General features: G+C 71.0%; 53 protein-coding genes (2 of these 53 running past the window's edge). 37 read left to right on the top strand and 16 right to left on the bottom strand.

Features of this window, described 5'->3' with window-relative positions; translation table 11 throughout:
• On the bottom strand, nt 1-169 hold the start of the coding sequence (gene mshD, locus NDW01_RS10510; RefSeq protein ID WP_252819846.1) for a mycothiol synthase. 686 nt of this gene lie to the left of the window's left edge; 169 of the gene's 855 nt are visible here — the first part of the coding sequence; the start codon lies at nt 167-169; the stop codon falls past the left edge of the window.
• Nucleotides 170-286: 117 nt separating this feature from the next.
• Here mshD and NDW01_RS10505 point away from each other — a divergent pair, with 117 nt between their 5' ends.
• On the top strand, nt 287-1,000 hold the full coding sequence (locus NDW01_RS10505; protein WP_252819285.1) for a hypothetical protein: 714 nt from the start codon (nt 287-289) through the stop codon (nt 998-1,000).
• A 42-nt stretch (nt 1,001-1,042) separates the two neighbouring features.
• Nucleotides 1,043-1,357 (top strand): hypothetical protein, encoded by a 315-nt coding sequence (locus tag NDW01_RS10500; RefSeq protein WP_252819283.1) that lies wholly within the window; start codon nt 1,043-1,045, stop codon nt 1,355-1,357.
• A gap of 48 nt (nt 1,358-1,405) precedes the next feature.
• Here the strand turns inward: NDW01_RS10500 and NDW01_RS10495 are convergent, their stop codons facing one another.
• Nucleotides 1,406-2,257, bottom strand: coding sequence for an SDR family oxidoreductase (locus NDW01_RS10495; RefSeq protein ID WP_252819281.1), 852 nt, complete (start codon nt 2,255-2,257; stop codon nt 1,406-1,408).
• A 103-nt stretch (nt 2,258-2,360) separates the two neighbouring features.
• Here NDW01_RS10495 and NDW01_RS10490 point away from each other — a divergent pair, with 103 nt between their 5' ends.
• Entirely contained in the window at nt 2,361-2,936 is a 576-nt protein-coding gene (locus NDW01_RS10490; RefSeq protein ID WP_252819279.1) for a TetR/AcrR family transcriptional regulator, read from the top strand.
• A gap of 177 nt (nt 2,937-3,113) precedes the next feature.
• Here NDW01_RS10490 and NDW01_RS10485 read toward each other — a convergent pair whose 3' ends face one another.
• Nucleotides 3,114-3,602: an ATP-binding protein gene (locus NDW01_RS10485; RefSeq protein ID WP_252819277.1), complete on the bottom strand. Its 489-nt coding sequence runs from the start codon at nt 3,600-3,602 to the stop codon at nt 3,114-3,116.
• Nucleotides 3,603-3,814: 212 nt separating this feature from the next.
• On the opposite strand from NDW01_RS10485, the gene NDW01_RS10480 reads away from it, so the two are divergent.
• The gene (locus NDW01_RS10480; RefSeq protein WP_252819275.1) at nt 3,815-4,660 is read left to right on the top strand and encodes a helix-turn-helix domain-containing protein; all 846 of its coding nucleotides are present in this window, start codon (nt 3,815-3,817) and stop codon (nt 4,658-4,660) included.
• Between the two features lie 27 nt (nt 4,661-4,687).
• A complete protein-coding gene (locus NDW01_RS44305; protein WP_406567710.1) occupies nt 4,688-4,801 on the top strand; it encodes a DUF397 domain-containing protein in 114 nt (37 codons plus the stop codon).
• A gap of 469 nt (nt 4,802-5,270) precedes the next feature.
• On the opposite strand, the gene NDW01_RS10475 is transcribed toward NDW01_RS44305, so the two are convergent.
• On the bottom strand, nt 5,271-5,978 hold the full coding sequence (locus NDW01_RS10475) for a winged helix-turn-helix transcriptional regulator (protein ID WP_252819274.1): 708 nt from the start codon (nt 5,976-5,978) through the stop codon (nt 5,271-5,273).
• A 135-nt stretch (nt 5,979-6,113) separates the two neighbouring features.
• Here NDW01_RS10475 and NDW01_RS10470 point away from each other — a divergent pair, with 135 nt between their 5' ends.
• From NDW01_RS10470 to NDW01_RS10455, 4 genes are all read left to right on the top strand, one after another.
• Nucleotides 6,114-6,368, top strand: coding sequence for a MoaD/ThiS family protein (locus NDW01_RS10470; RefSeq protein WP_252819270.1), 255 nt, complete (start codon nt 6,114-6,116; stop codon nt 6,366-6,368).
• 122 nt (nt 6,369-6,490) lie between these two features.
• Nucleotides 6,491-7,201: an LmeA family phospholipid-binding protein gene (locus tag NDW01_RS10465; protein WP_252819269.1), complete on the top strand. Its 711-nt coding sequence runs from the start codon at nt 6,491-6,493 to the stop codon at nt 7,199-7,201.
• Between the two features lie 52 nt (nt 7,202-7,253).
• Complete coding sequence (locus NDW01_RS10460) at nt 7,254-7,760, top strand: sigma-70 family RNA polymerase sigma factor (protein WP_252819268.1); 507 nt, start codon at nt 7,254-7,256, stop codon at nt 7,758-7,760.
• The gene (locus NDW01_RS10455) at nt 7,757-8,482 is read left to right on the top strand and encodes an anti-sigma factor family protein (RefSeq protein ID WP_252819267.1); all 726 of its coding nucleotides are present in this window, start codon (nt 7,757-7,759) and stop codon (nt 8,480-8,482) included. Before NDW01_RS10460 ends, NDW01_RS10455 begins: the two co-directional genes overlap by 4 nt.
• 69 nt (nt 8,483-8,551) lie before the next feature.
• Here the strand turns inward: NDW01_RS10455 and NDW01_RS10450 are convergent, their stop codons facing one another.
• Nucleotides 8,552-8,911 carry a TlpA family protein disulfide reductase gene (locus NDW01_RS10450; RefSeq protein WP_406567714.1) on the bottom strand — a complete coding sequence of 120 codons (360 nt, stop codon included), beginning with the start codon at nt 8,909-8,911 and terminating at the stop codon, nt 8,552-8,554.
• A 442-nt stretch (nt 8,912-9,353) separates the two neighbouring features.
• Here NDW01_RS10450 and NDW01_RS10445 point away from each other — a divergent pair, with 442 nt between their 5' ends.
• The 5 genes from NDW01_RS10445 (at nt 9,354) to NDW01_RS10425 (ending at nt 12,370) form a co-directional block, all read left to right on the top strand.
• Nucleotides 9,354-9,776 carry a DUF4395 domain-containing protein gene (locus NDW01_RS10445; protein ID WP_252782483.1) on the top strand — a complete coding sequence of 141 codons (423 nt, stop codon included), beginning with the start codon at nt 9,354-9,356 and terminating at the stop codon, nt 9,774-9,776.
• 75 nt (nt 9,777-9,851) lie between these two features.
• Nucleotides 9,852-10,691, top strand: a complete 840-nt coding sequence (locus NDW01_RS10440; RefSeq protein ID WP_252819266.1) for a sulfurtransferase — start codon at nt 9,852-9,854, stop codon at nt 10,689-10,691.
• 42 nt (nt 10,692-10,733) lie between these two features.
• The gene (locus NDW01_RS10435; protein WP_252819265.1) at nt 10,734-11,042 is read left to right on the top strand and encodes a DUF1416 domain-containing protein; all 309 of its coding nucleotides are present in this window, start codon (nt 10,734-10,736) and stop codon (nt 11,040-11,042) included.
• A gap of 570 nt (nt 11,043-11,612) precedes the next feature.
• Nucleotides 11,613-11,960: a hypothetical protein gene (locus NDW01_RS10430; RefSeq protein ID WP_252819264.1), complete on the top strand. Its 348-nt coding sequence runs from the start codon at nt 11,613-11,615 to the stop codon at nt 11,958-11,960.
• Nucleotides 11,957-12,370 (top strand): SMI1/KNR4 family protein, encoded by a 414-nt coding sequence (locus NDW01_RS10425; RefSeq protein WP_252819263.1) that lies wholly within the window; start codon nt 11,957-11,959, stop codon nt 12,368-12,370. The genes NDW01_RS10430 and NDW01_RS10425 overlap by 4 nt, the downstream gene beginning before the upstream one ends.
• Nucleotides 12,371-12,451: 81 nt before the next feature.
• On the opposite strand, the gene NDW01_RS10420 is transcribed toward NDW01_RS10425, so the two are convergent.
• Nucleotides 12,452-12,829 (bottom strand): Mth938-like domain-containing protein, encoded by a 378-nt coding sequence (locus NDW01_RS10420; protein WP_252819262.1) that lies wholly within the window; start codon nt 12,827-12,829, stop codon nt 12,452-12,454.
• A gap of 134 nt (nt 12,830-12,963) precedes the next feature.
• Between NDW01_RS10420 and NDW01_RS10415 the strand changes: the two genes are divergently transcribed.
• The 6 genes from NDW01_RS10415 (at nt 12,964) to NDW01_RS10390 (ending at nt 20,536) form a co-directional block, all read left to right on the top strand.
• Complete coding sequence (locus NDW01_RS10415) at nt 12,964-13,722, top strand: YbaB/EbfC family nucleoid-associated protein (protein WP_252819260.1); 759 nt, start codon at nt 12,964-12,966, stop codon at nt 13,720-13,722.
• Nucleotides 13,723-13,734: 12 nt separating this feature from the next.
• Nucleotides 13,735-14,058: a hypothetical protein gene (locus tag NDW01_RS10410; protein ID WP_252819258.1), complete on the top strand. Its 324-nt coding sequence runs from the start codon at nt 13,735-13,737 to the stop codon at nt 14,056-14,058.
• Nucleotides 14,059-14,065: 7 nt separating this feature from the next.
• Nucleotides 14,066-14,545: a hypothetical protein gene (locus tag NDW01_RS10405; RefSeq protein WP_252819256.1), complete on the top strand. Its 480-nt coding sequence runs from the start codon at nt 14,066-14,068 to the stop codon at nt 14,543-14,545.
• An 85-nt stretch (nt 14,546-14,630) separates the two neighbouring features.
• Nucleotides 14,631-18,332 carry a DUF6531 domain-containing protein gene (locus NDW01_RS10400; RefSeq protein ID WP_252819254.1) on the top strand — a complete coding sequence of 1,234 codons (3,702 nt, stop codon included), beginning with the start codon at nt 14,631-14,633 and terminating at the stop codon, nt 18,330-18,332.
• Nucleotides 18,333-18,346: 14 nt separating this feature from the next.
• Nucleotides 18,347-19,171 carry a barstar family protein gene (locus NDW01_RS10395; protein ID WP_252819252.1) on the top strand — a complete coding sequence of 275 codons (825 nt, stop codon included), beginning with the start codon at nt 18,347-18,349 and terminating at the stop codon, nt 19,169-19,171.
• A 93-nt stretch (nt 19,172-19,264) separates the two neighbouring features.
• Nucleotides 19,265-20,536 carry a hypothetical protein gene (locus NDW01_RS10390; protein ID WP_252819250.1) on the top strand — a complete coding sequence of 424 codons (1,272 nt, stop codon included), beginning with the start codon at nt 19,265-19,267 and terminating at the stop codon, nt 20,534-20,536.
• Here the strand turns inward: NDW01_RS10390 and NDW01_RS10385 are convergent.
• The 3 genes from NDW01_RS10385 to NDW01_RS10375 are packed head-to-tail and all read right to left on the bottom strand — an operon-like array spanning nt 20,430 to nt 22,632.
• Nucleotides 20,430-21,440, bottom strand: a complete 1,011-nt coding sequence (locus NDW01_RS10385) for a hypothetical protein (protein WP_252819249.1) — start codon at nt 21,438-21,440, stop codon at nt 20,430-20,432. The genes NDW01_RS10390 and NDW01_RS10385 overlap by 107 nt on opposite strands.
• Nucleotides 21,440-22,036: a hypothetical protein gene (locus tag NDW01_RS10380; protein WP_252819246.1), complete on the bottom strand. Its 597-nt coding sequence runs from the start codon at nt 22,034-22,036 to the stop codon at nt 21,440-21,442. The genes NDW01_RS10385 and NDW01_RS10380 overlap by 1 nt, the downstream gene beginning before the upstream one ends.
• Complete coding sequence (locus NDW01_RS10375; RefSeq protein WP_252819244.1) at nt 22,033-22,632, bottom strand: hypothetical protein; 600 nt, start codon at nt 22,630-22,632, stop codon at nt 22,033-22,035. The genes NDW01_RS10380 and NDW01_RS10375 overlap by 4 nt, the downstream gene beginning before the upstream one ends.
• 180 nt (nt 22,633-22,812) lie before the next feature.
• On the opposite strand from NDW01_RS10375, the gene NDW01_RS10370 reads away from it, so the two are divergent.
• From NDW01_RS10370 to NDW01_RS10360, 3 genes are all read left to right on the top strand, one after another.
• A complete protein-coding gene (locus NDW01_RS10370; RefSeq protein ID WP_252819242.1) occupies nt 22,813-24,123 on the top strand; it encodes a S8 family serine peptidase in 1,311 nt (436 codons plus the stop codon).
• Nucleotides 24,124-24,183: 60 nt separating this feature from the next.
• On the top strand, nt 24,184-24,612 hold the full coding sequence (locus tag NDW01_RS10365) for a YbaB/EbfC family nucleoid-associated protein (protein WP_252819240.1): 429 nt from the start codon (nt 24,184-24,186) through the stop codon (nt 24,610-24,612).
• 190 nt (nt 24,613-24,802) lie between these two features.
• Nucleotides 24,803-25,813, top strand: a complete 1,011-nt coding sequence (locus tag NDW01_RS10360; RefSeq protein ID WP_252819238.1) for a WXG100-like domain-containing protein — start codon at nt 24,803-24,805, stop codon at nt 25,811-25,813.
• Nucleotides 25,814-25,915: 102 nt separating this feature from the next.
• Here NDW01_RS10360 and NDW01_RS10355 read toward each other — a convergent pair whose 3' ends face one another.
• Both NDW01_RS10355 and NDW01_RS10350 read right to left on the bottom strand, forming a co-directional pair.
• A complete protein-coding gene (locus NDW01_RS10355; RefSeq protein WP_252819236.1) occupies nt 25,916-26,257 on the bottom strand; it encodes a hypothetical protein in 342 nt (113 codons plus the stop codon).
• 25 nt (nt 26,258-26,282) lie between these two features.
• Nucleotides 26,283-26,579: a hypothetical protein gene (locus tag NDW01_RS10350; protein WP_252819234.1), complete on the bottom strand. Its 297-nt coding sequence runs from the start codon at nt 26,577-26,579 to the stop codon at nt 26,283-26,285.
• A gap of 87 nt (nt 26,580-26,666) precedes the next feature.
• On the opposite strand from NDW01_RS10350, the gene NDW01_RS10345 reads away from it, so the two are divergent.
• Nucleotides 26,667-27,584, top strand: a complete 918-nt coding sequence (locus tag NDW01_RS10345; protein ID WP_252819232.1) for a hypothetical protein — start codon at nt 26,667-26,669, stop codon at nt 27,582-27,584.
• Between the two features lie 22 nt (nt 27,585-27,606).
• On the opposite strand, the gene NDW01_RS10340 is transcribed toward NDW01_RS10345, so the two are convergent.
• The 3 genes from NDW01_RS10340 to eccCa form a co-directional block, all read right to left on the bottom strand.
• A complete protein-coding gene (locus NDW01_RS10340) occupies nt 27,607-27,969 on the bottom strand; it encodes a YbaB/EbfC family nucleoid-associated protein (RefSeq protein ID WP_252819231.1) in 363 nt (120 codons plus the stop codon).
• 58 nt (nt 27,970-28,027) lie between these two features.
• On the bottom strand, nt 28,028-28,888 hold the full coding sequence (locus NDW01_RS10335) for a hypothetical protein (RefSeq protein ID WP_252819230.1): 861 nt from the start codon (nt 28,886-28,888) through the stop codon (nt 28,028-28,030).
• A 73-nt stretch (nt 28,889-28,961) separates the two neighbouring features.
• Nucleotides 28,962-32,882, bottom strand: a complete 3,921-nt coding sequence (gene eccCa / locus NDW01_RS10330) for a type VII secretion protein EccCa (RefSeq protein ID WP_305883773.1) — start codon at nt 32,880-32,882, stop codon at nt 28,962-28,964.
• Nucleotides 32,883-33,028: 146 nt separating this feature from the next.
• On the opposite strand from eccCa, the gene eccD reads away from it, so the two are divergent.
• On the top strand, nt 33,029-34,429 hold the full coding sequence (gene eccD / locus NDW01_RS10325) for a type VII secretion integral membrane protein EccD (protein WP_252819226.1): 1,401 nt from the start codon (nt 33,029-33,031) through the stop codon (nt 34,427-34,429).
• A gap of 19 nt (nt 34,430-34,448) precedes the next feature.
• On the top strand, nt 34,449-34,895 hold the full coding sequence (locus tag NDW01_RS10320; protein WP_252819224.1) for a YbaB/EbfC family nucleoid-associated protein: 447 nt from the start codon (nt 34,449-34,451) through the stop codon (nt 34,893-34,895).
• Between the two features lie 7 nt (nt 34,896-34,902).
• Here the strand turns inward: NDW01_RS10320 and NDW01_RS10315 are convergent, their stop codons facing one another.
• Nucleotides 34,903-35,607 carry a WXG100 family type VII secretion target gene (locus NDW01_RS10315; protein WP_252819222.1) on the bottom strand — a complete coding sequence of 235 codons (705 nt, stop codon included), beginning with the start codon at nt 35,605-35,607 and terminating at the stop codon, nt 34,903-34,905.
• A 14-nt stretch (nt 35,608-35,621) separates the two neighbouring features.
• A complete protein-coding gene (locus tag NDW01_RS10310; RefSeq protein ID WP_252819220.1) occupies nt 35,622-37,331 on the bottom strand; it encodes a hypothetical protein in 1,710 nt (569 codons plus the stop codon).
• A 105-nt stretch (nt 37,332-37,436) separates the two neighbouring features.
• Between NDW01_RS10310 and eccB the strand changes: the two genes are divergently transcribed.
• From eccB to NDW01_RS10255, 11 genes are all read left to right on the top strand, one after another.
• Nucleotides 37,437-38,891: a type VII secretion protein EccB gene (gene eccB / locus NDW01_RS10305; RefSeq protein ID WP_252819218.1), complete on the top strand. Its 1,455-nt coding sequence runs from the start codon at nt 37,437-37,439 to the stop codon at nt 38,889-38,891.
• A 216-nt stretch (nt 38,892-39,107) separates the two neighbouring features.
• Nucleotides 39,108-39,464, top strand: coding sequence for a WXG100 family type VII secretion target (locus NDW01_RS10300; RefSeq protein ID WP_252819216.1), 357 nt, complete (start codon nt 39,108-39,110; stop codon nt 39,462-39,464).
• Nucleotides 39,465-39,506: 42 nt separating this feature from the next.
• Nucleotides 39,507-39,812 carry a WXG100 family type VII secretion target gene (locus NDW01_RS10295; protein WP_252782453.1) on the top strand — a complete coding sequence of 102 codons (306 nt, stop codon included), beginning with the start codon at nt 39,507-39,509 and terminating at the stop codon, nt 39,810-39,812.
• A gap of 166 nt (nt 39,813-39,978) precedes the next feature.
• Entirely contained in the window at nt 39,979-40,512 is a 534-nt protein-coding gene (locus NDW01_RS10290; protein ID WP_252819214.1) for a hypothetical protein, read from the top strand.
• An 11-nt stretch (nt 40,513-40,523) separates the two neighbouring features.
• The gene (locus NDW01_RS10285) at nt 40,524-42,044 is read left to right on the top strand and encodes a hypothetical protein (protein WP_252819213.1); all 1,521 of its coding nucleotides are present in this window, start codon (nt 40,524-40,526) and stop codon (nt 42,042-42,044) included.
• A gap of 93 nt (nt 42,045-42,137) precedes the next feature.
• Nucleotides 42,138-43,568, top strand: coding sequence for a S8 family serine peptidase (locus NDW01_RS10280; protein ID WP_252819211.1), 1,431 nt, complete (start codon nt 42,138-42,140; stop codon nt 43,566-43,568).
• Between the two features lie 157 nt (nt 43,569-43,725).
• Nucleotides 43,726-45,657 carry a hypothetical protein gene (locus NDW01_RS10275; protein WP_252819209.1) on the top strand — a complete coding sequence of 644 codons (1,932 nt, stop codon included), beginning with the start codon at nt 43,726-43,728 and terminating at the stop codon, nt 45,655-45,657.
• A gap of 283 nt (nt 45,658-45,940) precedes the next feature.
• Nucleotides 45,941-46,321, top strand: a complete 381-nt coding sequence (locus NDW01_RS10270) for a YbaB/EbfC family nucleoid-associated protein (RefSeq protein ID WP_252819207.1) — start codon at nt 45,941-45,943, stop codon at nt 46,319-46,321.
• A gap of 2 nt (nt 46,322-46,323) precedes the next feature.
• Entirely contained in the window at nt 46,324-53,835 is a 7,512-nt protein-coding gene (locus NDW01_RS10265) for a WXG100-like domain-containing protein (protein WP_252819204.1), read from the top strand.
• A gap of 95 nt (nt 53,836-53,930) precedes the next feature.
• The gene (locus tag NDW01_RS10260; protein WP_252819202.1) at nt 53,931-54,935 is read left to right on the top strand and encodes a phosphotriesterase family protein; all 1,005 of its coding nucleotides are present in this window, start codon (nt 53,931-53,933) and stop codon (nt 54,933-54,935) included.
• A 10-nt stretch (nt 54,936-54,945) separates the two neighbouring features.
• On the top strand, nt 54,946-57,092 hold the 5' portion of the coding sequence (locus NDW01_RS10255) for an ATP-binding protein (protein ID WP_252819200.1). The gene runs 733 nt beyond the window's last position; only the first 2,147 of its 2,880 coding nucleotides appear in the window; its start codon is at nt 54,946-54,948; the stop codon falls past the right edge of the window.

Here is a 57,092-nt window from a genome sequence, read left to right as displayed (position 1 = left end):
GAGTCCCCCCGTCGCGCGTGAGGAACGCCCCACCGCCGTCCCGCAGCCGCAGCAGCGCGCTCTCGCCCAGCGGCCGTACGCCGTCGGCCTCCGCGGCCGCCTCCGCGACCGCCAGCGCGTCCCTGACCTCATCGTCCGTCAACCGCTCCCGCGTCATCACGTCCACGATCGCGAGCGTAGTCTCAGGCCCTTTGACCGCTGAAGTCAGGATTTGGTCCAGAGCCCTTCCGTACGGTGCGGGCATTGCCATACGATCAGGCCTTCACCTGCGCGGAAGGCGGTCGTCGTGGGCGATCCGGGACTCCCGATCATGGCCGGTGCGCTGGCCGTGCCCGTCGCTGTGCTGCTCCTGGTCCTCGTGTTCGCGCTGATGGGCCGCCGCTGGGTCCTGACCGGCCCGGACGCGGTCTTCGAGGACGACGGCGCCGCGTACGGGGACGACGACGACTTCGAGCCCACGCCGTACCGGGCCGCCCTGGAGCCGCCACGCCCCGCCTCTGCGGCCGCGTACGACGCGTACCGCCCCGCTCCGGGGTACGGATCCGCTCCCGCGGCTTCCGGTTCCTACGCGCCCGGCCGTGACCCGTACGCCACTCCGTCCCGCGAGCCGTACGACAGAACCACACCGGAGCCGCACGACAGGACCGCCCCGGAGCCGTACGACAGCCCTGCGCCGGAGCCGTACGCGCCGCCTCAGCGAGCCGAGATCTCCGACTGGGAGCCCTACGTCCCCGCCCCGCGACGGTCGCCGGAGCCGACCTCCCGGCCCTCCTACGGCGGACCCGCGGACCCGTACGGGCAGGGCGATCCTTACGCGGCCTCGGCCGGTGATCCGTACGGCGCGCGCGGCCGGTCGCCCTTTGAGTCACCCGAGTGGCAGCGGAGGAACCCGCGGCCGATCCGGACGGACCGCCTCGACCCGTCGGCGTACCCCGACCCAGGGCACCGCGAGCCGGAGGACCGGCAGCGCTTCCCCTACGGCCCTTACGACGCCCGCTGAGGCGACGGCCGCGAGAGAGAAACGACCGGAGACGAAGGCGCCATGGCAGCACTGGCTTTGCTGATCATCATCCTGTTCTTCTTCGGGGTCCTCGGGATCCTCCTCATCGCCGTCACGGCGGGCGCACGACGCAGGCGGCGGAGCGCCGCGCCCTACGGTCCCGGTCCGCAGCAGCCGTTCCCGCCGGTGCCCCACGGGCCGTACGGCCCGCCGCCGACCGGCCCCGGAGGCCCCTACGCTCCGGGCGGCCACCTGCCGCCTCAGCCGGACGGTGCCTACGGCCCTCACCCCCAGGCGCCTCATCCGCAGGGCGGTCCGCCGCCGCAGGGCCCGGGATGGCCCACGTCACCGCGCTGACCGCTGGAACGCCGAACCTGTGATCTCCGGGCCTGTCGACAGGCCGGGTCAGTGAGCGAAGGCGACAGATGCCGCGAGGTCCTTCTGGCTCTCGAGCGCGGCGAGACGCTCGGTGAGTGCGCTGTGGACGGCGTCGTAGGTGTCGGAGCCGAGGGCGAGGCGCAGGGGCGGGTTCGGGTTCTGGGTGGTGTCGTAGATCGCGGCGGCGACCTTGGCCGGGTCGCCGGGGAGGGCATCGGCGTCCGTGGTCTCCAACCGCCGCCGGATCCGGCCGACGGCGTTGTCCCGGTAGGGGGCGGTTTCGGTGGTGTAGCGCAGGGCCGAGGCGAAGCCGGTGCGGGTGCCGCCGAGTTCGACCAGGGTGAGGTGAACACCGAAGTCGGCGACCTCACCGCTGACGCTCTCGGTGAAGCCTTCGAGCCCCCACTTGCCGGCGTGATAGGCGCTGTGCGTGGGGATGCCGATCTGGCCGCCCATGCTGGAGATCTGGATGATCCGGCCGCCGCCCTGTTCGCGCATCGGCTTCAGGAACGCCCGGGTGATCAGCATCGGCGCGAGCAGCAGGACCTCGATCTGGTCGCGCACCTGCTCGACGGTCATCTCCTCGGCGGCGCCCACGACCGCGTATCCGGCGTTGTTGACCACGATGTCCACCGGTCCGGTCCGGAGCGTCCGATCGACCACCGCGTCGACCTCGGCCGGCCGGGTGAGGTCGAGGATCTCGACGGTCAACCGGTCGCCGTACGCCGCGTGCAGATCGTCCAGCGCATCGGGACGGCGGGCCGTGGCGGTCACGCGGTCGCCGTGCCGGAGAGCGTGCTCGATGATGTGCCGGCCCAGGCCGCCGGCGGCCCCGGTGACGAACCAGTGGCGTACGGCCTGCTCGGGGGGAGTGGGCATGAGTTCTCCCGGGTTAGAGTCTTAGCGGAATATGTTCCGGTTAGAGCTAACCGGAACTCATTCCGGAACGCAACCGAAGAGAAACAGCGAGGGAGCCCCCCCCATGCCCGCGACGCCTCGCCGGACCAGGAGTGACGCGCTGCAGAATCGGGCGCGTCTGCTGGAGGTCGCCGCGCAGGTCTTCGCCCAGGAAGGGCTGGACACCGCGCCGGCCGCCATCGCGAAGCGGGCGGGTGTCGGCGTCGGCACGCTCTACCGGCACTTCCCCACCCGAGAGGCCCTCATCGACGCCGCCTACCGGCATCAGCTCACCCGCGTGTGCGACCAGGCGGCCGACCTCCTCGCCCGGTACCCGGCCGCCGAGGCCACCCGGCGGTGGATGGCCCACTTCATCGACTACGCCACCGCCAAGAGCGGCATGTCCGCGGCGCTCAACGCGGTCATCGCCTCCGGGGTCGACCCGTTCGCCGACAGCCGCGCCCTCCTCATCGGCGCCGTCACCGCCCTCATCGAGGCCGGCGCCCGCGACGGCACCCTGCGCACCGACGTCGCCCCCGACGATGTGCTGCTCCTCATGGGCGGCATCGCCTACTCCGTGCAACACGGCACCGAAGAACAGGCCCGCCGGCTCGTCGACCTCTTCATGGACTCGCTGACCAAGGACCTGACCGCACGCTGAACCCGCGTCGCCCAGCGCGTCGAAGGTCTGCCAGGTGTCCCGCCGCAGGACCCGCAGCGGAGCGCCGAGTGTTCTGGTCGCCGGCACGACGAACATCCTCGGCGCTCCGCGCGCCGGTGGACCGCCATGCCGACCCGTCGAGATCCCGCCGGGACCCGGTCCGATCTTCTCGATGGTTCACCGCGCATCCCGGATCCACTGCAGTTCCGTCGGGGTCAGCGTCACCTCGGACGCGGTGATGACGACGTGCACGGTCTTGCCGTGCTCTGCGTAGGTGACCCATCGGGCGGCGGCGAGGTGGTCGACGATCGACAGGCCCCGGCCGTGCTCGGCGAGCAGCCCGCCGTCGTCGGGTGCGGCCATCCGGCGGCCGTCCGGGTCGGTCACCGCGAGGTACACGTACCGGTGCGTGGTGGTCATCTGGACACCGATCGGCCACAGGTCGTCCGGCCAGGGGCGTAGTGCGAGGGCGGCGCGGATCGCGTTCGTCACGATCTCACTGGTGACGAGCCCGATCTCGTACGGGTCGAACGGGAGGCCGAACACCTCGGCCGAGGCGAAGGAACGGGCCCGGGCGGCTTCGGCCGGGCGGGCATGGAGCGCGAGCCAGGCGGGCCGGCGGGATCGGGGGCCGACGCGGTCGGCGACCGCTGGGTCAGGTGTCACGGGAGATCAACTCCCCAGGTCAGGGGCGCGCGGCCGACTAGGCCGCGCGATGCGGCTAGGTATGCGGCTCATAGTGCTCGCAGCAGACCTAACTTGCAAGACCTAAGTTGAGTCGCGCGAATATAGTCACGAAATGTCGTTCTTCCGGAGGCCTCGTCGCAGAGTGCTCTAGCATCGCTTCACCAGGTCAGATCGACGCAGCGGAGACATCCATGCCCGACCGGCAGAGCCCAACTTTGCGACGTCGCCGGCTCGCCCAAGAACTGCGACGGCTGCGCGAGGAAGCCGGCCTGAAGAGCGCGGAGGTCGCCGCACGGCTGGAGTGGACACCCAGCAAGCTCACTCGCATGGAGCGCAATGAGGGCAAGCGGCCCGACCCGCGCGACGTCCGGGACTTGTGCGAGGTCTACGGCGTCGCCGGAGAACAGCGCAAGTACCTCGAACAGCTTGCCCGCGACGGTCGCAGGCGCGGATGGTGGGATCCGTACGACAAGATGCTGACCGCAGCCACGACGACGTTCATCGGCCTTGAGGCCGAAGCCGCCAGCGTCCTGGTCTTCGAGCCGCTGGCCGTTCCCGGCCTGCTTCAGACTCCCGAGTACGCCGACGCCGTCATCCGTGGTGGCGCGATGACGTTGTCGGACGATCAGGTCCAAGCCCGTATCGACATCCGCACGCGGCGCCAGCAGGCCCTGTATGAGGATCCAGCGCTGGAGGTCATTGCGGTCCTCGATGAAGCCGTTCTGCATCGGATCGTTGGGGGCCGGAAGGTGATGTGCGCCCAGATCGAGCACTTGCGTCAGATCGCCCAGCTCCCGAACGTCACCGTTCAGGTCATCCCGTACGACGCCGGCGCGCACGCCAGCATGTCGAGCTCATTCAACATCCTGCGGTTCCCCGAGCCCAGTGATCTCGACGCGGTGTTCGTCGACCTGGTAGCCGGTGAAATGTTCATCGAGGAACCCGCCGAGGTGAAGCGGTACCAGTCGACCTTCCTGAATCTGGTCGGCGCGGCGGCGAGTCCGGCGAATACGCTGGACATACTCACCAACCGGTGAGGACGGGCCAAATAGGAAGCCGTACCGATGCCAACGCCCCAAGACCTACTCGACGCTGCCTGGCGAAAGAGCATCCGAAGCACCCAGAACGGCTCTTGCGTCGAGGTCGCGACGCTGACCGTCCGCTCCGACGAGGATTAGCCCCGAAAGGCAGTCACGAGCTGATCAATCCTGCATGGCGGCGATCCTCGCGCGGCGATGAGGGCCAGGGCGCCGAGGTCCGCCTCGCCGATCGGTAGCCGGGAGAACGAGTGGGCAGCCGACCCGGTTGCCGCAGCGAACGCCGAGGATCCTGGTGGTCCGCACGACGAAAACCCTCGGCGCTCCGACGCCTGGGGGACGCTCGGCGAGCGGTCCGCCGTCGTCGGGGGCGGTGAGCACGAGGTCCACGGACCGGTGGGTGGCGGTCGTCTGACCGCCGACCGGCCACGCTAGCTGCGTGGGCTCGCCGGCCGGCCCGCCGCCCGCGCCTTGCCCGACGAGGACGATGTCACCGCGCTGCCGCCCGCCCAGGTCCAGTGCCCAGGCCGTCCGCTCAGGCCCAGGCGCAGCGCGCAGGCGGTGTGAGTGCGTCGCGCCGTGCTGACCTGGCAGATGGGTGAGCCCCCGCTCAGCGGTGGGCGGGGGCTCCTTCCTCGGTCGGCCGGGTGTCGGCCACGAATCGGTAGCCGACGTTTCGGACCGTTCCGATCAAGGATTCGTACTCCGCGCCCAGCTTCGCGCGCAGCCGCCGTACGTGCACGTCGACCGTGCGGGTGCCGCCGAAGTAGTCGTACCCCCACACCTCCTGGAGCAGTTGGGCGCGGGTGAAGACCCGGCCGGGGTGCTGGGCGAGGTACTTCAGCAGCTCGAACTCCTTGAACGTCAGGTCCAGCACCCGTCCGCGCAGCCGCGCGGTGTACGTCGCCTCGTCGATCGTGAGCTCGCCGTTGCGGATCTCGCCCGGAACGTCGTCTGGTTGGGCGGCGGCCACCCGGCCGAGCGCCAGCCGGATGCGCGTCTCCACCTCGGCGGGACCGGCCGTCTGGAGGAAGACGTCGTCGAGGCCCCATTCGGGAGTGAGGGCGGCCAGCCCGCCCTCGGTGACGATCGCGATGAGCGGGGAGTCGAGTCCGGTGGTGCGGAGCAGGCGGCAGAGGCTCTTGGCGTGGGCGAGGTCCCGGCGCGCGTCGACGAGCACCAGGTCGGTCGGTGGCGCGTCGATGAGTGCAGACCCCTCGGCCGGAGCGACGCGAACGGAGTGCAGCAGCAGGCCCAGGGCGGGCAGGACCTCGTCCGAGGGTTCGAGCACGTTGGTCAGCAACAGCAGGCTACTCATACGGCCTCCTCGTTTGGGGCCCAAAAAGACGTCGAGGACCCGAGGGCGACGCTGCCCGGATCCCTAATAGGCGAGGATATCGAACGGAGGAAAAGAGCTCACTACCCGAGTGGTGTAGACCACGGAAGGGGGACCATGGCCAAGGGCCTGATCAGGTACTGGGCCGCCGCGCGCGCGGCGGCCGGGACCACGGAGGAGCCCTATGACGCCGCGACGCTCGCGGAGGCCCTGACGGCCGCCGCGGCCGACCGGGGCGCGGAGTTCGGGCGCGTCCTGGCCCGGAGTTCGTTCCTGGTGGACGGCGCTCCGGTCGGCACGCGGGACCCCGCGGCGGTCGCGCTGCCCGACGGCGGCACGGTCGAGGTGCTGCCGCCGTTCGCCGGCGGATGAGAGGCGCCGGGGCCGCGTGGTCCCGCCGGGCGACCCGGGCCCGGCCGATCTCAGCACACGGTGTGACCACGCCGGGGTGGCGCCATCGGTAAGGTGATCGCCTACCGCCGATCGGGGGAGACATGCGAAAAGCGTTCGTTATCTGCCTGATTCTGCTGATCGTCTTCGGCGGAATCGCCATCGCCGGCGACATCGTCGGGCGCAGGGTGGCGCAGAACGAGATCGCCAAGAACGTCGCCTCGCAGTACGACCTCGACCACACTCCCGACGTGTCCATCAAGGGCTTCCCGTTCCTGACGCAGGCGATCGACGGCCGGTACGACGAGATCGACATCAACGTCGGGGACCTCACCCAGCAGGGGGTCCACCTCACCGACACGAAGGTCGCGCTCAAGGGCGTCACCGCGCCGATGTCCGACGCCATGCACGGCGACTCCTCCAAGATGGTCGCGGAGACCGCGACGTCCACGGCCACCGTCGGCTACGACGAGGTGAACAAGTCCGCACCGCGTGACATGAAGGTCTCGGCGGCAGGTTCCGACCTGCAGGTGCGCGGCCCGTACACCGTCCCCGGCCTGGGCATCACGCGGACCGTGACGGCCACGGTGTCCGTGCAGCCCTCCGGGCGCAGCGTCCGTGTCGTGCCGCAGTCGGTGAAGGCGGGCGGGACGACGGTGCCGTTGGGGCTGGTCCGCCAGGCGTTCACCTTCACGATGTCCGTGAACGGCCTCCCGCTGAACACGCGGATCACCGACGTGAAGGTCGAGTCGGACGGCCTGCGGGTGTCGACCACCGCGCAGAACGTCAAACTGGACAGCCTCAACGTCCGCTGAACCCGGGCCGTAGGACGGTGAACCATCCGGCGCCCCGGTACGTGCCGAGGGTGTGGGACCCACTGCGGACGAGCGGCTGCTCCGCGCACTGTACGCCGAGCACGGCGGCCCGCTCCTGGGATACGTCCTGCGGCTGACCGGCGACCGCCAGCAGGCCGAGGACATCGTCCAGGAGACGTTGCTGCGCGCCTGGCGTCATCCCGGCGCGCTGGTCGGCCGTCCCGTACGCCCCTGGCTGTTCACGGTCGCCCGCAACCTCGCCGTGGACGTCCACCGGTCGCGGCGGTCGCGGCCGCCCGAGACGGGCGAGGCGGCGCTCGCCGCCCTGCCCGCGAGCGACGACATCGACCGCGCCCTCGAGTCGTGGACCGTCGCCGAGGCCCTCGCCGACCTCAGCGCCGAGCACCGCGCCGTACTGGTCGAGACGTACTACCGGGGGCGTTCGGTGGCGGAGGCGGCGGCGGTGCTGGGCATACCGGCCGGGACGGTCAAGTCACGCACCTACTACGCGCTGCGCGCGCTCAAACTGGCATTGGAAGAACGGGGGTTGGCGCCATGACGACGCATGCCCGATGCGCCGATCTCCGGGCGCTGCTCGGGGTGTACGTCCTCGGCGCGATCGATCCCGCGGAGCGTGCCCTGGTCGACGACCACCTGGCCCACTGCCGCCGGTGCCGCGACGAGCTGGCCGGCCTGGCAGGCCTGCCCGCTCTGCTGGGCCGGGTGACCGAGGAGCAGATCACGCAGGTCGGCGCCCCGCCGCCGGAGCTGCTGGAGTCGGTGCTCGCCCGCGCCGCCGCCGAGCACCGGACGCGGAGCCACCGGAACCGCCGGTGGCTGGCGGTCGCGGCGGCCGCCGCCCTGGTGACCGGAGGGGCCGGAGTGGCCGTGGGGCACAACCTCGGAACGGCCCGGCCGGTCGCCGCGCCCACGGCCACCCCGACGCCGGGTCCGACGACGCCCGCACCGGGGTCGACGGCGGGCGGGGTCACGACCGTTCAGGCCACGGACGCCGCCACCGGCATCAGCGCCCGGATCACCATGCAGGCCGAGAAGTGGGGGACCGCGTTCACGGTCCGCCTCAGCGGCGCCCCGGCGGAGACCCTCTGCCATCTGGTCGCCGTGGCCCGGGACGGTCGGCGTGACATCGCGGGCGGCTGGGCGGTGAAGTACGAGCGCTCCGCCGAGTTCGCCGGATCATCCATGATCCCCAAGGACCGGATCACGGCGGTCGAGGTGCGCACCGTCGACGGTCGGCGGCTGCTCAGCATCCGGGTCTGAGAGGCCGCGGAAGACCGCCTCGCCGCACCAGGCGACCGCCTTGCCGCACCAGGCGACCGCGTCGCCCTGTCAGGCGACGGCTTCGCCGAGGGCGGCGATGATGTCGGCCTTGCGGGGCAGTCCGGCGCCGCGGCGTACGATCCGGCCGGACGCGTCGAGCACGAGCACGGTCGGGGTGCGCAGGACGTTCAGCCGGCGTACGAGGTCGAGGTTCGCCTCCGCGTCGACCTCGACGTGGACCACGCCCTCGACCATGCCGGCCACCTCGCCCAGGACCCGCCGGGTCGCGCGGCACGGCGCGCAGAACGCCGAGGAGAACTGCACCAGGGTGGCCCGGTCACCGAGGTCGGCCCCGAGCTCGGCGGCGTCGAGACGTTCCACGTCACCATCCTTCCGTGCGCGCAGGGCGCCGTTCCGGTGCCGCCAGATCAGGCCGTACACCGTGGCCAGGACGAGCGCCGCCACCGCGACGTAGATTCCGGTCATCACCGGTTCTCAAGGTACGCGCGGCGCCGCGCATTCCCGCGCCCCTCAGCGGCCCCGGCATTCCCGTGGACCTCGGTTCCGCACCCCGGCCTTCCCGCAGTCCTCCGCCGCCCGGCGCACCCGGCGATCCAAGATCCTTTTCTCGGGTGTTCGCGCAGGTCGGCGGCGTCCATGGGAGAGGGTTCACGTCTCGATGGTCGAGACGGGGTTTTACGTTGAGCGAGACGGCGCTTACCATCGTGTCCGTGCGTACCTGGACGGAGTTGCTGACGAAGCGACGGGCGGTCGACTTCTGCCGCGTCGCCACCGCGCTCTGTCCTGCGGCCTGAGGCATCTGAGCCCGTCCAGCCCGTCGCACCACCGCAGTCACCGGGAGCATCAGCCGATGCAGGTCGACCCACGGGGTCAGCGTTTCGGCGCGGCCCTCACCACCTTCGTCTTGGTCGTCGTTCTCGTGACCGGCAGTTGGTTGCTACTGGCGGCCCAGGCCGTCGTGTTCGTCGTCGGAGTCGTCTTCGGGCTCCGCAACGCCCCGTACGGCCTGATCTACCAGGCACTCGTCCGCCCCCGGCTCGGCGCTCCGCGCGAGTTCGAGCCGGAGGCGCCGCCCCGCTTCGCACAGGGAGTGGGTGCGGCGTTCGCCCTCACGGGGGTGCTCGGATATGTCCTGAAGGTCCCTGCGGTGGGGATGACCGCGACGGCGTTCGCGCTGATCGCGGCGTTCCTCAACGCGGCCTTCGGGTTCTGCCTGGGATGTGAGGCTTATCTGCTGATCCGGCGGCTCGCTCCACGGCGGGCCGCACCGTAGGCCGGGTTCGTCCAGACCACGGCCATGCCACCAACACCCGAAGAAGATCCGCCGACTCCACAAGGAGGACCACGCATGAGCCGCTCCGACGTCCTGGTCGATGCCGACTGGGTGCAGGCTCACCTCGACGACCCGGGTGTCGTCCTCGTCGAGGTCGACGAGGACACCAGCGCCTACGAGAAGGGCCACATCCGTGGCGCCGTCCGTGTCGACTGGAAGACCGAACTGCAGGACCCGGTACGCCGCGACTTCGTGGACAAGACCGGGTTCGAGAACCTTCTCTCCGAGAAGGGCATCGCCAACGACGACCTCGTCATCCTGTACGGCGGCAACAACAACTGGTTCGCCGCGTACGCGTACTGGTACTTCAGGCTCTACGGCCACCAGAACGTCAAGCTGCTCGACGGCGGCCGTAAGAAGTGGGAGCTGGACTCCCGCGAGCTCGTCGAGGCCGTCCCGTCCCGCCCGAAGACCAACTACGTCGCCCAGGAGCAGGACCACACGATCCGCGCCTTCCGCGACGAGGTCGTCGAGGCGATCAGCACCAAGAACCTCGTGGACGTGCGCTCGCCCGACGAGTTCTCCGGCAAGCTCCTCGCTCCCGCGCACCTGCCGCAGGAGCAGGCGCAGCGGGGTGGCCACATCCCGACCGCGCGCAACATCCCGTGGTCGAAGGCCGCCAACGACGACGGCACCTTCAAGTCCGACGAGGAGCTGCGCAAGCTCTACGAGGAGGCCGGCGTCGACCTGTCGAAGCCGACCATCGCCTACTGCCGCATCGGTGAGCGCTCGTCGCACACCTGGTTCGCCCTGCACGAGCTGCTGGGCCTGCCGGACGTGAAGAACTACGACGGCTCCTGGACCGAGTACGGCTCGCTCGTGGGCGTGCCGATCGAGCTCGGCGACGCCAAGTAGCCGCTCGCCGGCCCAAGACGCGCATCTCAGCAAGGAGGAACAATGAGCGACGGTTGCGGAGCTCCGACCCAGACGGCGAGCCTGCCGGCCACGGTCGATCTCGCGAACGAAGCGGTCATCCAGGGCACGGTCGTACGCGAGGGCACCCCGGTGTCCGGCGCGTACGCGCGCCTGCTCGACGCGACCGGTGAGTTCACCGGCGAGGTCGTCACCAGCGAGGAGGGGGTCTTCCGGTTCTTCGCCGCACCCGGCGACTGGACGATCCGCGTGCTCGCCCCGGGCGGCGTCAGCGTCGACTCGCAGGTGACCGCCCAGGTCGGCGAGATCGCCGCCCTTGAGGTCGCCATCTGACCTGACACGATCAACTGCCACGGGCACGGTCACCCACCAGGGGGGCCGTGCCCGTCGTGTTGCCGGGAGGCGCCGGTCTCGGGCTCCGTACGTGGTGCGGCGGCGTCCGGTGGTCCGAATCGAGTCCGCGGAGGAACCGGGGCGCGGCCCGGCGCGTCGTTATTCTCCGGGTCGGGGACAGGTCAGGTTCGGAGGGCATGGTCGGTGGCGGCTGGTGGTGGCTTCCTGCGGGCGGTGCTGGGCTTCTTGCGGACGGCGGACCGGACCGCGGAATCCTCGGTCGTCAATACCGCCGCCGGCAGGATGGAGAACCAGGCGGTTCACCAGGTGCCGAGCCGAACGGTTCACCAATGGCAGGCCCCAGCGGTCCACGAATGGCAGACGCCAGCGGCTCACGAATGGCAGAGCCCAGCGGCTCACGAATGGCAGACCCCAGCGGTTCACGAATGGCAGCATCCGGCGGCTCACGGAGCGCAGCCTCCGGCGGAACCGCAGCTCAGGCCGGAGACGGAGAACTCCCTCTCGAACCTGGAGGACGCCGCGCTCCGGAACCCGGAGACGCTGCGCGAGGTGCGTCCCGGTGACGCGTTCAGCGGTGTCTACCACCCGGCGTCGGGCCGCTTCATGTCGTTCCGCAGCGTCGACGATCCCGCGGCCATGGACGCCCCGGTCAACGCGGTCAACCGGTACGGCGGCCACGGGGAGATCGAGGACACGATGGTGCGCCTCATCGGGGGCCGCGATGATAAGAAGGTCGCCTTCACGATGTTCGCGGAGGACGACGGATTCGCCGTCGGCTGGCGCTCACGGTCGGTCAACCAGTACTACCACGGCACGATCGCGGCGCCGGGGGAGTATCGCGGTGCGGTGATGGACGCGATCTCGCAGGCGACCGGAAGAAGGGTGTGGTCACGATGACCGAGACCGACGGCGTCCCGCTCTCCGTCGAGGGGCTGCTGCTGCCTCGCAGGCTGGTCCTCCTGCTGAGCGGCGGCCGGTGGGCGGCGCCCGACGACGCGGTCCTGCGCAGAGTGTTCCCCGAGCCCGCGGACTTCCCGTCCTTCTACGACGCGGCGAGCATCGTCGGCGTCAACCGCGGGTGGCATTCCGAGAGCCGCCCCGCCTACGTCTGCCGGCCCGATCCCGCGAACCCGCCCGGGGACATCGACCCGGCGCGCTCGTTGCTGATCGGGGAGCTGGGCCCTGACCAGATGTTCGCCCTGGACTACCGGCGCCCGGGGCCTCCCGGCGTGGTCTACCTCGCCGAGCCGGGCTGGGTCGAGGTCGCGCCCGACTTCGACGCGTTCGCCGACCGCCTCGGGCTGTGAGGCCGGTCTGGCAGGTCGTGCTCGGGCTGTGAGGCCGGTCTGGCAGGTCGTCCTCGGGCTGTGCGGGCGGGTGCGGGCGGTCTAGCAGGTCGAGTGGAACAGCCCGCCGACCGGAACGGTCTCGGCCAGCCGGTTGTAGAGGGCGACCGCCTCGGTGGTCTCCGCCACGTGGACCGCGACGCCCTTGTCCTCGAGGTGGCGAACGGTCTCCGCGGGCACCTGGAGGCGGCACTCCATGCCCCGGCTCAGGACCACCGCCTCGCAGCCGTGTTCGAGCAGCTCCGCGACGTCGGCGGGCTGGACGCCCGGCACATGGTGCGTTCCCGTCTCGGCCCAGTCCCAGGGCCGTCCGCCCGCCGGCCAGAGTTTGTAGTCGCGGGCCTCGCCGAGCCCGTCCACCCAGATGCGCCCCCACGTGACCTTCGTGATGAACGGCGATGTGATCTTCGGCGGGTTCATGGCGACCTTTCGAGCCGGGCGTGAGTGCTGGCCTCCAGCTTCGTCCGGGCCCCTCGCGACGGCAACCCGGGCCTTGACCGACCCTAGAATGTCGTCGGTCATTGATTTGTCGTTCATCCGCCGGGGGAGTCGACGTGTCCGAGTCGGTGAACACAGCCTCCGGGCGAGAAGCGGATCGGGGCGTCGGTGAGGCGGACGACGGGCGCGTGCGCGCGGTCGTGACCCACGGCAGGATGATCTCCCTGGAGGTCGAGCCCCGGCTGCTGCGTTCCTCCCCGGAGAAGCTGGCGGACCACCTGACCGAGGCGGTCAACGCCGCGTTCGCCGACCTCCTGGCCGCCGGGGGAGCGGTGCCGCAGGTCGACCCGCGCGCGCTCGCCCGGCAGCTTCGCGGCCTGCGCGACGACCTGAGCGCGGGGATGGCGGAGTCGACCGCGTCCGTCCAGCGCAGCATCGAGGGTCTGCGGGGCGACGCGGTGGTGCCGTCCACCGTCCCGACGATGGACTTCGCCGGGATGTTCGACCAGCTGATCGACGTCCTGGAGACCATCGGCGGTGTTCCCGACGAGGACACGGAGGAGCTGCGCGGGCAGGGCGCCGTGCCGGGGCGGATCTCGGTGACCTGCGCCGCGGGTCCGCGCCTGGTCGAGATGGACCTTCGGGAGCGGGCCATGCGCTCGACCCCCGAGCTGGCCGAGGCCGTCACGACCGCGGTGAACGCCGCGCTGGACGACCTGGCGGACAAGCTCCGCCGCCGGCGGGAGGAGGCCGGCGCCGATTCCGAGAGGATCACCGGCCGGATCGCGGAACTTCGTGAGCTCGGAGTGGCACGCCTGGACGCTTACGTGCGTCAAATGACCGACTTCATGGCCGGCATCCGGCCGCTCGACTGATCAGGAGGGGCGATGAGCAACGAGCTCTACGTTGACCGCGATCAGCTGCGACGCTCCGCGCAGGGCATGGCTGACGTTCACCAGCGGTTGCAGGAGGAGCATCGGCGGTTCGTCGCCAGGCTCGCCTCGTACGGCCGGCCCTGGGGGAACAACAACGGCCTCAGTCAGGCGATCGACAGCGTCGCCCCGGTCGTGCAGGACGCCTGCACCTCCTGCCACGAGGAGAACCACGCCGCGTGGGCCGACTACCCGGCGGGGCTCCAGGTGCACGCCGCCACGCACGGTGCCGCGGAGCAGACGGCCACCGAGCTGAGCGACCAGTACCGGCAGGTGTGATGCGCTGATGGACATCCAGCTTCCCTCCTATCTCCTGCCCATCGAGCTGTTCCTCGGCAAGCCCCTCAACAACGGCAAGGTCGATGACTGCCACCGGATGGGGGACGACTGCGAGCAGTACGCCGCGACGAACAAGGGGATCCTGGCCGAGGGCCAGGACCACAAGGCCCGTGCCGTCGCCACCGGCCAGGGTGACGACATCGCCGCCTTCCACCAGAAGTTCGAGGACCCGCAGGGAGCACATCGCAACCTGGTGGACGCCTCGACCGGCACGCACGTCATGGGCACGGGTCTCAAGGTCGCGGGCAACATCATCCTCGCCCACAAGGGCGTGACCCTCTTCCAGTACGGCCTCACCGCCGCGGCGCTGGCCGAGGCGGCCCTCACGGGCGGGTTCGGCGCCATGGCCGCGCCGATGATCAGGCAGGCCGCCAACAAGGCGATCGACTACGCGACCAACCAGGCGGCGTACCAGGTTCTCGGCTGACGGCACGCCGCGGCGCCGTCCCGGACGGCGCTCGGGCCGGTGTCGCTCGGTACGAGGTGTGTGACGTCATGTTCGGAGGGTTCGAGTGAGCGCGGGATCGCGGGCGGTCGGGAAGACCGTCATGAAGGTGGCCGGAGGGCGGCTCTTCCCGATCGGCGCCTTCCTGCGCAGCCCGGCCTCGCGTGCCCTCGTCACCGCGGCGCGTTCGAGCGGCCGCGCGGTGCGGGGGTCGCTCCGGGCGGGTGCGGAGGCCTCGGGGCGGGCGCGGGCGTTCCTCGCGCGGGTCCTGACCAAGGACCCCATCGACGTCGCGAGCGGCGAGGTGGTGCTGCGGCAGGTCGACGCGGAGTTCCCCGGCGTGCTGCCGCTGGTCCTCGAACGCACGTACCTGTCCTCCTACCGCGCCGGCTCGCTGTTCGGGTCGTCGTGGGCGTCCACGCTGGACCAGCGGATCGAGATCGACTCCGAGGGCGTGTGCTTCGCGGCGGAGGACGGGATGGTGCTGACCTTCCCGGCTCCGTCGCCCGGCACGCCGGTGCGGCCGGAGCGCGGCCCCCTGCGAACGCTCGCGGTCACACCCGGCGGCGAGTACACCGTGACCGACCCCCTCACCGGCCGTACCGCGCACTTCCCCGGGCGGGGGCCCGCGGCGTACGGGACCGTGCCGATCACCGCGATCACCGACCGCAACGGCAACCGGATCGACTTCGAACGGGATGAGGCCGGGACCCTGCGGACGATCCGGCACTCGGGCGGCTACACCGTCGACGTCGAGGTCGAGTCGGGGCGCGTCCGTGCCCTGCGGCTGCGGACGGGAGACGGCCCGGACGCCGATCCGGTACTGGTCCGCTTCGGCTACGACGAGCAGGGCCGACTCACCGAGGTCGTCGACTCCTCGGGCGAGCCGCTCCGCTTCTCCTACGACGCGCAGGGGCGGCTGACCGAGTGGATCGACCGCAACGGCGCCTGGTACCGCTACACCTATGACGCCGAGGGCCGTGGGATCCGGGGCGAGGGCAGAGACGGCTTCCTCAACGCCGAGCTGGCCTACCTCGACGGTGAGACCGTGGTGACCGACTCACTCGGTCATCGGACGACCTATCGCCTCAACGAGCGCGGGCAGATGATCGCCGAGATCGACCCGCTGGGGAACCTCGTCCGCCTGGAATGGGACGTCCACGACCGGCTGCTCTCCCGGACCGACCCCCTGGGCGCGACGACCCGGTACACCTATGGCCCGACCGGCAGCCTGGTCGCCGTCACCCGTCCGGACGGCCGGGAGGTCACCGCCGTGTGCGACGAACTCGGCCTCCCGATCGAGATCACCGAGCCCGACGGCGCCGTCTGGCGGCAGAGCTTCGATGCGCGGGGGAATCTCCTCACCCGTACCGACCCGCTCGGGGCCACGACGAGATTCGAATACGACCGCCGCGGGGGCCTGGTGGCCGTCACCGACCCCCTGGGCGCCGTCACACGGATCGTCACCGACGATCTCGGGCTGCCCACGGCCGTCACGGATCCGACGGGCGCGACCGACCGGGTCATCCGGGACGCGGCCGGGCGGATCACCACGCTCATCGACCCTCTCGGACAGGTGACGAGACTGGCCTGGACCCCGGAGGGGCGGCTCGCCGCACGCGTCTCGCCGGGCGGCGAGACCGAGCGCTGGTCCTACGACGATGAGGGTGATCTCGTGGAGTTCGTGAGCGCCGCCGGAGGCGTGACCCGCGTCGAATACGGCCCCTTCGATGTGCCCACCGCGCGGACCGGACCGGACGGGACGCGCCTGCGCCTCGAATACGATACCGAGCTCCGCCTGACCACCGTGACCGATCCCCGGGGACTGGTCTGGCGCTACGAGTACGATGCGGCGGGGCGCCTGACCCGTGAGACCGACTTCAACGGCAGGGTCCTCACGTACGCCTACGACGCGGCCGGTCGGCTCGTCGAACGCCGCAACGGCGCGGGCGAGAGCGTCCGCTACGTACACGACCGGGTCGGGAATGTCGTCGAGGAGCACTCCGGCGGCACGGTCACCACGTTCACCCATGACGCCGCCGGCCGCCTGATCCGCGCGGTCAACTCCGACGCCGACGTACGGTTCGAGCGCGACGCGGCCGGGCGGGTGACGGCCGAGGTCTGCAACGGCAGGGTGCTGTCCTCGTCCTACGATGCCGCGGGCCGGCGCGTCGGCCGGCGTACGGCGTCCGGGGCACGCAGCGCGTGGCGGTACGACGCGGCCGGCCGGCCGGCGGCACTGCAGGTCGACGGCGGAGACGTGCGTTTCGGCTACGACCGCGCCGGCCGTGAGACCCAGCGTCTGTTCGGGCCGAATGTCGCGGTGACCTCTGGCTGGGATGCCGAGGACCGGCTGCGGGCCCAGGGACTGTGGGTCCGTACGCCCCCGCGCCACACCGCGCCGGAGCCGGCGCGGCTGATTCACGAGCGCCTCTACGAGTACCGGGCGGACGGCTACGTCAGCAGGCTCCGCGACTCGGCCTCCGGCGTACGCGCGTACCGGCTGGACCCTGTCGGCCGGGTGACCGCGGTCCGCGGCGAGGGCTGGAGCGAGGACTACACCTACGACACGGGCGGAGTGCTCGCCCACGCCTCGTGGCCGACGTCGGCCGGTCCCTCCACGGACGGTGACGCGTTGGGGGAGCGCGAGTACGCCGGCACCCGCGTCCGGCGGGCCGGCAAAGTGCGTTTCGAGTACGACGCCCAGGGCCGGGTCGTCCTCCGCCAGCACAGGCGCCTGTCCGGGAAGCCGTTGACCTGGCGGTACTCCTGGGACGCTCAGGACCGGCTCACCGGCGTGACCACTCCGGACGGCGGACGCTGGGCGTATCGCTATGACCCGCTGGGGCGGCGGATCGCCAAGCAACGCCTGAGCCCGGACGGCGGGTCCGTGGCCGAGCAGGTCGACTTCCTGTGGGACGGTGAGAACCTGGCCGAGCAGGCTCACACGGTGTTCGCTTCCGGACGCACGGCCACGCGCGTCACGGGATGGGAGTGGGAGCCCGGGACGTCCCGGCCGATCGGCCAGACCGAGCGCCTGCTGGATCCGGACACCCGTGAGTGGGTGGACGAGCGTTTCTACGCCATCGTCACCGACCTGGTCGGAACACCGACCGAGCTGGTCGACCTCGCGGGTACCGTCCACTGGCGACGCCGGACCACGGTCTGGGGCGCGTCGCCCATCGGCCACACCGGAGGAACGGACTGCCCGCTGCGCTTCCCCGGTCAGTACTTCGATGCGGAGTCCGGACTCAGCTACAACTGCCTGCGTTACTACGATCCGGCCACCGCGAGGTACGAGAGCGCCGACCCGCTCGGCCTGCATCCCGCGCCGAACCCCCACGCCTATGTCACCAACCCGATGGTGGAGTTCGACCCGCTCGGCCTGGCGCCGTACCGGCTCTCCGACAACGCCGTGACCAAGATCCCGAAGCCGATCCGGGAGGAGTACGAGAAGATCGCGGCGATGCGGGCGGCGGAACGCAACGGCATACCGTCGCCCTTGGGCGCACCGACGCCGCGCATCAACGAGGCCACCGGCAATCAGAAGGTCTTCCAGGGGTGGGAACTCCCGCTCACCCAGCGGCCCGCCTGGAAGGGCTCGCTGGAGTGGGACGTGCCGGGCACCGACCACCGGATCCTCGAACGGCCGGACGGCAAACTCGGTTACGCCTATCAGCACGACTACAGCAAACCTCAGCTCTTCCCGGGACCCTGGTATCCGGAAGGCGGCGTGATTCCCCGGTTCCTCGGCGGAAAGGGTAAGTAGTGGGGGACGATCCGATGAACTCCGCATCGCCGGCCGACCCGGTCGCCGAGAGGCCGCCCCGGTACGCGGTCGTCGGCGAGGAGGACGACGAGGTCTGGTTCACCTGTTCCGGCCTGTCGGGCTTCTTCTCCCCGGCGCCGTCCCAGGGAAGCCGGGAGATCACTCTGTTGAGCTGCATGCGGGTCCCGGATGAGGTCCTGCGGCGCGAGCGCCCGGACGGCGGCGCGATCGAGCTGGGCAACGCGGGGCTGCGCGTGCTCGACGGCGCGGGACGGACGCTCGGAGCGTACTTCCTCGGGGGGGTGACCGTTCTCGGCTGTGTTCCCGCCGCGTCGGAGTCGGGTGCGCGGGACGTCACGGTGGCCGCCTTCGTCATCGAGTCGCCGCCGCCGGAGGCGGGCGAGATCTGGGAACGCTGGCGGAGGGAGTTCCCGAGCCGCCGCGGCCTCTGGGCCGAGTACTCCCCGGAGGGCAGGCGCGCGTGGCTGCACGTGGTGCGGTATCACGACCGTCATCGAGCCGGCCGTGACCGGACCGCCGAGCGTGGGGCGACGTTCGAGCTGGACGGCCGGCACGTCACCGACCCGGCGAGCTTCTACTGCGCCCTGGGCGAGGCGATCAACGGTCCGGGCGGCTACTTCGGCGCCGGCCTCGACGCCCTCGACGACTGCCTTCAGGGCGGTGACTTCGGGGCCCGGATCCCCTTCACCCTCATCTGGCGGCACTCCGAGATCGCGCGCGAGCGACTGCGTGACCCCGTCGGAGGCTCGGGGCCGCCTTACTTCGACGTGATCCTGCAGATCTTCGATGAGGCGGGGGCCAGTGTCGAACTCCACTGATCGGCGGAACGATGTGACCGGTTCCGGGTTCGGAGAAGCGTGATCAGGCCGTCGCGTGACCGGGACGGGTCGGGGCGGCTAGCATCGGGGCCCGTGTCCTCCCCGTCCCCGCTGACGCTGCCGTGGAGGACGCTGCGCCTGGCCGGGCGCTTCGCCGTTCCGCTGGCGCTGTGGTACACGGTGGGACAGACGCTGCGGTACGCCCTCTTCTACGCCGGTTACCGGTTCGTCCACAACCCGGTCGTACCGATCATCGTGCTGGGCCTCATCGTGGTCGTGACCGTCGCGACGACGGTCGCGATGGTGCACTGCGTCAAGGACGGCCTCCCCACGATCAAGAAGCGGGACCTCGACGAGTCCCTCGCCTCCTGGACGGCGGACGAGGACGAGGGGATCGCGCGCGCCGTCGGACGCGCGGTCTTCCCCTTCATGATCTTCTATCTGGCGTGGGGATGGTTCGGCAAGGACGCCCAGGCGTTCGCGCAGTCCGCGGCGGACCGGGGATACGCGCAAGGTGGCCTGGGCAGCCAGCTCGACGCCATGAAGATGCTGCTGCTCCTCCAGCACCACCTCTACATCGCGATCGCGGCGACCGTCGTCTTCTTCGTCCTGAAGGACGTCTCCGAACGCTTCCTCTCCCCTCGCCTGGCCGGCTTCGGCGGCCTCCTCGTCGCGTTCTGCGAGGTCAACTGGACCCTCTTCGGCATCTTCACCGTCGACCAGGTCCGCGGCGACGTCGTCGGCTGGATCACCGGCCGGCAGGCGTGGGGCTGGCTCGGCTCGGCGCTCGGCCAGGTCTTCGCGGTCTGGCCGTACTTCAAGGACGGCGTGCTCGCGAGCCTGATCTGGCTGGTCATCGCGGGCCTGATCCTGGGAGTCGACGCCGAGGACGAGGAGAAGATCCTCGGTGAGCACCGGGTCATGCGCGGGGTGGCCCGGGCGAGCGGCATCTACCAGCCGCACACCCCCCGGGAGGTGCTGACCCGCGAGCTCCGCGAGAAGTGGCTGCCGGCGGTCTACGGGTTCCGGCTGGTGTTCCGCGCCGGCGGCCTGTCGTTCGCCGTCTTCTGCGTGCTGTACGCCGCGCTCGACCCGCTCGGGGACCTGGCGAAGCGCGGCGTGTACCGGCTGCTCGGCCCGCACCCGGTGCCCTGGTGGAACATCCGGCTGGACTCGATCGACCTCGGCGTCGGCCTGGTGCAGGAGGTGCTGCGCGTCTGCCTCCTGGCCGCGGCCTTCGAACTCGTCGTGGCGCGGGTCAGTGCGCGAACCGCACCCAGTCGCCCGGCCCCGGCTGCAGCGCCGGGGCTGCTCGCAGCTCCAGCACGGCCGCCGCGACGACCTGCTGCGGAACCACCGCGGTGACCTTGACCTGGGCGGCCCGGCCCACGACCGGCTTGGCCGCCCCCAGGTCGTCCTCGGCGGCGCTCCACTGGTGGCCCTTGCCGTCGCGGACGCGGAACGTGAGGCTGAACGGCTCGGCCTGCTTCACCCCCTGAGCGTCCAGCGGCCGTACCTCCAGTAGCAACACCAGGGAGACGGCGCCGGATGCGGTGGGCCGGCCGGTGGACGGGACGCGGCCCAGCAGACGCCATTGCATGTGGTCGATGGTCACCGTCGCTCCACGCGGCACGGTGCTGATCCGTTCGCGGTTGGCGTTCTGGTGGCGGTCGTCCGTCACCTGCGTGATGACCAGCGCCGGAAGCAGGATCGCCAGGGCGACGGCCTCGGCCGTCCGCCGGCCCCGGGGACCGAGCCGTCGCCGCCGGGCGCGCCGGGGCCGGTCGGAGCGGGTCTCCTCCAGCGGATCGGGCGCCTCGCCCGGCCCGTACGGCCCCGGAACCCCGTCCGCGGGCCCGTACGGCCGAACGGGCGATCCGTACGGCCCCGCGCCCTCGACCGGCGATCCGTACGGGGAGGCGTACGGCGCGCCCGGCGCCGACGGCGTGTTGGAGGAGCCGGAGGGCCCGTACGGCGTGCCCTGGGGCGACGATCCGTACGGGGAGCCGGGCGGCCCGTACGGGCCCGTGCCCGCGGTGGGCGGCCCGTACCGGCCTGCGGTCTCGGACGGCGGCCCGTAGGAGGTCGTGCCCTCAGGCGGCGGCCCGTACGGGCCCGTGCTCGCGGGCGGTGACCCGTACGCGGGAGTGCCCTCGGGCGGCCGTCCGTACGCGGGAGTGCCTTCGGGCGGCGGTCCGTAGGAAGGCCGGCCCTGCGGGTCCGGAGCGCCGGGTGGCCGGCCGTCCGGCGGGAGTCGGTGGTCCGGCATCAGGCGTCCCTGAGCTTGTAGTCGTCCGTGGGATGGGCGAGCAGCCGGTCGGCCGAGCCGGTGTCGAGCCCGAGGTCGACGTCGGCCTCGGCCGAGAGCTGGTTCAGTGAGTCCGACTGGCCGACGATGAGATGCGCGCCCTTCAGCTGGTCCTTCGGGATCTCGAAGACGTACGAGGCGTTGCCCCAGAGCATCGGCTCGAAGATTCCCTCGTTCTTGGTCAGGAGACCATCGCGGCCGCTCTCGGCGTAGTGCAGCCCGGAGTGCGTCGTCAGGCGCACGTGCCCGAGGCCGACGGGCCTCTGGTTGCTCCGCACCGAGAGGTACACGATGACGAAGATGCCGGGTGTCGTGATCCGCTCGTTCTTCTTCGGGTCGACGATGTCGGTGTGCGTCACGATGGAGCGGGCGACGTCGACCCGGTCGACCCGTACGCTGAACACCCGGTTGGTCACGATCTTCCCGGCGTGGCCGCCGTTCGGGATCGGGTCCTGCAGCCGGCCCTCGATGTGCGGCGCGACGTGGGTCAGCCACATGGCGACGCCCAGCAGCGCGGCCGCGACCAGGCCGGCGACGACCCGTCTCAGGACCGTCATGATCCCCCCGCGTGTACGGAGACCCCGACCTCGGCGGCGTACGAGGAGTCCTTGCCCGCGTACCAGTAGTACGCGGAGTCGAAGAAGCCGTGCTTGTAGACCCACTGCCGCAGGGCGACGGTCACCGTCGTCGGCGCCGAGGTCTCCGGGATCTTCCAGACGGCCCGCACCTCGATCGGCAGCCGGGGGTGGATCTCGGATGTCTTCTGCCCGTCGATCAGGCCGGTGGTGAGCTCGTTGTCCGCCGCGACGTACGATCCGGGCTTCGGCTCGGCCATCACGCCTTCGAGGAACTCGAAGACCGAGTGCGATCGGACGTCCTTCACGGTGACGCGCATCCGTACGGCGAGGACCTTCGTCCGCCCGCTCCCGAAGGCGTCCTTGTCGTGGCCGGTTCGCGCGTCGAGGACCTCGACCGTGAACAGTCCCTGGTCGAAGGTCTTGCCCGCGCCGCCCTTCGCGGGGGCGTGCGACTGGGCCCGCAGGCCGCCGAACACCGCGACCACCGCGATGACCAGCCCGAACGCCCCCAGGGTCGCCGCGGTGACGCGGAGCCTCGGGCGTGTTCGGTCACCCGGCGGCGGGGGAGCTGACATGGGCAAATCGTAACGTTCGGTGCTATTCATCGCTGGCGTGCGCTGACGTTCCTTCCTTTACCGCATTGTTCCGGCGCGGTAATGGTCCGGGGGACGACTGATTCGGCCTCGTATCGGACGGTCGCGGGCGGACTGCGGTTCAGGTAGGTTTTCGCGCTGGAAACGTCGGATGGGGTTCGCATGAGCGCTGTGAAGTCAGGGGGGCTCGCCGTCGCCGGGGCCCTGGCCATCGCGTCGCTCACCGTCGTTCCGGCCGCTCTGGCAGTGGACAGACCGACGCCGCACCCCACGAGGAAGACCACGTCGCCGCGGCCGACGGTCACCAAGTCGATCACGGTCACCGCCAAGCCGACGACTCCGAAGCCGTCGCCGACCCCAAAGCCGGTGGTGACCTGTAACCCCACCCTCGGCCTGCCCGCGGTCAAGACCGCGGGCTGGGGGCAGCAGCGACTCGACTTCACCCGGGCCTGGAAGCAGACGCAGGGCGCCGGCGTCTCCGTCGCGGTCGTCGACAGCGGGGTCGACGCCCGGTACGCCCAGCTCTCGGGGCGGGTGACCTCGGCCGACGTGACCCAGACCGTGCCCGGCGACTGCGTCGGTCACGGCACGGCCGTCGCGGGGATCATCGCGGCCAAGGACCTGCGCGCGCAGAACATCCCGTTCGTCGGCGTCGCCCCCGCCGCGCACGTCATCTCGGTCAAGTTCACGAATCAGGAACAGATGCAAGGGGCGGACCCGAACCTCCCCAAGGCCATCCGCAAGGCCGTGGACCTCGGCGCCGAGGTCATCAACATCTCGGTTCAGGCGCCGGACACGATGGCGCTCCACACCGCCGTCCAGTACGCCCTCTCGCACGATGTCGTCGTCGTCGCGTCGGCCGGAAACGTCACCGACGAGCAGAAGGGGACGGTGGGCCCGGCGTATCCCGCCGAGTACCCCGGAGTCGTCAGTGTCGGCTCGCTCGATTCGGACGGCTCGGTCGCCGACAGCTCCAACACCGTCACGAGGGTCAGCGTCAGCGCCCCGGGCAAGGACGTGATCAGCACGTGGCCGGGCGGATTCCGCCAGGACCTGGAGGGCACCAGTTATGCCGCCGCCTACGTCTCCGGCACGGCGGCGCTCGTCCGCGCGTACCACCCCGATCTCAGCCAGCAGCAGGTCAAGGCCCGCATCGAGGCCACGGCGGACGGGTCCGTCGGCACCGGCTCCGGTGCGGGCATGGTCGATCCCGTACAGGCGGTGACGGCCATCCTCCCCTCGGAGAGCCGGGCCTCCGCCTCGCACGCGCCGGCGGTACAGCCCAAGCCGGTCCGGGTGGCCTACCGCCGGCCCCGGGACGAACGGACCCGCTCCCTCGCGATGACGCTCGCCGGAGGCGCCCTGGTGGCCTGCGCGCTGGTCGTCGCGGGCGGTGTTCTCATCCCGATGGGCCGGCGGCGCAAATGGCGACCCGGACGGCGGACCACTCCGCGTACCGAACAGGACACTTAGTCACAAACGCCCTTACAGCCGCTAAGGTGAACACCTGGTGAACCATCACTAGGAGCGTGAATGACGTCGACGTTCGGCGATCCCCGTGAGTCGATCGAAAGCCTGCTCGCCACCGTCACCGAGCAGAACGAGAAGCTGGCGGAGATGCAGCGCAGCATGGCGGACATGCGCGGCAAGGGCGAGGGCGCGGACGGACGCGTGAAGGTCGAGGTCGCGCACAACGGCGCTCTCGTGGGCCTGACGATCGACCCCCGCGCCATGCGCCTCGGCTCGGGGCAGCTCGCCGACGAGATCCTCACCGCGGCGAGGGAAGCGGCCAAGGACATCTCCGAGCGCGCCGAGGAGATGATGCGGCCGCTGATCACCGAGCTGATGCAGGGATCCGGGCGGCTGGGCGACGCGGCCGCGGGCTCCTCCTTCGGCGGCTCGGACGTCGAGCAGGTGCTGGCCGCGCTCAAGGAGGCCCGCAAGACGATGGGCATCGAGTGATTCCGGGTACGACGGCGGGCTGACGCGCCGATCGTTCCTCCTTTTTCCTTCTCGTTAATTCCTCATTTCGGCCGGTGGGGCCGGCTCGGCGTCCGGTTACCCTCGAGTAAGTCCGTCCTGGTGCGACGCTTCGGGAGAAGCTCATGCGACGTTTCCTGCCTGCTTCGACGGCGTCCGAGCGAGGCTTTTGATGGCGTTGAAGCTCGGCGGCCTCATGGGGTTCGCCGCGGCGGGCGACCTTCTCTTCCGATTGGCCACGGTCACGATGCCCGACGGCGATCCGGGCGCCTGCCATCAGGCGGCCGACCATTGGCGCGGGGTCGCCCAGCGCGTCAAGTCATCCGAGACCGCGGTCAGAAGCATTCGCACGCTGATGCGGGACGCGAACATCGGTCCCGCCGCCGAGGGATTCGAGGAATTCTGCACCGAGAAGCTGGTGCCCTATCTCGAACGGTTGTCCGGTGGCATCGCGGAGATCGGCGACCACTGTGACACCTACGGGAACGAGCTGAACCAGCACGTCAAGGCGCTCCGGCTCATCGAGGCGAGCATGGTGGCCAACGTCGCGTTCTGCGTCTGGTACGGCTGGGCGACGGGCGGCGCGGGCTTCCTGGCGACCGAGGCCACCATCGCCCGGCTGGTGTTCCAGGCACGGCTCGAAGACGCCCTCTGGCGGGCGTTCATCCGGGCGTTCGTCGAGGCGCTCTCCCACCAGCTCATCGAACGCATGCTCTGGTACGCCGCCATCGACTCGGTCATGTGGGCGGCCATGCAGCAGGAGCTTCAGTACGTCTTCCTCGTCGGCGGAGCGAAGGTCCTCGGGATCGACGACAAGACGATGACCGACGTCGCCGGCTTCGACCCGGCCGACCTGAAGACCAACCTGACCCAGGCCGGGCAGGCGTTCGTGGCGAACGCGGTGTTCGACCTGACGATGGAGGGGGCGGGGCGCCAGCCGTACGGCAAGTACTTCGACCGGGGCAATCCCGCGTGGCGCGGCTCCGCGGCGTGGAAGCCCGCCCTGGCCGGATTCGCGGGGCGCATGAGCGGCTCGCTCGCCTACAGCGTGGCGATGGACGCGCAGACGGGCGACTGGAGCAACTTCACCGACTCCGACAAGCTCTGGGCGATGATGTTCGAGAAGTCCCTCATTCACGGCACTCGAATCGGCGTCCACCCCGCGCAGGTGAAGGCCGGCTGATCCCGTCCGCGCGGGACCACCCGCGTTCGTGCGGGAACGGCGCGCGGGCGAGCGGCCGCCAGGGCGATCCCCGGCGGCCGTGCCGTGTTCCAGCGGCGGGGGTCAGCCGCCCGGGCGTGACGTGAGGGGATCGGCCGGATCTCCGGTCGGGATCGTGAGCGCCCATTCCGTGGCCTGCCCGGTCGCGGCCATGCCGTCCAGGCGTTCGGCGACTCCGGCCTTGTCGCTGCCGGGCGGGGCCGGCAAGGGCGCGGGATTCTCGACCGGCGGTTTGAGCAGATCCTTCGGATCGTGCGCGCGGGTGCTCAAGATGCTCGCCAACGCGTTGATCATCGCGGTCGCGTTCTGCGCGGCCTTCGCATAGCCCTCTTTGAAATGCTTGGCCGAATCGTCGGTGCCGATGAAATCGCCCAGGCCGGCGAGCTGATTGAAGTGGTTCCGCACGTCGTCGACGAGGTCGATCGATTCATTACGGAACCTGCCCGCGCACGTCCGGAGATTGTCGAAGTCGCCACGTGCCCTGCCGGAGGCGGGCGGCGTCGACCCGGGGCGCGGGGCGGTCGAGCGTCCGGGCCCCGAGGCCGAGGGCGCCGGGCCGTTCGTGGGGGGAGACGGCCGGGGCGATCCGGTCGGCGAATGTGACGGTGCGCCGGTGGGGGAGGGAGTCGCCGTCGGCGAGGGTGGCTCGCTCGGTGACGAAGAGGTGGTCGGTGACGGCGAATCGGTGGACGCCATGCGACCTCCGGGGTCTGCTGTTAACACACATTTTACAATTTGTTCCGGCCCAATATCCAGGGTTGCCACATGGTAATGCTTCGACCAATTCCCTACCACTATGGTAGGTTTGGGCGCTGTGACGCTGAATCTGACGCGCCCGCAGGGCTTCGCCATCGGAGGTGCTTATTCCTCCGCATTCGTCGGTCTGATGCTGTTGGTGCAGCTGCCGGAGGGGCACCCGGAGAAGATCCGCGAGGCCGCGCAGATCTGGCGGCGGATCGGTGGTCGTGTCGACGAGGGCCTGAGTCAGGTCCGGGGGGCCGCCCAGGCGGCGCTGACCGTGAACGGCGGTCACGCGATCGATGAGTACCGGAAATTCTGGAGCGAGGGTCTGGCACCGTACCCGCCCCAGGTCACCGCCTACGCGACGAAGCTCGCCAAGGCGATGGACGACTATGCCGCGCATCTGGACCGGACACGGAAGACGCTCTGGGAGATGGCCATCATCTCGTGGGCCGAGTCCCTGATGTTCGGCGTCTGGGCCGAGCTCGGCGGCACGTACATGTGGCTCTTGCGGCGGGCCGCGCGGCGGATCCAGGCCAAAGCGGTCCTCAGGCTGCTGGAATATGTCCTGGGGAGCACGCTCTACGCCGTGGCCGACGAGGGCATCACCGACCTCGTGAAGCTGGCGTGGGACGACGATCAGGGCCCGCTGAGCGAGCACCTGGAGCGGATGGGGAAGAACTTCCTGGCCGCGATGGCCTTCTACAGCATGGATCCGGCGAATCCGGGATTCAAGCAGTTCGACAGGGTCGTCTTCCAGAAGAAGGTGATGGGCCCGGGCGGAGATCCGGAATGGGTCGTGCGGAACAAGGTCGCCCAGAAGTACTTCTGGTACGTCTTCGGATCGAGCGTGTTCACGGCGACCTCGAACTTCGAGAACGATCCGGGCGCACTCATCGATGACCCCACCGGCCTGCTGCCCACCTGGCAGCAGATGATCGGCAAGTTCGGCGTGGCCACGGCTCAGCAGGGCAAGGGCTGGCGCCGGTAGGCCGGGAGGCGGATCCGGAGGATCATGCGAGCCCATCGAGGAAGCGGTCGGCCTCCTCGATGAAGGGGGCCATTCCTTCGCCCATCAGCTCGGCCAGTCGTGTCGTGGCGTCCTCGACGGCCTTCCCGGAGGCCTCGAGGATCGCCGCCGCCAGCGCCTGCCGGTCCAGGCGCAACGCCCGCGGACCGAAGTCCACGCCGGTCAGTACGCCGGCCGCGGTGACCTCGACCGTGACCTGGCCACCGGCGGCCTCGCCCTTTCCGCGAAGCTCGGCCATCTCCTGCCGCAGGGCGCGCAGCGGCTCCATCTCGGACTCGAAGTCCGTGAGAATCCGCCGCATCCCCGCGTCGAGGTGCTGAGCGGACGGGTCCTCGGAATCGGGCATGGTCATATTGTCTACTTTACCGGTCGAGAACTTCTTGGCGATGCTGCGGATCAGCCGCTCAGGGGGTCAGCGTGCCGTCGGATGCGGAGAACTCGGGGCCGTCGCCGACCTTGGGCAGAGCGATCGTGCCGGCCCACTCGGCGTCCCGCATGTTGGAGGCCATGTTCGTCAGGTTCGTCGAGACCTGCGCGTAGACGGTGGACAGAGCGCCGACGTAGCCGGTCGCGTTGGCCACCGCCCGGTCGTACCCGGTGCGGAACTTCTTGCCGATGTCGTCCCCGCCGACGAAGTCACCGAGGTCGGCGATCGCGATCAGCAGGTTGTTCACGTCCACGGGCAGGTCGACGGCCTCGTGCCCGAAGCCCGACGCGGCTCTCGGCAGGCTTCCCTGCTCGTCCCCGCCCCAGTGCAGCCTCGTACGGCCGTCCGGCCCGGAGCCGCCTCCGGACGCTCCGCCGCCGGACCGCGAGCCGGGGATGTGCGGGGTGGGCGTGTAGATCTTCGGCGCGTGGCCGGAAGGCCCCGGCGACGGCCGAGCCGGCGGACGCGAGGTCGGCGACGCCGACGGGGACGAGGACCCCGGAGGCTGTGACGTCGGCGGCTGAGAGGTCGGCGGCTGCGACGTCGGCGGCTGAGAGGTCGGCGGCTGCGTCGTCGGGGGCTGAGAGGTCGGCGGCTGCGTCGTCGGCGGCTGGGAGGTCGGCGGCTGCGTCGTCGGGGGCTGAGAGGTCGGGGGCTGCGAGGTGGGCGGCTGGGACGTCGGGGGCTGCGTCGTCGGCGGCTGGGACGTCGGCGGTTGCGACGTGGGCGACGTGGGCGGCGCGGTCTCGGTCGGGGACGGCGTCGCCGTGGGCGTGTCCGTCGGTGCCGCCGTCGTCGTGGGGGCGGTGGACGGAGACGGCGTGCCGGGGTCGGTCACGTGATCTCCTTTCAGTGTTCACCGCGACAACGGTGTTTCATGATCTTCCAGGACAGCGACGCCGGCCCCGCGTCTATTCCGTCTCCGCACCGAGGAACGCGGTCTGGATGAGCCGGGTGCCCGTACGCCGCTCGACGAAGTAGCCGCGGCCGGGAGGAAGCGCCCGGGGACGGACGTCGCCGAACAGCACGCCCTCGTCCCGGTTGCCGGACATCACCAGCGCCGGGCTGGCCATCTCCTTGATCCGCTGGATCACCGGGTCGTACAGCGCACGGCTCGCGCCGCCCATGGCCCGGCCGATGATCACGTGCAGGCCGATGTCGCGGGCCTGCGGCAGCAGGTCGACGAGGGGCATGAGCGGGTTGTTCGACGTGGCGACGAGGTCGTAGTCGTCGACGATCAGGTAGAGATCCGAACCGTGCCACCACGACCGCGTCCGCAGCTGCTCCGGGGTGAGATCCGGCGTCGGCAGGCGGGCGACCAGGGCCTCGTGCACGTCCTGGATCATCGGGCCGGCGGCCGTGCTCGACGCCGCGTACCCGATCCGGTGCTCGGTGTCGGCGGTGTCGAGCAGCGCGCGCCGGTAGTCGATGAAGATGACCCGCGCCTCTTGCGGAGTGTGGCGGGCGACGACGCCCTCGGCGATCATCCGCAGAAGGTTCGACTTGCCCGACTCGGTGTCGCCGACGACGACGAAGTGCGCGTCGGCCTCGAAGTCGAGCATGACCGGCGAGAGCGTGTCCTCGTCGATCCCGATCGGGATCCGCCGGCCGGTGTCGGCGATCGACGGAAGCTCGGCGACGGGGAGCACGTCGGGCAGCAGCCGTACCTTCGGCGCGGCCGGCCCGTGCCAGGCCGCGGAGATCGCCTCGACGAGCGAGCGGACGCCGTCCGAGAGGTCGTCGGCGGACTGGTGCCCGTCGACGCGCGGGAGCGCGGTCAGGAAGTGCAGGCCGTCGCGGGTGAGCCCGCGGCCGGGGCTGTCCTGGGGGACGTTCGCGGCGAGCTTGCGGTTGACCTCCGACTCGTACGGGTCGCCGAGCCGCAGCTCCACCCGGGTGCCGAACAGGTCCCGGATGTTCATGCGGTACTCCGACCACTTGTTGGTCGAGGTCACGATGTGGATGCCGAAGCCCAGGCCGCGGGCGGCCAGGTCGGTGATGGTGCCCTCGACCGACTCGAACTCCTGCCGGAGCAGGAGCCAGTTGTCGATGACGAGGAAGACGTCGCCGAAGCCGTCACCGGGGACCTTGCCCTCGGCCCGCAGCCGGCGGTACGTCGCCATCGAGTCGATGCCGCGTTCGGTGAACTCGCGTTCGCGCTGCGTCAGCAGGGTGGAGATCTCGGCCACCGTACGCCGGACCCGGTCACCGTCGAGGCGCGAGGCCACGCCGCCCACGTGCGGGAGCCTCGCCAGGGAGGTCAGGGTTCCGCCGCCGAGGTCGAGGCAGTAGAACTGCACCTCCTGCGGCGTGTGGAGGAGCGCCAGCGAAGTGATCAGCGTCCGCAGCACCGTCGACTTGCCGCTCTGCGGACCGCCGACCACGGCGACGTGCCCACCGGCGCCGCTGAGGTCGAGCCACATCGGGTCGCGTCGCTGGTCGAAGGGGCGGTCGACGATGCCGACGGGAGCGTGGAGCCGGCCCCGTCCGTCCCAGCCCGGCGTCGTGAGACCGAGCTCCGGCGTGGGCCGCAGCTCCGGGAGCAGGTGGTCGAGCGTCGCCGGGTCGTCGAGCGGCGGCAGCCAGATCTGGTGGGCGGGCGGGCCCTGCGCCGCGAGCTGCCGGACGACGATGTCGAAGAGGCTGTCGTCGCCGGTCGACTCCCCGGTGTGCTGCGTCTTCTCCGCCTCCGGCTCCCTGATGACCTGAGGCTCGAGGTAGTCCGGCAGGTACGGGACGATCTGCTGCGCGAAGCGGGGCCCGGACTCCTTGTCCGCCTCGTCGGGCTTGTAGGCGCCCGAGACGTACGCGGCCTTGAACCGCGTCATCCCCGTCGTGTCGAACTTCAGGTAGCCGTTGCCCGGCTGGGACGGCAGCTCGTACGCGTCGGGGACGCCCAGCACCACGCGGCTCTCCATCGCGGAGAACGTACGCAGGCCGATGCGGTACGACAGGTGGGTGTCGAGGCCGCGCAGCTTGCCCTCTTCGAGGCGCTGCGAGGCGAGGAGCAGGTGCACGCCGAGGGACCGCCCGAGACGGCCGATCATGACGAAGAGCTCGGCGAACTCCGGCTTGGCGGACAGCAGCTCGGAGAACTCGTCGAGGACGACGAACAGCGTCGGCATGGGCGGGATCTGCGCACCGCGCTCCCGCGCGGCCTCGTAGTCGCGCAGTGAGGCGTAGTTCCCCGCGGCGCGCAGGAACTCCTGGCGCCGGACCATCTCGCCGTGCAGCGCGTCGTACATGCGGTCGACGAGCGGGAGCTCGTCCTCCAGGTTGGTGATGATGGCGGAGACGTGCTGCAGCGACTCCATGCCCAGGAACGTCGCGCCGCCCTTGAAGTCGACGAGGACGAAGTTGAGCACCTCGGAGGAGTGGGTGACGGCGAGGCCGAGCACGAGCGTGCGCAGCAGCTCCGACTTGCCGGAACCGGTCGCGCCGATCACCAGGCCGTGCGGGCCCATGCCGCCTTGCGCGGACTCCTTGATGTCCATCTCGACCGGCCGGCCGTCGCCGTCCACGCCGATCGGCACCCGGAGCCGGTTGCGCGGCGGCCGGGGACGCCACAGCACCGAGGTGTCGATCCTCGTCGGATCGTGCAGACCGAGGAGGGACGTGAGCGTGAGGTTCGCGGCCAGGGCGCTCTGCTCGGGCTCGCTGGCGCTGCTGGTCCGGAGCGGGCAGAGCTGCCGGGCCAGCCCCTCCATCGCCGGGATGCCGAAGAAGTCCGGCTTGCCCAGCCGGGAGGCGACGTCCTTGCCCGTACGGTCGGTCCTGAGCATCTGCAGCGACTCGGACGTCACCTGCAGCCGGAGCATGGTCGCCTCGGAGGTCGGCGTCACCGATCCGCTGAGGTCGATGACGGTCACCCCGTCGATGCCGTCCGCGCTGATCTGGCTGTCGACGCTGACCATGCCGCCGTCGAGCACGACGACGTGGTACGGCAGGTCGTCCGCGGAGATGCCGGGCGTGAAACGCGGCCGGTTCTTCAGGTCCGCGCCGAGCATCTCCTCCAGCTCGGACAGGGACTTCGTCATCAGGCGCACGGGCCCGGCGGCGTCCGTACGGTCCGGGTGCATCGCGTGCGGGAGCCACTTAAGCCAGTCCCACAGCGGCATCCGCTCCGGGGAGGCGCACACGCAGATCCGCAGGTCGTCGGGGGAGTGGAAGGAGGCGACCTGGGCCAGGAGGGCCCGGACCATGCCGCGGACCGCCTCGGGGTCGCCCATCGGGACGATGCGCGCGAAGGAGGACAGGGACACCGCGATCGGCAGGCTCGGGACGTTGGAGTGCGCGCGGATGAAACGGCGCAGCGCCCCGGCGGTCATCGGCTCCAGGTCCTCGACCGGCTTGGTCTCCGGCGGGATCAGCTGCACCGCGAGCCGCTGGGGTCCGCTGCCGATGCGGACGTTGCCGAAGTCACCGTCGGACGCCCGGCGCTCCCACAGCCGGGCGCTCATCGCCAGGGACCACAGGGACTCGGGGGCCGGGCTGTTCCATTCCAGAGCCTCGCGCTGCTGCGACGCCGCCCGGCGTACCTTGCGGCGTACCTGGTCGAGGTAGCGGAAGTAGTCGCGCCGGGCGCCGTTGAGGCGCTGTTTGCGGTCTCCGCTGCCGCGCCCGATCTGGCCGAGCATCATCCCGAACATGGACAGCGAGAACATCCCGCTGGACACATAGCTGATGGGACTCGCGCCCGGAGTCACGACCATGAACACCATGGCGCCCGCACCCGCGAGCATCGGCAGAAATGTCAGAACCTGCTGGAACCCGGCGGACGCGGTCTCCGGCACCTCGGGTGGCGATTCGAGGAGCACCTCGCCTCGCGGCATTTCCGGCGGCGGCCGGCGTTCCTGCCTCCGGACGATGACCGTCCCCAACGGAGTACCTCCCGAGGCCGCTGGCGTTGTGCAGAAGTTAGCGCCATCCTATTAAGCCGGATGATCGTGTTTGGTCAAGATCCGTCGTTAGGGGAGAAGTGAGCCCGACAGCAAGAGCCGACCTGTGCCGGGTCACGATCGTCGCGCCGGGCCGACGGATAGATCTGTCGCTGCCGGCCGAGGTGCCGCTCGCGCACATGCTGCCGACCCTCCTCCGCGTCTCCGGAAACGACCTGGCCGACCGCGGGCTGGCCCACGCGGGCTGGGTGCTGCAGCGGATCGACGAACCCCCGCTCGACACGGGCAAGAGCCTGACGCAGCTCGGCGTACGCGACGGCGAGATCCTGCACTTCCGGCCGCGCATGGCGCTGATCCCGGAGATGGCGTTCGACGACGTGGCCGACGTCGTCGCGACGGGCAAGAAGGACCGCAGCGACCGCTGGCACACCGAGACCACCCGCCGGTTCGGCCTGGGCACCGGGGCCGCGGCGCTCGCCTTCGGCGTCGTCCCCCTCCTCGCCGGCGGACCGCCCTGGCGGATCCCGGCGATCCTCGCCGGCATGGTGGCGCTGCTCCTCGTGCTCCTGGGCTCGGCGATGTCCCGGGCGGTCGGCGACTCCGTCGCCGGCGCCGTACTGGGCTACTCCGCGCTCCCGTACGCCTTCGTCGCGGGCCTCCTGGTGCCCGCCCGCCCCCACCTCCCGCTGGCGCACGTCGGCGCGCCGCACCTGCTCACCGCCTTCGCCGCCGTCACCGTGCTCGCCGTCCTCGCCGGCTTCGGCATCGCCGACGGGATGCCGTGGTTCATCGGGATGGCGTTCGCCGCGCTGATCGGCACCATCGCCGGAGGCGTCGCCCTGGCGTTCCCGAGCCTCGACCCGGCCGGGGTGGCGGCCGCGACCGTCGCCATCGCGGTGGCCCTGAGCGCGCTCATCCCCACCCTGTCGTTCCGGTTCGCACGGGTCCCGCTGCCGCCGATCCCGGCGAACGCCGAGGACCTGCGCAGCGACGCGACGGTCGTCGACGGCCAGGCGCTGCGGCGGCGCACCATCACGGCGGACCGGTTCGCGACCGGGCTGGTCGCCGGGATCGCCCTCATCGCGGTCGCCGCGCACCTGTTCCTCGCCTTCAGCTCCGGCTGGCCGGGGCCGGTGATGAGCGCGGTGGTGTCGGTGACCCTCCTGCTGCGGGCCCGGATCTTCCGCGGCCGGTCGCAGCGGGGCTGGATGCTCATCGCCGGTCTGGCCGGGTTCGGGGTGCTGGGAGTGTCCCTGTCGCTGCGCGGGAACTCGACCGGCGCGCTCCTGCTGCTCCTCCTCGCGGCCCTGGTGATCGCCGCGATCTCCCTGACGATGGGCATGTGGCTGCCCGGCCACCGCCCGACCCCGTTCTGGGGCCGGGCCGGTGACATCGTCGACGCGATCGCCGTCGTCGCCCTCATTCCGCTGGCCCTGGCGGTCCTGCACGTCTACTCGAAGATCCGCGGCCTCGGCGGCTGAGCGGGGGGGAAGAAGGACAATGAACGAGTTCGGGCACCTGGCCAACCTCGACATCGATCGGCTGATGCGGATCGCCGAGGAGCAGGCCGGCCGCGTCGAGGAGATGCAGCGGCTCGCGGCCGAGATCCAGGGGGTCGCCGAGTCCCGCGACAAGCAGGTCAAGGTCGTCTGCACCGTCAATGACGGCGTCGCCGACATCCGCATCTCCCCGCGGGCGATGCGCATGCCGTCGGGAGAGTTCGCCGAACTGCTCAAGATCCTGATCCGGGACGCGCAGAAGAATCTGAACGACCAGCTCCACGAGCTCATGACGGAGGCGTACGGCGAAGAGGCGAACCCTCTGGCGCTGGCGGCCAACCAGGAGGCGATCCAGGAGCGACTGCACCAGGCCGCGGCCGCCTACGACCGTACGCTGAACGACGCGATGTCCGAGATGGAGCGCATCGCGAAACAGCTGGGGCTCTGACGCTGGATCAGGCTGACATCGGGCCCGAAGCCGGTTTGACGCCGGGCCAGACGGTGCCCTGCGGCTTGGAGGCGCCGAGTTCCATGTTCTTCATGTAGCCGCCGCCGTAGTACAGGGCGCCGAGCCCGAGCAGACCCTTGATCGACTTCATCAGGTTCGCGGCCTTCCCGAGCAGGGTGAGCAGGCGCGTCAGCAGCCGCTGGAACGTCGTCGTCGCGACGCGCACGGTCGCCATCGCCGCGCTCTCGGTGGCGACGTTCGCGCCGGGAAGCCACAGGGTTCCGGCGACGGCGGTGGCGCACGTGACGCAGATGCCGCCGATCGTCATGGAGAGCAGGCCGGCGCCCATGTACGCCCTGGCCAGGGCCGCCAGCGAGTCGGCGATCCCCTTGTGTCCCTGCGACGTGCTGTCGAGACCCATCTTGTACGGTTCGACGGCGGTCGACTCGAACGTCTGCTTGGCGTCGCCCTTCCAGCCGTCCTGCTGCGAGACCCGGTCCACCGCCTGGGTGAGCTCGGTCTTCGCCTTCTCCGCCTGCGCGGCCGAGTCATTGTGCCGATCGCCGGCATGCCATATCTGCGCGGGGTCGGAGATCGCCGTCCCGAGCAGGAGCGCGAGCGGGATGGCCGAGGGCACGAAGATGCTCGAGTAGCCGACCATGGCGGCACCCGTGACGCTGGGCGCGGAATCGATGAAATCGTCGAGGGCCATTCTTCTGTGCCTTCCTACTGCGCACCGGGCTGCTGAGCCAGCCGGTTGGCGTAATCTTCGGCGTCGCCGTAAGTGGACGTTGTCGACTGCACGTTCTTCAGCCACCCGCTCAACGACGTGTGCCCATCGGCGAACTGCTGGGCGCCGGCGTCTCTCACCTCGGTGTGGGTGCCGGCGAGGCCGGTGACGGCGCCGACCACCCCGAGACCCGGATAACCGATGTTGATCTGCGCCGCGCTCTTGTGCGCGTCCTCCATCGTCTGGGTCGGCCCTGCGGCGATGTCCTTGTTCAGCTTGTCGAGGGAGTCCTGCGTCACGCCGAGGACGCCGGTGTCGCTGGGCCCGGTGCCCTTGTCCTTGTCCCGGCCGGTGTCGTCGGTGGACGTCTTGTCCTTCGGGTTCGTTCGGTCGGTGCCGGTGCCGGTGTCACCGCCACCGCCGCCTCCGCCGGAGTCGCCGGGGCCCGGGGGAACGTCGCCACCACCGCCCCCGCCCATACCGGAGCCGGTGCCCTTGCCGGGAGCCTTCGGCAGGTTGAGGTCGCCGAGACCGCCGGTCCCATCCCCGGTGCCGCCCTGGCCGTTCGGGTTGCTCGGGTCGGTTGCGCCGGGGGGCTGAGCGGTGGGATCGGTCGCGCCCGGCTGCCGGCCGTTCGGGTCGGTTGCGCCGGGGGGCTGCCGGCCGGCCGGCTGCTGGAGCCCCGACCAGGGTTGCGACTGGTCCGGGTTGTGCTCGTGGGCATCGATCTTGAAATGCCCGTCCTTGTCGCGGGTGATGTTCAGGTCGACGTGCTTGTCCGGCTGCACGTGGACCTTGATGTCGTGCGGGTTGCCGTGGCCCTTGGGGATCTCGACGTCGAGACTGCCGTCGGCGTGCGGCGTGACGTGCAGCTTCAGGTCGTGCGGGTTGCCGTGGCCCTTCGGGAAGTCGAGGGTGTACGTGCCGTCGGCGTGGTCGGTCCGGACGCCGTGGAGCATGTCCTTGCCCGAGCCGTACACCGCCAGGTCCGCCTGAGCGCCGTGGTCGCCCGGGGTCTTGAGGTGCTGGATCGACGAGTCGTCGGTGGAGCCGCCCTGGGTGGAGTTCGTGGGCGTCCGGGCGGTGGGCGCCGCCGCGGCCGCGCCGTCGGAGACGGGCATGGTGTCGGTGGACGTCCCCGCGGCCAGGCCGTGGGAGACGGGCATGGTGTCGGTCGACGCCCCCGTGGTGAGGCCGTCGGCGACGGACAGGCCGGTGCCGTTCTGCGAGGTGGGCTGGCCGGTGCCCGTGGGGGCCGCCGTGGCGAGGCCGGTCGGGTAGGCCGTCAGCTGGTCACCGCCGGTCGCACCCGACGGCGCGTAGGAGCCGTTCTGGTCGATCGGCTGCCCGGTGGTGTAGGCGGCCGGTTGTGCCGTGGAGGCGGATCCGGCCGACTGGGCGGGATCGGTGTACGCGACCGGCTGACCGTGCTGGAGCCCGGTGTCCTGCGGGGTGAAGGTGACGGTCGTCGGCCCCTGCGGGGCGATGTCGACGCTCAGCCCGTTGTCGCCCGCGGCGACCTGGTGTCCGTCCACGGAGATGAGTGCGTCGGGGGACGAGTCGTACCCCAGCTGCGTGGCCGTGGCCGCACCACCCGGTGCCACGTTGTAGGTGTACGCCCCACCGGCCTGGTCGGCGGCCGTGTACACGGCCGTGTCCGGACCCGAATTGAGCAGGGTGGCGATGCGGCTTTGCGGCCCACTCATCCTTACCTCCGCCGGACAGGGAGTCACAATCCACGATGATCGAGAGTTGACATTAGATTACGGTGCTGGCCCTAGGGTTCCGCAACGCCAGAAATCGGAGGTCCGATGCAGACCCGTCGTGACCTGTACCAGGCGCACCGCCTGATGATGCAGCGCGTCGGCATGGCCCTCCTCGCCGGTGAGCCGGACATGCCAGAGCCGCCCACCCGGCGGCTGAACGTCCTGATGTTCGGCGGCGCCATGGCGGCGATCCTCATCCTGGCGGGGTTCGGGATCTGGGGCCTGCTGTCGCCGGGGGGAGCGACCGGACTGGAGAAGGCCGGGACCCTCATCATCGAGAAGGAGACGGGGACCAAGTACGTCTTCGGCCAGCAGGACGGCAAGCTCTATCCGGTGGCGAACTACACGTCCGCCCGGCTGATCCTGGGCACCCCTCAGATCGAGCGGCGGACGGTCTCGCAGGCGTCTCTCGCGAAATTCGACCGGGGCCGGCCGATCGGCATCCTGGGCGCCCCCGACTCTCTTCCCGACGCGGCACACCAGGTACGGAGCCCGTGGTCGATCTGTGTGCAGGACGCCCCGACGAGCCAGGGCGGCACCCGTTCGTACTCCTCTCTCGTGGTGGGCCGGAGCGTCGGCGGCCGGACCCTGGGCGACGGCGAGGCCGTGGTCGTACGCGGCGGCGGGCAGGCCTGGGTCGTGTGGCGCAACCAGCGGATGAGACTGCCCGCCGCGCTGGTGGTGCCGCTCGTCGGCACGCAGCAGCCTCCCGAGGTGTCCACGACCTGGCTCAACGCGGTGCCGCAGGGGCCGGACTTCCAGCCGCCGCCGGTTCCCGGCCGCGGTGAGCTCGTGCCGGGGCCCGGTGGCCAGAAGGCGGCCGTCGGCACCTTCTACGTCGTGCGAACGGTCGGCGGGGACGAGCACTGGTACGTCCTCATGAACGACGGGCTCGCCCCGATCAAGCAGAGCGAGGGGTGGCTGCTGCAGAACGATCCGGAGAGCGCGAAGGCGTACAAGGGCGGCCGGCCGGAGCCGATCTCGCTCGCGCCGGCGACGGCGAACGCCTCGCCGCGGTCGAGTCAGAAGCCGTCGGCGGACGGGATGCCGGAGACCATGCCGAAGGTCGCGATCTACGATCCGGCCACACCCCTGTGTTCGGTGTACGCCGACACCACCCGTGGGTCGCTCGACGCGCGGGTCGCCGTCGGCGGGACGGTTCCGCCGCCGAACCAGGCCGCTCCCGCCGCGGCGGCGGGGACCGGCAAGGTCGCCGTCGTCGACCAGGTGGTGCTGCCTCCGGGCTCCGGAGCCCTCGTCGGCCTGCTTCCCGGCGCGAACCAGTTGAACGCCGTCTCGTCGTACTCCGTCCTCACGGACCAGGGCCTGCGTTTCCCCCTGCCCTCGCAGGACGTCGCCACGAAACTCGGCTTCGACGTTAAGAAGGTCGCGCCGGTTCCAGCGAATCTTCTCTCCCTAATCCCCGTGGGACCGTCCCTGGACCCCCAGCAGGCGTCCCTGCCGCTGACTTATCCCAGGTCAGCGGGGGGCCAGCCGTGACCGACCGAAAGATTACGGCCGCGACCAGCGTTTATATCAATTCGATAACGTAGCTCATTCGCCTTGACTTTTGCTTAATGCCTGGACACCTAGTCATGACTTCCGTATCGTGATCTGAGGTTGGCGGTCGCCGAGGGACTCGGAGGCGTCCATCCTGTGGGGGTGGGGGCACCGGGGGCGTCCGACCACTTGTCGGCCACTTCCACGGAGGTTTTCATGGCGCAGCAGAATCAGGTCTCGTTCACTCAGGAGCAGGGTGACACGGCCGCGAAGCGGCTCGACAAGGCTCACAACGTCATCTCCGGTCTCCAGACCCGTCTCCAGGGCCACCACGACGAGCTCATGAAGAACTGGCGAAGCAGCGCGGCCGCTCCCGCGTTCACCTCGGTCTTCAACGAGTTCAACGCGGACTTCACCAAGATGCTCAACGCCCTGCAGGAGATGCACCAGAAGCTGAGCAAGACCACCCTCAACTACGTCAACAATGAGACGGACCAGAACAAGCTGATCCACAACCGGATGTCCGCGCTCCTCAACGGTGACACGTCCATCCACCAGGGCACCGCTCAGTAACCTCATTCCGACCCGACCGTAATTCAACTCGGAGGTACCGAAATGGCGCCCGGAAACAACGGCGACTACACCGACGTCAACTTTCACGGAATGGCGCAGGCCGAGGCCGACTTCTCGCTGGTCTTCCGTGCCGTGGAGGACGAGCTGCAGGACCTGAACAAGGACCTCAAGAACATCCTCGGCACCTGGGTCGGTGACACGCACAACGCCTACGGCCAGGTCTACGACAAGTGGAACAAGGCCGCCGACGACATGAAGAACGTCCTCGGCCAGCTGGGGATCACCATCAAGGACATCCACTCCGGCTACTCCGAGGCCGAGCTCCACAACGCTCGTCTCTGGCAGTGACCGGGTGAAGCGGGCCTCGGCTGCCCGGACGCATCCGAGGCCGGCCCTTCACCGGCGGCGATAGCCGGAAACTGCGGCCTGTCGGCCGCATCCGTCATGGTGCTGATCGCGGCCCCCTCGGTGGGGGCACGGATGATTCCCGCCGGAGGGGAGAAACATGACTCGAATGGACGACGGGCCGGCCTACCCCTGGCCGGGAAACAAGCCTTGGCCTGGCACCGAGAACATCAAGGACGACTTCGCGAAGAACCACAAGGACCGTGTCAAGGACGGGTGGTACATCGACGCGGAGGGTGTCTCCGTCATCAGGCAGCGACTCCAGCGGCGGCGGGACGAGCTCGACAGCGAGGTTCGCAAGGCCCTGGACGCCGCTGGAGCCGCGGAGCAGGTGGCGTACGGCACGTTCATGTCCACCACGGGCCTGCACTCGAACGTCTCCTACGCGCACGGTCTCATGACCCAGGCGCTGCAGAACGTCCTCGAGGGGTTCGACAAGGTCCTCGAGCGCCTCAGCCACACGCAGACGACCGCCAACAACGTCGAGATCGACAACGTCAGCGTGGTGTACAAGAACATCAAGACGGTGGACGTTCCCAAGGACCTCACCGAAAACGGTCCGCCGCCAGGCTCCGACCAGGGGACCAAGCCTGGTCAGCAGACCAATCCCGGTCAGCAGACCAAGCCGGGTAGCTACTCCTAGGGGCGAGGACGATGTCGGAACTGCAAGGGGAGATGTTCGGCGGCGCGCTGAAGGGCGACGCGCCGGTCGATGACGCGTCCGATTACTCCGCGGAGGAGATCCGGGACATCGCGCTGGCGATGCAGCCGTCCGCCGTCTCCAAGTCGGGGCAGGCGTGGCTCGACTTCCAGAAGGCACTGCTCCGCGGGCCCAAGGGCGACAGCGTCGACCTGCTGGACTTCATCCAGAAGATAGGCGCCGACCTCCACGGCGCCTGGGCCGGGCCGAAGAGCGGCGCGCCGGAGGCGCAGCAGCAGCTGGCGATGCTGTACCAGAGCATCCAGGCTCTGTCCGACGCGGCCGCGGGTCTCGGATACAGCGTCCAGGGCCACGCCGACAACCACATCAAGCCGTTCCAGGCGTACTTCCAGAAGGACGGCGACAAGCCGAGCGCGTTCTACAACGACGCCGGGGACGCGACGTTCAAGAAGGCCGGCACGGTGCTGCTGGCCGATGACAAGCCGGGTGGCGACGGCAAGTTCAAGTACTACAACCAGGACGGCTGGAACTTCTCGGCGACCGACAGCCAGGCGGACGCGCAGACCCGCGCCACCATCGACACGGTCGCCCGGAACAAGCTCAACGAGCACATCCAGAACGTCAAGTCGACGTACGACGCGCTGCCGGGCTGGCTGACCCTCACCCTGCCGCCGGGCACCCTGCCACCGGACAAGACCACGAGCTTCGACAAACCCGGTGACAAGACCACCCCGGATCCGACGCAGAAGCCGAGCAGCCACCCGAAGGTCCCCTACGACCCGACGGCGACCGGTCCGTCGGGTTACAACGGGAGCCCGTCGTCGTACTCGACGCCGAACTTCAGCACCTCGCCGAACGCGCATTCCGGCAGCGGCGGCAATACCTCGCTGCTCGGCGGCGGGTCCCACGGCAGCGGTTCGACGAACCTGTCCGGGCTGCCCACGGGCACGAACCCGAACCTTCCGCCGACCAGCAACCCGTATCCCCCGGGCGGCAACCCGTCGACGAACCCGTCATTTCCCAGCGGCAACCCGACGGGTACGCCGCCGACCAACCTGCCCGTCGGGCTTCCGACGCCCACCGGCGATCTGCCGAACACCAAGCTGCCGAAGGGCTCCGACTACAAGATCCCCTCGAGCGACTACAAGCTGCCCTCCGAGAAGGCCGGCGGGTTCTCGGAGAAGTCGCCGTTCGGCGGTGTCGGTTCCAAGGGCGTCATCGGGAGCGGGGAAGGGCCCGTGACGTACGGGAACGGCGGCCGGATGCAGAACGCCGGCCTCACCTCGGAGGCCGCCACCGCCGCTCGCGCGGAACAGGCGGCCGCGATGGAGGGCGCGACGGCGGCGCGCGCCGGCAACATGATGCCGTACCCGATGGGCGCCGCCGGTGGAGCGGCTCCGCATCAGCAGGGCGAGCATCAGCGCCAGGCGTGGATGAACGAGGACGAGGACACCTGGGTGGGCAACGCAGGTGATTCGCCCATCGGAGGCGACGGAGTCATACGTTCCGTATGACCCGGCCGTACCTTTCGGTGGGGCTGACCGGGGTGGGCGACCCGACGCGGGTCGCCCGCCGTATCGCGTTCACAGGGTGATCATTTGCGTGCGATGAGGAAGCTTCTGGCCGGCGCCGCGGTCATCGGAGCCCTGGGCATGTTCCCGTCTCCCGTGCAGGCGCTTCCTCGTGCCGCCGTGCCCACTCCCCGATCCGACGAGTGGTGGTTCTCGCCCTGGTCCATCCCGACGAAGGTGTGGCCGATCAGCCAGGGCCAGGGAGTCACCGTCGCCGTCCTGGACACGGGGGTGAACGGCGACATGCCCGAGATCGCGGGCGCGCTGGTGCCCGGTTCGGACATGACGGGTCACGGCACGGACGGCCATACCGACCTCGGTAAGACCGGTCACGGAACGGGCATGTCGATCCTCATCGCCGGCCAGGGCGGCGGAACCACCCATCTGGTGGGCGTCGCGCCGGCGGCCCGGATCCTGCCGGTGGTCGTGAGCGATGACTCCGCCTCGACCTCCGATTTCGAGCAGGCACTGGCGCGGGGGATCCGGTTCGCGACCGACCACGGCGCCAAGGTGATCAACATCTCCCAGGGGGACGACGCCGGAGTCGCGTGTCCCACCCCGGTGCTCGACGCGGTCTCCTACGCGGTCGCGCACGACGTGGTTCTCGTGGCGGGTGCCGGGAACGACGGCGACAAGACCAACCCGGTCATGTACCCCGCCTCGTGTCCCGGAGTCCTCTCCGTCGGGGCCACGGACGACTACTCGCGGCCGTGGAAGAGCACGGAGTCGAACCGCTACGTGTCGGTGGCGGCGCCCGGTGTCGACATCCCGACGGCGGGCAAGAGCGAGGACTACTCCTACGCGCACTCCGCCGGTACCAGCATCGCGACCGCGCTCGTGTCCGGGGCGGCCGCGCTCGTACGGTCGGCGAACCCGTCGATGCCGGCGCGGGAGGTCGTCCGCCGTCTCATCGGCACGGCCCTGGACGTGAGCACACCCGGCAGGGACGACCAGACCGGGTACGGCATCGTCCGGATCAACCGGGCGATGCAACCCGCCGCGTTCCCCGTGCCGGCCGGCTCGCCGAATCCTCCGTACGAGCGCTTCGACCAGTGGAAGCACCCGCAGAGCACGCCCACCCGCGCGCCCGTGGGTGCGGCGCCCGCCAAGAAGTCGGGCAAGGGCATCAGCACGAACTGGATCCTGCTGCTGGCGCTCCTGGGCCTCGTCGTGCTGGCCGTCATCGGCATGCTGATCGGCCGGGCGCGAGGGGCGCAGAAGTCCGGAGACGGTCGTCCGGACTTCCTCGGGCGCCGGGGAGGACCGGGTGTTCCTCCCCACGAGCCCCCGGCCCGCGAACGGGAATTCACCATGCCGGACCCGGCCGCCCACGAGCCGCCCGGGCGAGGGCCCTCCGTGCCGCCGATGGCCTCCGGCGGCGCGCCGCCGGACGGGTTCGACGGGAGGACGCGGCCGACCTTCTACCCGCCGGCCGACGACGGGAGGGGCGATCCGCCCGCGCGGTGACCCTCCGATCGGTGGAGCCGGGCGGCCGGCGCCGCGGTCGTACGGCCGGGCGAACGCATTACGATCGTGCCGTCGCTCCGCGTCAGGTTGAAACCGAACCCCTGTTGGGCGAAGCTTTCTACGCTGTGCCGTAAGGAGTATGCAAGGAGCACGGGACGTGGTCGATGTGACAGCCCGCGAGACGCGGTTACTGCGACAAGGCCGCGTCTACATCGGCTGGCGCTATGCCCAGGTGCACGGCGATCCGGGACCACCCCCGAAGCGCCCGACACCGCCCGAGGCCGAAGAGGTGGACGCGGAGTCACTGGCCGCCCACCGGCGCGAGGCGCAGCTCTTCAACCGCCCGTTGCGGATCGTCGCCGGCGCCACCGGCGTAGGGGCGGCACTGTTCATCGCCGCGGGCCTGACCGGGGCGCTGCTCTGGGCGTTCGCCGCCGCGGGGCTGGTGGCGTGCGCCTTCGTGGCGCTCATCACCGGGTACGCCATCTGGCAGAGCGAGAAGTTCCTGCGCGCGCGGGCGGCCGCGGAGATGGAGCGTTTCGAACGCCGTCAGGAGGACCGCCGCCGTCGGCTGGAGGTCGCCCACGCCGAGCATGCCCGCGCGTACCGCGACTGGCAGAAGCGCCGGGAGGCGTTCGAGTCCCAGCACGAGTGGTACGCCGTGACGCTGCCGGCGGGCCTGGATCGGGTGGACGTCGTCGGCGGCACCCTGTCCGGGTGGTCGGCCACCATCACCATGATGGGCGCGGCCCGGCTGGCCGCCGGATCTCAGGTCACCGTCCTCGACCTGTCGGAGGGCGCGGTCGCCAGGGAGCTGATCGAGCTCGGCAACGACCAGGGCGAGCGGCCCCAGGTCTGGGTACTGCCCGGTGACCTGCCGCAGCTCGACCTCACCCACGGGCTGGAGGCCGACCAGCTGGCCGACGTGCTGTCCCTGGTGGTCAGCGTGAGCGAGGAGCAGGGCAGCGCCCGCGACCTGTCCTTCGACAACGCGATCCTCGAGCGGGTCCTCGGCGTGTTCGGCGGCCGGGCGTCGATTCCCCGGATCACCGCCGCGCTGCGCGCGCTCGCGCAGGTCGGCGATCCCCGCGACGACCTGCGCGCGGGCCTGCTCACCGACGACGAGCTCGCCAAGATCACGACGATGTTCGGCCGGGGCGCCGCCGACCGGGTGGTCATCGAGCGGGCCTGGGCGCTGGAGTCCCAGCTGCGCAAGCTCGACAAGCTCGGCTCCAGCCCGACGCTGCTGCCGCCGAGCCGGCTGCGCGTGATCGCCACGGATCGGCGCGCCGGGGTCCTGACCAACCGGGTCCTCGGCACGTACGTCACCGCCGCGCTGACCCACGTGCTGCGCGGGTCGCCGCAGGGCAAGCCGTGGGAGCACACGTTGCTGGTGTGCGGCGCGGAGAAGCTGCGCGGCGACGTCCTCGACCGGCTGATCGACGCCTGCGAGGCCACCTCGACCGGCCTGGTGCTGATGTACCGGTCGCTCCCGGCGCACGTGAAGGAGCGGCTCGGGCGCGGCCACGCCGCGGTCGGCTTCATGCGGCTCGGCAACGCGGAGGACGCCAGGGTCGCGGCCGAGCACATCGGCGTCGAGCACACGCTGGAGGTCGCCGAGCTGACCGAGAAGGTCGGGGACACCGTCGGTATCCAGGACGACGGCGCGTACGTCAGCACGGTGGGCCCCGCCGCGCCGTTGCCGGTCTTCAACGGCCACGAGCCCACCGACGCCGCGCTGCCCGACGGGATCGGCCGGGCGACCTCGTGGGGACAGGGCACCTCCCTCGCCGCCGAGGCGGGGAAGGGCTCACGGGAGTTCGCCGTCGAACCGCGTGAGCTCCAGCAGCTGGCGCCCACTGCGATGATCTTCACGCACGCGGACAGCTCGGGACGCCGCATCCTCCTCGTCGACGCCAATCCGGGCATCATGACGCTGCCCACGGCGAACATCCAGGAGTTCGAGGAGGCCACCGACCCGTCCCGTGCGCGCCACGCCAAACCCGACCTGCCGCAGGACACCCCCCGCCCTGCGCCCAACCTCGGGCCGCCGCCGGAGCGCCTGGACTTCCGCAAGAAGAAACGCTGACCGGCGGGGTCGCTCCGCCGGTCAGCGTCGAATTTGGCTGAATTCTGCCTTAACGGTACGTTCACCGCACCGGAACGTCGCTTGTACGGAGGCCGCCGTGCGCGGTGTCCGCGCAGGTCATCGCCCTTTGAAGCGAGCCGGCCGGGCACGGTGCCCGGGTTTGACGAAACCCGTGACCGAGAGAGCATCCTTCAGGCAGGAGCATCGGTGTCTGGAGGTTCGGTGCCGAGGTGATCCCCGGTTCGTGGCGCGGGCGGTCGGTCGTTTGGGAGGTCGGGGGGACATGGCGGCGTTCGACCAGGACGTCATCGCGGACTATCGGGAACGCTTGAAAGAACTGCAGCGGTTGCAGCACGACATCCGTGACCTGACCGCGACCGCGCGGACCCGCGACGGCGGCGTCGCGGTCGAGGTCGGCGCGCACGGCGAACTACGCGACATCCGGTTCGACGCACGGGCGCTGCAGCGGATGAACGCCCAGCAGCTGGGCCGTACGGTCATGACCCTGGTCGCCGAGGCGACGCAGGAGGCGACCGGCCGGGCGAGGGAGATGACCGCGGCGTTCCTGCCGGAGGAACTGGCCGCCCGGCTCCGCGACGGCGAGGACGACCTGATGGCGTTCATGCCGGACGCTCCGCGGCCCCCCGACCTCACCCAGGAGTGAGCGTGACCGCGGGTTACACGGCCACCCCGCACACGTGGATCGCCTCGGGCCGCGGCGTCGGCGCGGCGGCGGACTCCCTCGCGCAGGCCGTCGACGTCCTGTGCGGTGCGCTCGGCGCGCTGGGAGACTGCTGGGGCGACGACGACATCGGACGCGATTTCTTCAACGGGGACGACAAGACGGCGGGTTTCCGCGCGTCGCGCGACGCGCTGCTGGTGGAGCTCGCGGACATGGTGAACCTCCTCCGGGCCACCGGCGGCACGCTGATCCTGGCGGGCCACCGGTATCGGCTCGCCGAAGAGGCCGCCACCCTCGGCTCGGAGCTGCCGGAGGGCGCCGACGAGGGGGCGATCGCGGCGAAGCGGCCGTACCGGCTGCCGCCGGTGGCCGGTGGCCTCGTGGAGTCCGATCCGCCGCCGCACGGTCGCGAGCACATCCTGCGCATCCTGCAGACGCTCGTCGCAGGGTGCCAGTGGCCGGACGGCAACGTCATCTCCCTGGCGGCGATGCGGGACGCGTTGTACGAGGCGGCGCGATCGGTGGAGGCGGTGGCCGACGAGGTCGGCGGCCACGCCCGCAACGTCAGCGCCAACAACGGCGGGCAGGCGGCCGAGAAGTTCGCCTCGTTCGCGGCGGCGCTGCAGGGCGACGGCGAGCGAGGCGGCCTGCTCTGGCTCGCGGCCGCCTGCAAGCGGCTGGGCGACGCGGTCGACTTCCTGATCCGGCAGAAGAAGGCCGCGCGCGTGCAGTTCGATCGGTCGCTGGAATTCCTCGCGGCGACGTGGGCGATCGCCGGGGCCATCTCGTGGCTCACCGACGGGGCTTCGATCGGAACCGCGACCGCGATCACCGAGGCTCAGGGCTCTCTCCTGGCGGCGTTCCTGCGGACCGTCGCCAAGCTCGTGCTCCAGGGCATGTGGTACGCCGGCGGCCTCGACCTCATCGGCCAGAAGGCCCGGATCGACGAGGGAGTGCAGGACGGCTTCCACACCGGCGAGTTCCTCAAGGCGCTGGGGGAAGGGGGCACCGCCGCCGGCGTGATGGGCCTGGCCGGCACGGCGGTCGCCGCGCGCAGCAACGAGCTCACCCGCGCCATGGCCGACCTGATGAGCGCCGCGGGGGTCAAGGGCGCCGCGTCCCGCATCCTGTTCGCCGGCACGACGGGAACGATGGGCAACGTCGTGGCGCAGTTCGCGTTCGAGAACGGCCACGTGGATCTCGCCCAGGCCGCCGGATTCGGCTTCGGCATGGCCGGCATCGGCGCTGCCGGAGACGCGGGAAGGCACTTCGCCGACAGGTTCTCATCGCCCGGCCATCCCGCCGGAGCCCCCGGGGACTTCGGGCCCGGGGACTCCGGCGCCGGGCCACAGGGCCCGACGATCCCCGACTCCCGAGAGCATCACGCCTTCTACAAGAACGGCATCGGTTGCGAGGTCGTCGCGCGCGACGGCGTGCCGGTGTCCGGTACGACCGGCGACGGCGGCGGGCCCACCGGCCACCCCGGCGGCGCGGGCGCGACCCAGGCCGGGAGCGGCCCGTCCTACGACGGGGGCGGGGCCTACAGCGGTGGTCAGACGGTCGGCGCGGACCGCACCGGCGGCGGCACGTCCCACGGGGGTGGCCCGTCCTACGACGGTGATCCGTCGTACGGCGATGGCTCGGCCCACGACGGTGGAACGTCCTACGGGGACGGGCGGACCAGGGGAGAGGTCGTCGTCCGTGACGCGGGTACGGTCGCGCCGGCCGGCGCCACGGGCCACGTCGATCTCGCCGGCATGGGCGGCCGAGAGGCCGGCGCCGGTCTGCCGGCCCGTGTCACCGAGCCCGGCCTTCCGGCCCCCGTGACCGGCGGCGGACATCCCGTGGAGCCGATCGTCCCCTCTGCGCCCGCGCCGGGCGCGGGACCCGTCCTCTTCGTCACGCCGGGGAACGGGGGCGTCGGCACCGGAGAGGTTCCCGGCCCCGCCGGCGAGATCGCCAGGCTCCCGGCCGGCCCCTCCGCCCCGGCTCCGGTCGTTCCGCCCGGCCCCTCCGCCCCGGTCCCGGTCGTTCCGCCCGGCCCGTCGGCCACGTCGCCGGTCCTTCCTCCGAGCCCCTCCGCCCCGGCCCCGGTCCTTTCGCCCGGCCCGTCGGCCACGTCTTCGTCGCCTGCCCCCGGCCCGTCGGCCACCGCGCCGGTGCCTCGGCCGGGGACGGACGACACGTCGGCCGGTGAAGCACCTCGGGGACCTGCCGTCGCGCCACCGACCGGAACGACGACGAAAGCACTCACAGAGCCGGCCGAGAGGACGGCGGCAGAGGCCCGCCCGGCCGTCGAACCCGGCACCGAGGGCGGAGGCGGTCGACCCATCCCGCCGTCCGGAGCATCGCGCGGCGCGCCGGCCGGGCCGTCGTCCGGCTCCGACCGGCGCGGAGTGTCCCGGATCCAGCGGCTGCTGAACTTCTCTCCCGAGGAAGCGCACCAGCCCGCACCGGAGACGCCGCCGGACCGTACGGAGCACCCGGACGAGACGGGCGTCCCCGCGAACCGTCAGGATCCGGCCGGAGACCCCGCCGCCGCACCCGCGGCGACGCCTGAGCCGCCCGCACCTCCGACGGAGACGGGTGGCGACGGGCCGGCCGTGGAGCCGCGGCCCGAGATCCGTCCGCCTCGGTACACCGACTACGGCGCGCTCGGAGACGCGACCGCGGTCCAGGGCGTCAGCCTGCCCGCCGACCCCCGAGAGGTCGCGCGGCGGTGGGCCCAGACCCTTCCCGACTACCTCCCGCCACGGGTTCGCGCCGACATCGAGACACGGGTCCGCGACCATCTGAGCGACCCCGACGTCGACCGGTGGACCGACCTGCTGCAGAACGGCATCGCGTTCGAGTCGCGCGGGCATGTCGTGTGGCTCAAGCCGAAGCTCGACACGTTCACGCACGTCGAGACACCCGCAGGGGCACGGCAGTACGCGGTGTCCTTCGGCGGCACCGGCGCGGGGAGCAGGGAGACCGTACGCGGGCAGCGCGGCAACTCCGGCGGAGTCGTCGAGTTCCTCGACAACTCCGATGGGCTGGAGCGCGTGAGCCTGCCGGGGCCGGGCGTGAGCAAGGTCTCGGGCCGGTCGCACACCTCCACGGCCGAGGTCATGGCCGGTCACAAGGCGGTGGCGTTCAAGCACGACTTCTTCACGTCCACCGTGAATTACGAAGTCCACGTGAACGGGAGCGAGGCGGGGATCGGCGCCGTCGTCGACGGCCTCTCCCTGACCGTTCCCTTCCCCGAGCAGTTCCACCGTGAGGGAGCCACCGGCGCCGGTGGGGACCGGCCGCCGACGCCCCGCCACCTGGTGACGTCGGACCGGGCGCCCGGGGTCCGCAAGCACGAGGTCCGCGTGAACGCCGTCCAGCCCGACCGGCTGGTGACGGAGTTCCAACGCCGCGCGTTGCAGGCGGGCATGTCGCCCAAGCAGGTCGCGGAGGTCGTCAACCGCAATCTCACCGGCCACATCGGTCAGCAGATCCTGCTGAACCGCAGCCGTGACCTGCTCAACGGCGAACTGGTCACCCCGGACGCCACCATCACGTCGCGCGTCCTTCGCCTCGAGCACCTGCCCGACAGCGACACACCGATCCGCGAGGCCGTCCTACGCGACGACCAGGGCCTGCTGACCACGACGAACGACTCTCGGCAGTTCGGCCACAAGTGGAACGTCATGTTCGGGATGAAGCTCGGCGTCGACAACCCGGCGGCGAAATTCTTCGCGCGGATCGGCGGCAACTACCAGGGCGGCAAGAACCACGTCCTCTCGTACTCGCACACGACCCTGCCGAAGATCACCCTGGTGCGGAAGGCCGAGATCGCCCGCTACCACGCGATCGTGCGGTTGGAGGTCCAGACCCGCTTCGGCGACTTCCCCGTCGACATCCCCATGGAGCTGGCCGTACGCGCGTCCGAAGCTCCACAGTTCGAGCGGGACCTCCTCGGAGACGTCAGGACGGAGGGTCTCGCCCGTCCGGCTTCGGCCGCTCCCGCCGGAGAGCCGGGCCCCGGCGGTCACACCCCCGACCCGAACCCCGCGGTCCACAGCCCCGACCCGGACTCCGGCGGGCGTGCTCCCGAGCAGGGCTCCGCCGCGCCCGTCCCCGAGCCGGCCCTCGCCGAGCACAACGCCGATTCAGGCCCCGCCGGGCACCACCCCGAGCCGGGTTCCTCTCCTGTCGTGCCGGTTGGTCCGGAGCATTCGCCGCCGGTGGCGCCGCACGAGCCGCACCCCGCGGAGCCGGTGCATCTCGCGGCGGGGCGCGGGGCCGGACTGGGCAAGCTGACCGGTCTGCCGGGATCCGAGCGGGTCGTCACCGAACTCCGCGAGGCGATCGACACGGCGCTGCCGAGCCTGTCGGAGCCGGTACGGCGGCAGCTCGCGCGGGACCTCGAGGCGCGATTCGGCCGCTCGGCCATGGAGGGCGTCTCGCTCGCCGACCTGCTGCACGGTCAGTCCCACGACATCACGATCGGCCGGCACCGGATCGAGATCTCGCACCGGGCCGAACTGGGCGGACGACGGTCCGTCGAAGAGTTCGACATGACGGTGAACGACCGGAAGGTCGCGGGGTCGGGAACGTCCGCCGGGCAGAACAGGTCGTCGGGCGGCGGTGTGGAGGTCGCCGGCAACGTCCGCTTCCAGGTGGGGAGGTTCGGGGTCGACGCTCCGAAGGTCTCTCTGCACGGCGGCCGCAGCCGGTCGAAGACCGTGAGCTTCATGGGCGGCACCACGGAGTACCGCCGGACCGAGACCGACGGGCCCGTCACGCAGATCACCAAGGAGCTGCGGCACGAGGTCGGACTGCGGGTGTACGACGGCGGGAAGCGGCTCGCCGACCGGTCGTGGACGATCCACGGAGACGACGTCTCCGCCCAAGCCGTGGTGCCGCGGGAGCACGCCCCGGCGGCCAGGGCGACACCGCAGGAGATCGCCAAGGCCGGCCGGGTCCACCGGGTGGACGCCCTCCCCGAGGACCGGATCGACTTCGCCGGCCAGACCACCGGCGTCTTCCCCGGCTTCGCGGCGGCGCACGATCTGCCGTTCGAGGTCGCGCGGATCGAGGCGGAGGCGAACGGCCGGCCGGCGCCGACCGATCTCCTGGGGATTCCCACGGAGATCCTGGACGCCACCCGGCCGTCGTCGCTGGAGGCGCACCTCGCCGAGCTGACGTCCCGGGACGGGTGGCGCGTCCACCTGACCCAGCCGGACGGCACGACACGGGCCGTGACCCTCCGGGCGAGTTTCGGCCGGCCGGAGCACGCCGTCGCCCGAACCGGCATCGAGATCGAGCACTACCGGGCCGCCAACACCCGGATGAGGGCCGGGACGAGCACGGACATCCGGGCCGAAGGCGAGTTGAAGGCGGGGTTCCGCAGCAAGATCAAGACGGCCGGAACGGAGTACAAGGGCGTCGGCGAGGCCGGCGGGATGGCGGAGGTGGACCGCCGGACGGGCGCGAGCGAGTACACCGGCGCGAGCGACGTCATCCGGGGCACCTACAGCAGCGCCGGGCTGACCCACTCCTTCGGCGGCTCGGACCTGTACCTGTCGGTCACGCCGGACGCGCCGGCCGGGCGGCCCGCGCCGACCACTCACCTGCGTGTGCACGGTGGCGCGGACTTCATGATGCCGGACCGGATCGCCCGCGATCATCACCTGGCCGCACCGCCGGACGTCCACGTCCATGAGACCGAGGGTGAGCCGGCCACCGGCACCCCGCAGCCCGAGACCCCGCAGCCCGAGACCCCGCAGCCCGAGACCCCGCAACCCGAGACCCCGCAGCTCGAGACCCCGCAGCTCGAGACCCCGCAACCCGTCACCCCGCAGCCGGTGAGTGAGCCGCGGACGTACCGGCCCGACCTCGCCATCACCTCCGCGCACGTCGAGCGCTTCGACGGCCGGGACGTGCTGCCGACGGTCGAGGACGTGCTGGAGACCCGGGGGCTCCTGCCCGAGGGTGACGACGTGGCGAGGGAACTGCTCCGGACGGCGTTCGGCGAGCAGGCCCTGGCGGCGAACATGCCGTCCCTGCGCAGGGGCGTCGTCCAGTGGTATCCGGTCGAGTCGGCCTACGGCTTCACCCGGCACGTCGGCGTCCGCGTCCGCGCGGTGCTGGAAGGCGGGACGCACACGGCCGAACGCCCGGACGTCAGTCACATGGCCCGCAATCAGGGGCTCAGCGGATCCGAGGCGGGCCGGGAGCGCGGCTTCGGACGCGGCTGGAAGGGGCTCGTACGGGGTGTCGCGGAGGGCATCGGCGGCGGGCACGGTCACGGGAAGGGCGGCACCGGCGGAGGTCAGTTCGGCGGCGGGCGGATCCACCGGTCCGAGACCGGGCACAGCGACGGAGTCGGCAGGAAGGACATCGACCGGCGGCAGACGCGGGAGGGTTCGCAGGAGTTCACGCACGGTCTCCGGTTCGAGATCGAGGTCGTCGAGTCGAAGGAGCCGCCGTACGGCCTCGAACAGGGCATCAGCGCCATCCGCCGCGGTGCGGACGCGCTGGCGCGGCTGACCGGCAACGAGGCCGCCGCGCGGTACTTCGACCGTCACCTCTCGGCGGAGACGGAGACCGCCACGGCCCGGGGCAGCGTCCGGCTGGTGGTTCCGCACCACCTCACCACGGTCGCCGGCGAGGGCGCCCACGCCCCGGGGTGGGAGCCGGTCGCCGGGCGGTTCGCGCGGTGGGCGGACCACACGCCGCCCACTGCGGCCAATCGTGCTCTCGGCGACATGGTGGGCCGCATCTCCTTCCCGGGCGCCGAGGTCGTGCACCACTACGCGCCGATCGCCGCGCTGCCGCCGGAACGCCGCGGCCCGATCCCCGCACAGACCGAACGGCCCACCGGGTTCGAGTTGAGCCGGCCGCAGGGCATGACCCTGTGGCGGCAGACCGACCCGGCGACGCTGATGTCGAAGATCACCTCGCTGCTCGACCACACGTACGAGGTGGCCGGCCTGCGGCCGGGGGAGCACGTCACCGTGGGCATGAACGTCGTCGCGCTGAAGGAGGACGCCCAGGCGCTGCTCAAGCGGCGGGAGTACACCCAGACCGCGACCAACCAGCGGGACGGCGCGTCGACGGCGACGGACTCGAGCCTGCGGGGGGCCGGGTCGGCCGGCTCACCCGGAGGCCATGGCGTGATGGTCTCGCACGGCCGGGGCACGGGGTCGGGCGTCGCGCGGGAGGCGGACGGTTCGCACATCCGTGAGCGCAACATCGAGGTCACCGACCAGAACGTCATGTACTCCGCGGACGTCGTCCTGGTATTCCACCGGGACGGTGCCCCGGACCTGCTCGTCGACGTCTCGGACGCCCTGCACATCCGGCTCACCGAGGACGACGCCGCCGAACTCGGCCGCCGCCACCCCGGGCTGATCCGCCGCCCCGCGGGCATCGAGAACCCACCGGCACCCGGGACCGGCGACCCCCTGGCGTCCCCGGGGAACCAGGAGCCGGAGCCGGTGAACCGCCCCGACGCGGGATGATCCGACACCCCCCGAAGTGATCATTGACGGCGTTCCGGCAGCGGGCCTAGATTCTCGTACCGACTGGTCGGTATGCACCGAGGGAGGCCCGTTCCGTGCCCACTGTCGAGACCGTTCGCGGCACCGTCGACGTCTCCGTGCTGGGGCGGACGTTGATGCACGAGCACGTCTTCGTCCTGTCCACCGAGTACGCCCAGAACTACGGTGCCGGGGCGTGGTGGGACGAGGAGGAACGCGTCACCGACGCGGTGGCCAAGCTCCGCGCCATCGTGGCCAAGGGGATCACCACGATCGTCGACCCGACGGTGTGGGGCCTCGGCCGTTACGTCCCGCGCATCCAGCGGATCGCCGAGCAGGTGCCGGACCTGAACATCATCGTCGCGACCGGGCTCTACTCCTACGACGCGCTGCCCTTCCAGTACGAGAACCGGGGGCCGGGGCTGCTGGTCGATGTGCCGGAGCCGATGGTCGAGGACTTCACCCGCGACATCGTCGAGGGCATCGGGGACACCGGCGTCAAAGCGGCGTTCCTCAAATGCGCGATCGAGGCCAAGGGCCTCACGCCGGGCGTCGAGCGGATCGCCCGCGCCGTCGCGCGCACCCACTGCGAGACGGGCGCGCCGATCACCGTGCACACCTCAGCCCCGGCCCAGACGGGCCGGCAGGCTCTGGCCCTGTTCCGCGAGGAGGGGGTCGACCTGTCCAAGGTGGTCATCGGGCACGCAGGGGACAGCAACGACCTCGACTACCTCATGGAACTGGCCGATACCGGGGCGATCCTCGGGATGGACCGGTTCGGGCTGGACATTTACAACCCCACGCCGGACCGCGTCCGTACGATCGCGGCCCTGTGCGAGCGCGGCTACGCCGACCGCATGGTGCTCAGCCACGACGCGAGCTGCTTCATCGACTGGCTGGGCGGCAATCAGGACCAGATACGGTCCGCCGCGATGCCCAACTGGAACTACGAGCACATCAGCGATGACGTGCTGCCCGCGCTGCGCGAGCTGGGCGTCTCCGAGGCGCAGCTCGACCAGATGCTCGTCGGCAACCCGCGGCGCTACTTCACGGTGGCTGGCATGGCGGGCGCGGCCCTGTAATCCTTCCGGTGTGGCAGGTGTGACCGGGGGACTCCAGGGGCCGTGGTACCGCATTCAGGCGATCCTGTCGCCCGCGCACGCCGCGTCGGCGGAGTGGGACTTCGTGACCGTGCTGCCGGCCGTGCTGTCCGCGGCGCAGGGCCGGCGGCCGTTCGTCGTGGGCTGGATGTCACGCGGCGGCGGGGCGCCGCTCCAGCTGATCACCAACGCCGGTCCGCTGCACCTCACGCACGACCGGCAGCAGGGGCTGCTGTTCCCGCACGGCGCCCGCGGCGTCCCGATCGGCGATGAGTGGCTCGACGACGCCGCCGCGATGACGTGGACCCGCTGCCCGGCGCGGCTGGCGCCGCCGCTGGCCTCGTCCCGCGCGGACACCGGCCCGAGCCTGTTCGAGTCGACGCTCGTGACGCTCATGGACCGGCCGTTCGGCTGGCTCGTCATCGCCGAGCAGTGCGGTGAGCAGGTGCTTCGCGACCAGGTCACCGACCTGCAGTACGAACTGCAGATGCGCCGCCGGGGCGACGACGAGCTCGCCGTCGAGCGCCTCGAACGCCGCCTCGCCGAGCTCGACGCGTTCCAGGAGGCCGGCCTGTGGAACGTCCGGGTCCTCGCGGGCGCCGAGTCGGCGCAGGCGCTCGAACAGATCGCCCCGGTGCTCGTCGGCTCGGTGGAGCTCAGCCACCACCCGTACCGCCTCCGCTCCGGCGCGCGGCCCGTACGCTTCCACGAGGCCGTGCACGTCGACACGCAGGACCAGGACCTGCGCTCGCCGTTCGCCGCGACGGCGGGCGCCCTGTCCGCGCTCGCCGGGCTGCCCCGCCGCGAGGTGCCGGGCCTGCGCGTCCTCGACGCCGGCTACTTCGACGTGACCTCCGAGGTCGGCGCCGAGACCGCGGCCGACGGGCCCGGGGTCGGGCTCGGCGCGATCCTCGACGGCCAGGACCGCCGGGTCGGGACCTTCACGGTGCCGCTGCAGACCCTCAACCGCCACGTCTTCGTCACCGGGTCCACCGGGTCGGGCAAGTCGCAGACCGTCCGGCACCTGCTCGAACAGCTCACCCGCAGCGGCATCCCCTGGCTCGCCATCGAACCGGCGAAGTCCGAGTACGCCGCGATGTCCGGCCGCGTCGGCGCGCCGGTCACCGTCATCAACCCCTCCGACCCCTCCGCGGTGCCCCTCTCGGTGAACCCGCTGGCACCCGAGCCCGGATACCCGGTGCAGGCGCACATCGACATGGTCCGGGCGCTGTTCCAGGCCGCGTTCGACGCGGAGGAGCCGTTCCCGCAGATCATGTCGCAGGCGCTGCAGCGCGTGTACGAGGCGAACGGCTGGGACGTCGTCACCGGCCGGGGCCGGCCCGGCTCACCGATCGAACCGGCCGTCCCGACCCTGGAGCAGCTGCAGAACGCCGCCCTCGACGTCATCGGCGACGTCGGCTACGGCAAGGAGCTGATGGCCGACGTCCGGGGCTTCGTCGACGTACGGCTCCGGTCGCTGCGCATCGGCTCGGCGGGCCGGTTCTTCGAGGGCGGCCACCCCGCCGACATCCCGGGACTGCTGAGCCGCAACGTCGTGTTCGCGATCGAGGACATCTCCAACGACGAGGACAAGGCCTTCCTCATCGGAACGCTGATCATCCGGATCGTCGAGCACCTGCGGCTGCAGGCCCGCAGCGGGCGCACGCCGAGCGGCCTCGGCCACGTGATCGTCATCGAGGAGGCGCACCGCCTGCTGCGCAACCGCGGCGAGAACAGCGCCGGAGCCCACGCCGTCGAGCTGTTCGCCGGAATGCTCGCCGAGATCCGCGCGTACGGCGAGGGCATCGTCGTGGCCGAGCAGATCCCCACCAAGCTCGTCCCCGACGTCGTCAAGAACACCGCGCTCAAGGTCGTCCACCGGCTGCCCGCCCACGACGACCGCCGCCTCGTCGGCGCCGCCATGAACCTCGACGACCATCAGTCCCGCGAGGTCGTGTCCCTGCCGCCGGGCGTGGCCGCCGCGTTCGCCGACGGCATGGACCGCCCCGTACGGATCCGCGTGCCGCTCGGGCAGGACCGGGAGCGCGTGCTGCCCGGTCCCGTTCCGCCGGTCGCGGGCCGCCGGTCGGCCGCCTGCGGGGAAGAGTGCCGCGACGGCCGGGCGTGCTCGCTGTACGA

This window comes from Actinoallomurus soli (assembly GCF_024055715.1).
GTDB classification, from domain to species: domain Bacteria; phylum Actinomycetota; class Actinomycetes; order Streptosporangiales; family Streptosporangiaceae; genus Actinoallomurus; species Actinoallomurus soli.
The sequence above is the reverse complement of the archived record's forward strand: the minus strand, read 5'-3'. Positions and strand labels throughout refer to the sequence as shown.

Coding starts and splice junctions, on each gene's coding strand:
- NDW01_RS10410 (WP_252819258.1), top strand. CDS start 13,735: ATGAGCAACGAGCTCTACGTTGACCGCGATCAGCTGCGACGCTCCGCG.
- NDW01_RS10480 (WP_252819275.1), top strand. CDS start 3,815: ATGCCCGACCGGCAGAGCCCAACTTTGCGACGTCGCCGGCTCGCCCAA.
- NDW01_RS10375 (WP_252819244.1), bottom strand. CDS start 22,632: ATGTCAGCTCCCCCGCCGCCGGGTGACCGAACACGCCCGAGGCTCCGC.
- NDW01_RS10475 (WP_252819274.1), bottom strand. CDS start 5,978: ATGAGTAGCCTGCTGTTGCTGACCAACGTGCTCGAACCCTCGGACGAG.
- NDW01_RS10380 (WP_252819246.1), bottom strand. CDS start 22,036: ATGACGGTCCTGAGACGGGTCGTCGCCGGCCTGGTCGCGGCCGCGCTG.
- NDW01_RS10320 (WP_252819224.1), top strand. CDS start 34,449: ATGAACGAGTTCGGGCACCTGGCCAACCTCGACATCGATCGGCTGATG.
- NDW01_RS10495 (WP_252819281.1), bottom strand. CDS start 2,257: ATGCCCACTCCCCCCGAGCAGGCCGTACGCCACTGGTTCGTCACCGGG.
- NDW01_RS44305 (WP_406567710.1), top strand. CDS start 4,688: ATGCCAACGCCCCAAGACCTACTCGACGCTGCCTGGCGAAAGAGCATC.
- NDW01_RS10500 (WP_252819283.1), top strand. CDS start 1,043: ATGGCAGCACTGGCTTTGCTGATCATCATCCTGTTCTTCTTCGGGGTC.
- NDW01_RS10290 (WP_252819214.1), top strand. CDS start 39,979: ATGGACGACGGGCCGGCCTACCCCTGGCCGGGAAACAAGCCTTGGCCT.
- NDW01_RS10350 (WP_252819234.1), bottom strand. CDS start 26,579: ATGTGTGTTAACAGCAGACCCCGGAGGTCGCATGGCGTCCACCGATTC.
- NDW01_RS10455 (WP_252819267.1), top strand. CDS start 7,757: ATGACGACGCATGCCCGATGCGCCGATCTCCGGGCGCTGCTCGGGGTG.
- NDW01_RS10470 (WP_252819270.1), top strand. CDS start 6,114: ATGGCCAAGGGCCTGATCAGGTACTGGGCCGCCGCGCGCGCGGCGGCC.
- NDW01_RS10425 (WP_252819263.1), top strand. CDS start 11,957: ATGACCGAGACCGACGGCGTCCCGCTCTCCGTCGAGGGGCTGCTGCTG.
- NDW01_RS10295 (WP_252782453.1), top strand. CDS start 39,507: ATGGCGCCCGGAAACAACGGCGACTACACCGACGTCAACTTTCACGGA.
- NDW01_RS10465 (WP_252819269.1), top strand. CDS start 6,491: ATGCGAAAAGCGTTCGTTATCTGCCTGATTCTGCTGATCGTCTTCGGC.
- NDW01_RS10445 (WP_252782483.1), top strand. CDS start 9,354: ATGCAGGTCGACCCACGGGGTCAGCGTTTCGGCGCGGCCCTCACCACC.
- NDW01_RS10270 (WP_252819207.1), top strand. CDS start 45,941: ATGGCGGCGTTCGACCAGGACGTCATCGCGGACTATCGGGAACGCTTG.
- NDW01_RS10285 (WP_252819213.1), top strand. CDS start 40,524: ATGTCGGAACTGCAAGGGGAGATGTTCGGCGGCGCGCTGAAGGGCGAC.
- NDW01_RS10405 (WP_252819256.1), top strand. CDS start 14,066: ATGGACATCCAGCTTCCCTCCTATCTCCTGCCCATCGAGCTGTTCCTC.
- NDW01_RS10420 (WP_252819262.1), bottom strand. CDS start 12,829: ATGAACCCGCCGAAGATCACATCGCCGTTCATCACGAAGGTCACGTGG.
- NDW01_RS10340 (WP_252819231.1), bottom strand. CDS start 27,969: ATGCCCGATTCCGAGGACCCGTCCGCTCAGCACCTCGACGCGGGGATG.
- NDW01_RS10435 (WP_252819265.1), top strand. CDS start 10,734: ATGAGCGACGGTTGCGGAGCTCCGACCCAGACGGCGAGCCTGCCGGCC.
- eccB (WP_252819218.1), top strand. CDS start 37,437: ATGCAGACCCGTCGTGACCTGTACCAGGCGCACCGCCTGATGATGCAG.
- NDW01_RS10315 (WP_252819222.1), bottom strand. CDS start 35,607: ATGGCCCTCGACGATTTCATCGATTCCGCGCCCAGCGTCACGGGTGCC.
- NDW01_RS10280 (WP_252819211.1), top strand. CDS start 42,138: ATGAGGAAGCTTCTGGCCGGCGCCGCGGTCATCGGAGCCCTGGGCATG.
- NDW01_RS10310 (WP_252819220.1), bottom strand. CDS start 37,331: ATGAGTGGGCCGCAAAGCCGCATCGCCACCCTGCTCAATTCGGGTCCG.
- NDW01_RS10300 (WP_252819216.1), top strand. CDS start 39,108: ATGGCGCAGCAGAATCAGGTCTCGTTCACTCAGGAGCAGGGTGACACG.
- eccCa (WP_305883773.1), bottom strand. CDS start 32,882: ATGCCGCGAGGCGAGGTGCTCCTCGAATCGCCACCCGAGGTGCCGGAG.
- NDW01_RS10360 (WP_252819238.1), top strand. CDS start 24,803: ATGGCGTTGAAGCTCGGCGGCCTCATGGGGTTCGCCGCGGCGGGCGAC.
- NDW01_RS10370 (WP_252819242.1), top strand. CDS start 22,813: ATGAGCGCTGTGAAGTCAGGGGGGCTCGCCGTCGCCGGGGCCCTGGCC.
- NDW01_RS10440 (WP_252819266.1), top strand. CDS start 9,852: ATGAGCCGCTCCGACGTCCTGGTCGATGCCGACTGGGTGCAGGCTCAC.
- NDW01_RS10490 (WP_252819279.1), top strand. CDS start 2,361: ATGCCCGCGACGCCTCGCCGGACCAGGAGTGACGCGCTGCAGAATCGG.
- NDW01_RS10365 (WP_252819240.1), top strand. CDS start 24,184: ATGACGTCGACGTTCGGCGATCCCCGTGAGTCGATCGAAAGCCTGCTC.
- NDW01_RS10385 (WP_252819249.1), bottom strand. CDS start 21,440: ATGCCGGACCACCGACTCCCGCCGGACGGCCGGCCACCCGGCGCTCCG.
- NDW01_RS10395 (WP_252819252.1), top strand. CDS start 18,347: ATGAACTCCGCATCGCCGGCCGACCCGGTCGCCGAGAGGCCGCCCCGG.